The organism is Thioalkalivibrio sp. ALE19, from assembly GCF_000428605.1.
Taxonomy (GTDB): Bacteria; Pseudomonadota; Gammaproteobacteria; order Ectothiorhodospirales; family Ectothiorhodospiraceae; genus Thioalkalivibrio.
Genome location: NZ_AUAG01000023.1, coordinates 1 through 55,725, shown reverse-complemented (window position 1 = coordinate 55,725; position 55,725 = coordinate 1). Strand labels below are relative to the sequence as shown.

Sequence of the window (55,725 nt, the reverse complement as noted above, 5' to 3'; positions counted from 1 at the left end):
GCGAGTTGCTGACCAGCAGCGTGGCGAACTGCTGCAGGATGCGGTCGCCGGTCTCGTGGCCATGTTCGTCATTGACCCGCTTGAAATAGTCGATATCCAGGGCCAGTACCGCGAAGGGGGCATGGGTCTGCTGTACGCCGGCGATATGCCGTCCCAGCACCACGGGCAGGAACTTGCGGTTCAGGGTCCGGGTCAGGACGTCGCGCCCGGACTCCAGTTCGTTGCTGCGTTCGAACAGCTGACCCAGATGGTAGTCGATGCTGCGGACCTGCTCGCGCACGTCACGCAGGTAATCCTGCCGCTGCCGGGCCTCGACGCAGACCAGCGAAGGCAGCAGGAACTCGTCGATGCGGGCGATGGCCTCCAGCACCCGCTCGGTTTCCGCGGCCCCGCCAAAGGCGTCCACTCCCTTGTGCCGGAACCACAGGCCGAACTCGGAGGCCGCCAGCCGCGGCAGCTGCTCGCCCGAGGCCCCCATGGCCAGATCGAACATCAGCCCGTTCTCCCAGTCCAGCAGGCAGGCCCGCTGGCGGTCTTTCTCGCTGGCGAGGTTCTCCGACACTGCAAACAGACGGTAGGCTTCCTCGGCGCGGGCGTTGCGCTCATGCGAGCGTGAATAGGCTTGGCTCATCAGCTCCATCGCCATGTCGATGCTGTCGGAGACGTGACGCGCCGCCTGCAGCCGCATCACGTGTCCCATGCCGGCGTCCAGATCCAGCAGGGTCAGGAACTGCTCCTTCACGCAACGCGCGCCGCGCATGACCAGATGGATCGGGATGGAGATGCGCGCGTGGATGTCGCCCACGTGGGCCTGCCGCGCGGCCTGTTCCTCCACGTCACTGTCGCTCTCTACGGAGAAGATCCCGCGGATCCATTCCTGCAGCGAGGCGTTCAGCCGCGAGTTGACGTCTTCGTGGTCGAGGAACACGCAGGCATCCGGGTCCGCCAGCATCTCGGCGTAGAATCGTTCCGCCAGCATGGCCCGGTGCTGCTCCGCGAGCTCGCGCACGCGGTCGCGCACCGGCCCGGGACAGCGCTCAAGCCGTCGCTGCCACTCCTCGACCAGCTGCGGCTGCACTGCAGCCCGCCCGGACCCTCCGTCTGCCATCTTGCACTCCCTGTATCATGGCGCGCACCGGCATCACCGCCGGTCGCAGGCGGCCATTTGAACGCCCGGCGTGGCAGGCGTCAACGCAGGCAGGGCACGAGGATTTACATTGCGCGGCGTTAACCTACACTCCGGACGATCAGGCGCGACGAGGAAACGCGGATGAATCGCTACGGCGGATGCAGGGGCGCGGCCCTGCTGCTCGGTCTGCTGGTGCTGTTGCCGGCCCTGCCGGCCATGGCCGGGCAGGCCTTCGTGAACATCGGCACCGGCGGGGTCACCGGGGTGTACTACCCCGCCGGCCAGCACCTGTGCCGGCTGTTCAATGCGGCGCGCGACAAACACGGCATGCGCTGCACCGCCGAAAGCACCGGCGGCTCGGTGTTCAACCTGAACATGATCCGTTCGGGCGACATGGACTTCGGCGTGGCCCAGTCGGACCTGCAGCACCACGCCTACCACGGCAGCGGACGCTTCGAGGCCTTCGGCCCGGCGCGTCACCTGCGGGCGATGTTCAGCCTGCACCCCGAACCGCTGACCCTGGTGGTGCACCCGGATTCCGGCATCGAGAGCCTGGATGACCTGCGCGGCCAGCGGGTGAATATCGGCAACCCCGGTTCGGGTCAGCGCGCGATGATGGAAGAACTGCTGGACGAACTCGGCTGGGACCACGACACCTTCGCCCGGGTCGCCGAACTGCCCTCGCGCGAACAGGCCCAGGCGCTGTGCGACAACCGCGTGGATGCCTTCGTGTTCTCGGTCGGACACCCCTCGGCCGCGATTCAGGAACCCATCGCCACCTGCAACGCCCGGCTGGTCTCGCTGGAGGGCGAAGCCATCGACCGCCTGGTAAACGAAACCCCGTATTACATGGCCGCCGAGATCCCGGCCCGGACCTATCCCGGACAGGAAGACACCATCCGTACCTATGGCGTGGGCGCGACCCTGGTCACCTCGGAGCGCACCAGCAACGAGGCCGCCTACGCCCTGACCCGCGCGGTGTTCGAGAACTTCGATACCTTCCGCGGTCTGCACCCGGCGTTCGCGGGACTGGAGCGCGAGGCGATGGTGGACGAAGGCCTGTCCGCGCCGCTGCATCCGGGGGCGCGGCGCTATTTCCGCGAGGCAGGATGGATCCATGACTGAGCCCGAACGCACACCCCCGCAATCCGCCGCCCCGCAGGAGATCGAGACCGGAGCGCGCCATCCCGGCACCGCGACGCGCGGCCTGATCTTCGTGGTCGCAGTCGCATGGTCGCTGTTCCAGCTATGGATCGCCTCGCCGCTGCCGGACGCGCTGGACTGGTTTACGGTGTCGGACACCGATGCCCGGGCGGTGCACCTCGCGTTCGCGGTGTTCCTCGCCTTCCTGCTGTTCCCGGCCTTCCGGCCGACCGCGCGGCGCACCCTGCCGACGCGCGCCTTCGGTATTGCCTATGGCCTTGGCGGGCTCGCCCTGCTGGCACTGGGCGCGTGGCAGGTCGCCGGGCTGGAGCGCCTGGGCGAGGTGTATGCCGCGCTGGGCGCAGCCCTGCTGCTGGTGGCCTGGCCGCTGCTGCGCGGGCGCGATCCGCTGGACCGGGTCCCGGCGTTCGACTGGCTCTATGCCGCGGTCGCCGCATTCAGCGCGCTGTATCTGTACCTGTTCCACGAGACTCTCGCGGACCGCGCCGGCGCACCCACCGAAGTCGATCTGATCGTCGCGGGGATCGGCCTGATCCTGCTGCTGGAGGCCGCCCGGCGGGTGCTGGGGCCGGCGCTGACCATCATCGCGGCGATCTTCCTGTTCTACACCTTCGCCGGGCCGCTGATGCCCGACCTGATCGCCCACCGCGGCGCCAGCTACCCGCGCGCGATGGCTCAGCAGTGGCTGTCCAACGAGGGCGTGTTCGGGATCGCGCTGGGGGTCTCCACCAGCTTCGTGTTCCTGTTCGTGCTGTTCGGGGCTTTGCTGGAACGCGCCGGCGCCGGCGACTACTTCATCCGCGTGGCCTTCGCCCTGCTCGGGCATCTGCGCGGCGGCCCGGCCAAGGCGGCGGTGGTGGCCTCGGGCATGACCGGGCTGGTCTCGGGCTCTTCCATCGCCAACACCGTGACCACCGGCACCTTCACCGTGCCGCTGATGAAGCGCGTCGGCTTCCCCGCGCACAAGGCCGGGGCGGTGGAAGTCGCCAGCTCGGTCAACGGCCAGCTGATGCCGCCGGTCATGGGCGCGGCCGCGTTCCTGATGGTCGAATACGTGGGCATCTCCTACGTGGAGGTGCTCAAGCACGCCATCCTGCCGGCCCTGATCGCCTACATCGCGCTGCTCTACATCGTGCATCTGGAGGCCTGCAAGGGCGGCATGGAGGGCCTGCAGCGCGCGGTCGGCGGCACCCTGCGCGGACGCCTGATCGCGTTCGGCCTGACCCTGACCAGCCTGATCATCCTCGCCGCTGCGGTGTACTGGGGGCTCGGCTGGATCAAGGACGTGGCGGGCGAGCGCGCGGCCTGGATCATCGCCGGACTGCTGTTCGCGGCCTACCTGATCCTGCTGTGGATCGCCGCGCGCGAGCCCGATCCCGATCCGCTGGATACCGACCGCCCGCTGCCACGCATCGGCCCCACGGTGCTGGCGGGCATGCATTTCATCCTGCCGCTGGTGGTGCTGGTCTGGGCTCTGGTGGTGGAGCGCCTGTCCCCCGGCCTGGCCGCGTTCTGGGCGGCGGCCTTCATGATCTTCATCGTACTGACCCAGCGGCCGCTGGTGGCCCTGTTCCGCCGCAGCGGCGGCCTGCTGCAGGCCACCTGGGCCGGAATCTGGGAACTGTTCAACGGGTTCGCCACCGGCGCGCGCAACATGATCGGGATCGGGGTGGCCACGGCGGCGGCCGGAATCATCGTCGGCACGGTGGCGATGACCGGGCTCGGGCTGGTGCTGACCGACGTGGTCGACACCCTGTCCGGCGGCAACCTGCTGCTGGTCCTGCTGCTGACCGCGCTGATCAGCCTGATCCTCGGCCTGGGCCTGCCGACCACGGCCAACTACATCGTGGTGGCCACGCTGATGGCCCCGATCGTGGTCGAACTGGGCGCCCAGAACGACGTCCTGATCCCGCTGATCGCGGCCCATCTGTTCGTCTTTTACTTCGGCATCATGGCCGATGTCACCCCGCCGGTCGGCCTCGCCTCGTTCGCCGGCGCGGCCGTCGCGAAGGCGGACCCGGTGCGCACCGGCCTCCAGGCCTTCGCCTACAGCCTGCGTACCGTGGCCCTGCCGTTCTTCTTCATCTTCAACAGCCAGCTGCTGCTGATCGGGGTGGACAACGTGTTCCAGCTGGCGCTGGTGTTCTTCGGCTCGCTGGCGGGGATCCTGGCGTTCACCGCGGCCACCCAGGGCTGGTTCCTGACCCGCAGCCGCTACTGGGAGTCCGCCCTGCTGCTGGTGGTGGCCTTCACCCTGCTCGCACCCACCGTGCTGATGGACCGCATCGCGCCGCCCCATGTCAGCGAGGACCCGGCGACCCTGACCGAGGTAGTGGACGCAGCCCCGGAGGGGGCGAACCTTCGCCTGCGGGCCACCGGCCTGGATCTGGAGGGACGCGAGGTCACCCGCACGGTGATGTTCCCCCTGAGCGAGCGCCGTGACGACCCGCTGGAGCGCCTGTCGGAGGCCGGTCTGGACGTGGATCCGGAGGAAAGAACGCGCATCCGCACGGTTGCTTTCGGCAGTCCCGCCGCCCGCGTAGGCTTGGAAGGTGGCTGGGAGATCACCGCGGTGCTGGTGCCCACCGACCGGCCGAGCCCGTACTGGTTCTATCTGCCGGCGCTGGCCCTGGGGCTGGTGGTGGTGTGGAACCAGCGGCGGCGCGATCCGCCTGCGGGGCCCGGCCCGGCAACGGCGGCGCCGACGCTCCCGGCCTGAACCGCGCGGGGCCGCCCCCGACCGGCCGGATGCCGAACGCACCCGCGCGCCGCCACCCGAAACCCGCGGGAGACCGATGTCCGAGACCGCCGACTACAGCCAGGAACTCGCCCGCGCGGTACGCGAGGCCGCCGATGGCGGCCGCCGGCTGTGGATCGCCGGGGGCGGGACCCGGTCGACGATCGCCCGCCCCGACCCCCTGCCGGGTGACGTCGAGTCCCTCGATGTGACCGCACACCGCGGCATCACCCATCTCGCCCCCAGCGAGCTGGTGGTCAGTGTGCGGGCCGGCACCCCGCTGGCCGAACTGCAGGCCGAGCTGGCGGCGGTGGGCATGATGCTGCCGTTCGAGCCGGGGGATCCCGGGCCGGGCGCCACCGTGGGGGGCATGGTGGCCACCGGACTGTCGGGTCCGCGCCGGCCGTGGACCGCCAGCCTGCGCGATGCCGTACTGGGCACCCGCGTGATCAACGGCTCCGGCGAGATCCTGCGCTTCGGCGGCGAAGTCATGAAGAACGTCGCCGGCTTCGACGTCTCGCGCCTGATGGCCGGCAGCCTGGGCGGCCTCGGGGTCCTGCTGGAGGTCAGTTTCAAGCTCCTGCCGCGCCCCACGCACGAGCTCACCCTGCAGCGGAACCTGGACGCCGCCGGCTTCATCGACGCCTGTCGCGAGCTCGGCCGTACGGCCCTGCCCCTTTCCGGGCTGGCGTGGAACGACGGCCGCATGTACCTGCGTCTGAGCGGCGGGGAACAGGCGGTCACGGAAGCCGCCGAGCGCCTGGGGGATGCCCCGGCCGCGGATGGCGAAGGCTTCTGGAGCGGTCTGCGCGACCATCGCGCGGAACCCTTCACGCGCGAACCCGCGCCCGGCGAGCGCCTGTGGCGCATCGTCGTGCCCCCGGCCACGCCCCCGCCGGAACTGCCCGGCGAGTGGCTGCTGAACTGGGGCGGCGGGGAGCGCTGGCTGTGCAGCGAGGCCGACCCGGCGCGGGTGCGCACGGCGGTGGAGGCCGCCGGCGGACATGCCCGCATCTGGCACGGGGACCCGGCCGGTGCACCGCGCCTGCATCCGCGCGGCACCGCCCTGGAGGGGCTGGAGGCCCGGGTGCGACAGTCCATGGACCCCGAAGGCATGTTCCACAGTCCGCTGCTGCCCGGCTCCCCGGCCCGCGCCACCGGTACCTGAAGCGAGCACTCCCATGGACACCCGTATCCACGAACGCTACGCCGACGACCCGGCCGCCCGCATCGCCGCACAGGCCCTGCGCAACTGCGTCCACTGCGGTTTCTGCAACGCGACCTGCCCCACCTACCAGGAACTGGGCGACGAGCTGGACGGGCCGCGCGGGCGCATCTACCTGATCAAGCAGGTACTGGAACAGGGCGAGGCCGATGCGGCCACCGGGCGCCACCTGGATCGCTGCCTGACCTGCCTCAACTGCATGACCACCTGTCCCTCCGGGGTCAACTACGCGCATCTGGTGGAATTCGGCCGCGAGGCGGTGGAACGCGACGTCCCGCGCGGCTGGCGCGAACGTCTGCTCCGCGCCATGCTCAAGCGCACGCTCCCCGCCGGGTGGCCGTTCCGCCTCGCCCTGGGTGCCGGGCGCCTGGCCCGACCGCTGCTGCGCGGCGAGCTGCGGGCCAAGGTGCCAGCCGCCCATCCGGCCCCGCCGAGCCCCGCCGCACCTGCCGGCGACCCGGTGCTGCAGGGCGGGGCCGTACCCTTCGAACACGGCCGCGTGCTGCTGCTGGCCGGCTGCGTGCACGATGCCATCGACGCGCGCATCAACGCGGCGTTCGAGCGCCTGATGGCCGCGCGCGGCATCGCGGTGGAACGGGTCTCCGCCGCGCGCTGCTGCGGCGCGGTGGAACATCACCTGAGCGACGGCGAACGCACCCGTGCGCGGCTGCGCGCCAATCTCGACGCCTGGGCGCCGGCACTGGAGCAGGGGGTGGACGCGGTGGTCTCCACCGCCAGCGGCTGTGGTGCGATGCTGCGCGACTACGCCCACCTGCTGGAGGGTGACGACGAATACCGGGAGCGGGCGCGCGAATTCACCGCGCTGGTGCGCGACCCGGCCGAACTGTTCGACGCCGACACCGTCCGTGCGCTGGGGATCGAGGTCACCGGCGAGGACCGCCGGATCGCGTGGCACGCCCCCTGCACCCTGCAGCACGGCCAGGGCCTGGCCGGACGCGTGGAGCCGCTGCTGCAGGCCGCGGGCTGCGAGGTCCTGCCGGTCGCCGAGGGCCACCTGTGCTGCGGCTCGGCCGGCACCTATTCCATCACGCAGCCGGCCATGGCGCGGCAGCTGCGCGACCGCAAGCTGGGGAACCTGGAGGCCGCGGCCCCGGCGCGCATCGTGTCGGCCAACATCGGCTGCCTGAGTCACCTGCAGTCGGGCACCGAACGCGGGGTGGAACACTGGCTGAGCCTGCTGGACCGCCACCGCCGGGAAGGGTGACCATGAACCGGCGCGGGGAACTCCCGCCGCGCGGTGGGGGCGCTTGCCCGCACCCCGGGCGGGGCCTACATTCGCGCCATCCGATTTCCCGAGTACAGCAGAAGGTTAAACGATGACCGCTTCTTCCTTTCTTCCGCCGCAACGCACCCTGATGGGGCCCGGCCCCTCCGACGTGAACCCGCGCGTGCTGAGCGCGATGAGTCGCCCGATCATCGGCCACCTGGACCCGGTGTTCGTCCGCATGATGGAAGAGATGAAGGGCCTGCTGCAGTACGCCTTCCAGACCGAAAACGCGCTGACCCTGCCGGTCTCCGCCCCCGGCTCGGCCGGCATGGAGACCTGTTTCGTGAACCTCGTCGAACCGGGGGACAAGGTCATCGTCTGCATCAACGGGGTGTTCGGCACCCGCATGAAGGAGAACGTCGAGCGCTGCGGCGGCACCGTCGTGGTGGTGGAAGACGACTGGGGCGCCCCGGTCTCCCCGGACAAGGTCGCCGACGCACTGAAGGGCAACCCGGACGCGAAGATCCTGGCCTTCGTGCATGCCGAAACCTCCACCGGCGCCTGCTCCGATGTCGAGACCCTGTGCCGGCTGGCCCGCGAGCACGACTGCCTGACCATCGTGGACGCCGTCACCAGCCTCGGTGGCAGCCCGCTGAAGGTCGACGAGTGGGGCGTGGATGCCATCTACTCCGGCAGCCAGAAGTGCCTGTCCTGCACCCCCGGCCTGTCGCCGGTCAGCTTCAGCCAGCGCGCGGTGAACCGCATCCAGGCGCGCAGCCACAAGGTGCAGAGCTGGTTCCTCGACCTGAATCTGGTCATGGGCTACTGGGGTGGCGGCGGCAAGCGGGCCTATCACCACACCGCGCCGATCAACGCCCTGTACGCCCTGCACGAATCACTGGTGATCCTGCAGGAAGAAGGCCTGGAGAACAGCTGGGCGCGGCACTGCCGTCACCACGACGCCCTGCGCGCCGGCCTGGAGGCGATGGGCCTCGAATTCCTGGTGGCCGAGGAACACCGCCTGCCGCAGCTCAATTCCGTCCATGTCCCCGAGGGTGTGGACGAAGCGGCGGTGCGTAGCGAACTGCTGGAACGCTACGGCCTGGAGATCGGCGCCGGCCTGGGGCCGTACGCCGGCAAGGTCTGGCGCATCGGCCTGATGGGCTACGGCGCGAACGAACGCAACGTGCTGACCTGCCTGTCCGCTCTGGAGGCGGTACTGGCGGATCGTGGCGTGGTGGAACCCGGCCGGGCGATGGCGGCGGCGCGTGCGGCCTATGCCCGCATGGATGCCGCCGGCAGCACCGGCTGAACAAACGACCCGAGGAGGCTTTGATGACCCTGAGCGAACTGCTGAACTACCTGGATCGGCACATGGACACGGAATTCCTGGACGGCGATGCCGCCGGCACCCTGGCAAAGGCCCGCAACGGCGAACACAAGGACCCGATCGTGGCCGAAATCCTCACCGCGCTGATGGACGGGGCCGGTGCCGACGGCCCCGACACCACGCTGGAGCGTGCCGAGGCGGTCAAGTCGATCGGCCCGGTGCGCCTGAAGTACATGGCCGACGATGCCCCGGTGGAGGGTTTCCGCCTGGTGGAGAAGACCATCACCACCATCGACGCCGCCTACAACGAGGAGGCCCTCGCCGCCCGCGGCTGACCGGGATCGACCCGCCGCTCAGGTAATCCGCCGGAGCATCCCGCGCCGGCGGAACACCCGGGCGAATACCCGCCCGGTGTGGTACCAGTGCAGCAGCCAGGCCTCGCGCCACAGTACCGCCCCCCGGGCAGCATGACGACCGGGCTCCGCGGGGCACGGCTGCAGGTGCAGCCCCAGCCCGCGCGCAATCGCCAGCGCCCGGGCCAGGTGATAGCGGCTGGTCACCAGCACCGCCGGCGGGGCCTCGCCGCCGGCGGTCTCCTCGTGCAGCAGATCGCGCGCATGCCGCAGGTTCTCCAGGGTATGCGTGGAGCGGTCCTCGATGCGGATACGCGCGTTCGCGACGCCCCGTTCACGCAGGAACGCCGCCCCGGCCGCGGCCTCGCTGGGCCCCTGCGCCGAAGTCTGCCCGCCCAGCACCAGCACCCGCGCCTGCGGATGCCGGCGCAGCAGCCGCAGCGCCCGCAGCAGCCGCAGGTGGTACCCGGGGGCCGGATGCCCCTCTTCCAGCTGCATCCCCGCCACCAGCACGGTCTCCACCGCCCGCGGCCGGCAGGGTGCATGCGCGGTGCGGCGCACGCCGTGCCACGCCAGCAGCAGGCTGACCCCGAGGGTCGCCAGGATCACGACCTGCGACAGCGCGAACATCGCCAGCCCGTCCGCACCCACGCGCCCCAGGGTTACCCGGCGATGCTGCGCCAATGTGACCTCCATGATCAGGATGAGAATAATCGGCATCCGGGCCTTGCCGAAGGCTGACACAACCCGGCGCCGGAGTAACACCTTCGTTTGAAGGGTACCAAGCCCGGGGTCTTACCGGTATCATCGCCCCCGACCAGGGACATCAGGGGGAAGTTATGGGGGCGCAGACGGCATTCGAGCAGGAAGTCGCCCGATTGATCGTGGACAGCCTGAACCTCGAGGAAACGGCGCCGGAAGACATCGAGCCGGAGGCCCCGCTGTTCCGCGAGGGTCTGGGGCTGGATTCCATCGATGCCCTCGAGCTGGCTCTGGCGATCGGTCGCGCGTATGGCGTGCAGATCCGTTCCGATGACGAGGACAACCTGCGGATCTTCGCGTCCCTGCGTGCGCTGAGTGAACATATCGAGGCGAACCGGACGTCCTCGTGACGGCAAGGCTGGCCGCGGCGGTTGCGCTGGCCTACCCGGTTTCGGTGATCGCCGGGCAATGGATCGAGCTGCAGCCGCTGCCGCTGGCCCTGCTGACGCTGCTGGTGTTTCTCGCCGTCGCCTCGTCCCTGCGCCCGCGGGCACGAGTACTGCTGGGCACGGGCCTGCTGGCGGCGCTGGCGCTGTTCGGCCTGACCCCGGCCGGCGAGTGGCTGATCCACGCGGTGCCGGTGCTGGTCCCGGGCCTGATCGCGGCGCTGTTCGCGCGCTCGCTGCGGTCCGGTTCCACGCCACTGATCACGCGGTATGCCCTGGAAATGGGGGCCTCGGACAGCCCCGCGGTTCATCGCTATACCCGGGTGATGACCGCCATCTGGGCCAGCACCTGCGCCCTGCTGGCGGTGGTCTCGGCCGGTCTGTCGCTGTTCGCGCCGGCGACCGTATGGGCGGTCGTGGCCAACGGCCTGAACTATCTTCTGCTGGGAGTCCTGTTCATGCTGGAATATCCGCTGCGTGCCCGTTTCCTGCCGGATGAACCCCGCGAAGGCTTTGTTGCCTATCTGATGCAGCTGGCGCGGGCCGACCATCGACGGATCCTGAGGCAGCCATGAGCGAAGCCGCTCCCCTCGCCTGCCCGCTGCTCGCGGACGCCGACACGCCACTGGCCCGGATCGGCGGACACCCGGTGTCGCGCGCCGCCTGGCTGGCCGACGTCCGCGAGCTGGCCGCCCGCCTGCCCGAGGCGCCGGCGGCCTTCAACCTGTGCGAGGACCGTTACCGGTTCTCGGTCGCCTTCGGCGCCATCCTGCTGCGCGGACAGATGAACCTGCTGCCGCCGGCGCGCGGGCGCACGGTGCTGGGCGAGATCGCCCGTGGCTATCCCGAAGCGGTCGCACTGGTGGACTCCTGCGAGGAGGACTTCCCCCTGCACACCCTGGCGGTCACCGCGCGCGGCGACGCCGAGGGCGGGAACGACAACCGTCCCGCGGACATCCCGATGATCCCCCGGGATCGCACCGCGATCCTTGGTTTTTCGTCCGGCTCCACCGGGACGCCCACCGCCCATCCGCGACGCTGGGGCGACCTGGTCGCGGTCACCGAGCAGGCGCTGCAGCGCCTGGAGCTGGACCGCGGCCCCGGACATGCCCTGGTCGCCACCGTGCCGCCGCAGCACATGTACGGCCTGGAGTCCACGGTGCTCCCGGCCCTGCTGGGCCCCAATACCCTGCTCGCCGAACGTCCGTTCTACCCTGCCGACGTGCACGCGGCGCTGGAGCGCGAGACCCGTCCGGTGCTGATCTCCACGCCTTTCCACCTGGGGACCTGCCTGCGTTCCGGCCAGTCGGCACCTGCCGCGCCGCGACGCATCCTCTCCGCCACCGCACCGCTGGAAGCCAGCACCGCGAAAGAGCTCGAGGCGCACTTTGGCGCCCCGGTCAACGAGATCTACGGCTGCACCGAGGCCGGTGCCATCGCTTCCCGCCGCACGGTTCACGAAGACCACTGGACGCCGTACCCGGGGGTACGGGTGCGCGCCGACGGCGATGCCTCCGGTCTGGCCCTCGCGCATGGTCCGCAGCATCGCGAGCCGGTTCCGCTGCCGGACTGCATCGAGGTCGCGGATGACGGCCGTTTCCGCATGACCGGTCGCCTGGCCGACATGCTCAATATCGCCGGCAAGCGGGCCTCGCTGGTGGAGCTGAACCGTCATCTGCAAACCCTCCCCGGGGTGCGGGACGGGGTCTTCATCCCGCCCGCGGACAGCTCGGATGCCGCCGGGATCACCCGGCTGGCGGCGCTGGTGGTGGCCCCGGAGCTGAGCGAATCCGCGATCCTGGAGCAGCTCGCCGAGCGGCTTGACCCGGCGTTTCTTCCGCGCCCGCTGGTGCGGGTGGACCGCCTGCCGCGCTCGGCGACCGGCAAGCTGCCGCGCCAGGCCCTGCTGGACCTGCTCGCCTGCCACGGGGAGCCCGTCTGAAATGGCGGGCCTGACCAGCCGGCCGCGCCGCATCCCGGAGGACCATCCGGCCCTTCCGGGGCATTTCCCCGGCAACCCGGTGGTACCCGGCGTGATGATCCTGGAACAGGTCGCGGCGGCCGCGGAGGAGCTGGGCCTGACCGCTCCCGCGCGTTTTCCGCAGATCAAATTCGTGGCGCCGCTGCCTCCCGAGACCGCGTTCCGGGTGGAGATCGACGAACCCGGGCGCCGCGGGACCCGTGCCTTCCGCTGCATCCGTGACGACGGCTCCGATACGCTGCTGTGCGCGGGGCAGCTGGACCCCGAACCGCCGGCCGACCCGTCATGAGCGGGGACTGGCGCGCTCAGGAAGAACGCGGCAGTCCCCTCGCCCTGCGCATCATCCTGTGGGTCGCGCTGCGCATGGGACGCCCCGCCGGGCGCCTGCTGCTGTACCCCATTACCGCCTATTTCCTGCTGCTGGCACCGCGCGCCCGCCGCCACAGCCGGCAGTATCTGCGGCGGGTGCTGGGGCATCCGCCGCGCGTGCGCGATGTCGCCCGCCACCTGCACAGCTTCGCCGCGGTGATCCTGGATCGGGTGTTCCTGCTCGCCGGGCGCGAGCAGGCCCTGGATATCCGGGTGCACGGCGCCGACATCTTCCACCAGGCACTGGACTCCGGGGACGGCGCGATCCTGCTGGGGGCCCATCTGGGCAGTTTCGAGGCCCTGCGGGCCCTGGCCGTGGGCCATCACGACTTCCCCGTCCGGGTACTGATGGACGCCGACCACAACCAGGTCATCACCCGCCTGCTGGATTCGCTCAACCCCGAGGTCGCGCACAGCGTGATCCCGCTGGGGCGTACCGACACCCTGATCCGCGCCCGCGAGGCGGTGGAACGCGGCGAGATGGTGGGCATGCTGGGCGATCGGGTGGTGGAAAACGATCGCACGGTGGAGTGCGAATTTCTCGGCGACCGCGCGGTCTTCCCCATGGGCCCGATGCTGCTGGCGACGGTGCTGAAGGTGCCGGTGATCCTGTGTTTCGGACTCTATCGCGGCGGCAACCGCTACGATATCGTCTTCGAACACTTTGCCGACGCGATCGAGGCGCCGCGGGCACAACGCGACGCGGTGCTGCAGGACTGGACCTGCCACTATGCCCGGCGCCTGGAGGCCCATGTGCGGAACGCCCCGTGGAACTGGTTCAACTTCTATGATTTCTGGCATGACGACTGACCACCACCGCACCCGCGGGCCCGCCCGGCTTGCATGGCTGGCCCTGCTGCCCCTGCTGTGGCTGCCGCTGCCGGCCGCCGCGGACACCCTGGATGCGATCCTGGCGGCCCTGAGCCTCGACGCGCCCGCGGAGATGGCCTTTCGCGAAGTCCGCCAGGACCCGATGCTGCAGTCGGAGGACCGCCAGAGCGGCCGCATCGCCTTCGAGCCCCCGGATACCCTGATCCGCGAGACCGACGGCCGGCGCGGCGAGCACGTGCGCATTGAGGGCCGGGAGCTGACCCTGACCCGCGGCGATTCGGTGCGCGAGATCCGTCTGGACGACCAACCCGGGCTGGAGGCCTTCGCCGGGCTGTTCCGCAGCCTGCTGCAGGGCGACCGCGAGGCACTGGAAGCCGGCTTCGAGGTCGAACTGGACGGCGATCTCGAAGCCTGGGAACTGGAGCTGCGCCCGCGCGACCGCGCGCTGCGCCGGGCGATCATCGAGATCACCATTCGCGGCCGCGAAGGCGAGATCCGGCGCATGGACACCTGGGAATCCGGCAACCGCACCAGCCGCATGCATTTCGAAGCACCGGCATCCGGCGACCCGTCCAGCGAACGCGACTGACCACGCATGTCGTCCCTCCCCTCGCGTGCCGCGGTCACGCTGTGGCTGGCCGGTCTGCTGATCGCGGCCCTGGTCCTGGCCCTGCGCGGCGAGATGGCCACCGATCTCGGACGCTTCATGCCCGACCCCGGCGCCGAGGCCGGACTGCCGCTGGACGTCGACGGCGGACCGGGAGCCCGCCAGCTGTTGCTGGCCATCGAGGGCGGCGATGCCGCACGGCGCGCCGCGGCCTCCGACGGACTCGCCGACGCCCTGCGCGGGGACCCGGCGGTCGCCGGCGTCCACAACGGACGCGGCGATTTCGACCCCGAGGCGCTGGAGGCGATCCTCGACCTGCGCTACCTGCTGAGCCCGGCGGTCACCCCCGAGCGCTTCTCCCGGGAGCACCTGGACAGCGCGTTCGCCGAGCGCCGCGACGACCTCTCCAGCGCGGTGCCGGCGATGCCGCGCGAGCTGATCCCGCGCGACCCCACCGGCGAACTGCTGGAACTGGGCGAGCGCCTGCGCGACCCGTTCGGCGACGCGACCCGCGGCGAACACGGCGTATGGACCGACCCGGCCGGCGAGCGGGCCCTGCTGGTCGTGCGCATCGCGCCGGCGGCCGAAGGCCTGGAGGAGCAGACCGGGCTGCTGCAGCGCGTCGAACAGGAATTCGCGGCCCTGGAGGACGCCGACCTGCGCCTGCTGCAGGCCGGGCCGCCCGCGATCGCGGTGGAATCGCGCGAGCGCATCCGCGCCGAGGTCACCGCCTTCAGCCTGGCCGCCTCGCTGGCGCTGGCGGTGCTGCTGCTGGTGGTTTTCCGCCACCCCCATCCGGTGTGGCTGGCGGCGATCCCGCTGGGCAGCGGGATCCTCGCCGGCGCGGCCGTGGTCACGCTGGTCTTCGGCCATCTGCACGGGATCGCGCTGGCCTTCGGCATCACCGTGCTGGGGGTCGCACTGGACTACCCCCTGCATCTGTTCGCACACGCCGGCCGCCGGGCTGCCGCACGGGTCGCCGGGGAACTGTGGCCCGCACTGGTGCTGGGTGCCGGTTCCACCGCACTGGTTTACGCGCTGATGGCGGCGACCTCGTTCCCCGGCATGGCCCAGCTGGGCCTGTTCGTGCTGACCGGCATCCTGGTCGCCGCCGCGGTCACCCGCTGGGTCCTGCCGGCGCTGCTGCCACGCGGCGCACGCGAACGGGGCCTGCCGGAACCGCGACTGCCTCTGCCCTCGCTGCGGCCACGCGGACGGCGAGCGGGCCTCGGTCTGCTGCTGGTGGCGATACTCGCGGCGCTGGCCGTCCTGCTGAGCCGCGACCCCTTCCCGTGGAACGACCAGCTCACCGCGCTGAATCCGGTGCCGGAGGAGGCCATCGCCCTGGATCGCGAACTGCGCGACGCGCTGGGGCTGCCGGACGTGCGCCATCTGGTGCTGATCCGGGGGGAATCCGCCGACGCCGTGCTGCAGGCCGCGCACGCGCTGGACGAACCGCTGGAGGCGCTGCGCGACGCAGGGGCGATCACCGGTTTCGACCATCCCGCGCAGATCCTCCCGGATACCGCGACCCAGCGGGCGCGCCAGGCGGCCCTGCCCGAGCGCGACACCCTGGCCGAACACGTGGAACGGGCCGTGCGGGACCACGGCTTTCAGGCCGAGGCCTTCACGCCGTTTCTCGATGACGTGGAACGCAGTCGCAAGATGGACCCGGTGACTCCTGACCGCCTGCCCGACGGGCCGCTGCGCCAGGCGCTGGAACCGCTGTTGCTGGCCCCGGGCGAACATTCGGCGGCGGGCCATGAACGGGCCTGGATCGGACAGGTGCTGCTGCGCGGGCTGAGCGATGCCGGCGCCGTGAGCCAGGGCCTCGACGCCGGCGCCCCGGCCGACGGGGCGGAAATCGGGCTGGTCGACCTGCGCGCCACCACCGAGGCCATGGTCGCGGATTTTCGCACGGCGGCCCTGACCCGCCTGGCCCTGGCCGCGCTGGCGGTCACCGCCCTGCTGTGGCTGCTGACGCGCGATCCCGGGCGCAGCCTGCGCATCGTGACCGCGGTCGCCGCCGGTCTGCTGCTGACCACCGCCAGTCTGCTGCTGCTCGGGATCGAGCTGACCCTGTTCCACCTGATCGCATTGATGCTGGTGATCGGGCTGGGGCTGGACTACGCGGTATTCCTGGGCCGCCCGGGCGCCATGGAGCCGGACGAGGCCCGGCGCACCCGCCGTTCGGTGACCCTGTGCGCCCTGTCCACCGGTCTGGTGTTCGCCCTGCTGGCCCTGTCCAGCCTGCCGGTGCTGCGCGCCCTGGGTCTCACCGTGGCCCTGGGCGTGGTATTTTCCTACGTGGCGGCCCTGTTGCTGGCCCGTCCCGTGAACCCGTCCCCGACGCTCGAGGCCCCCGGCCCCGGGCCGGGGTTGTTGCGCTCGAGGATCAAACCGTCTCCATGAATGCCCTGGCCATTACCGCCCACACCCAGACCAGCGCCGCCGGCACCGGCAACGCCGCGGGCGCGGCCGCGCTGCGCGCGGGCCGCAGTGGCCTGCGGCGCTGCGACCTGCCCGACGTGGATCTGGAGACCTTCATCGGCCGCGTCCAGGGCCTGGAAGATCACCCGCTGGAGGGCGAGCTGGCGCCGTTCGACTGCCGCAACAACCGCCTGGCCGAACTCGCCCTGCAGCAGGACGGCTTCCTCGACGCGGTCGCCAGCGCGGTGCGGCGCCACGGCGCCGACCGGGTCGCGGTGCTGCTGGGCACCAGCACCTCGGGGATCGCGGCCACCGAGGAGGCCTATCGCCGGCGCGATCCTGAGACCGGCGCCCTGCCCCCCGACTACGACTACCGCCACACCCAGAACATGTATTCGCTGGCGGACTACGTGGCCACGCGCCTGGGTCTGAGCGGGCCGGCCATGGTGGTCTCCACCGCCTGCTCCTCCAGCGCCAAGGTGTTCGCCGATGCCTGGCGTCATCTGCGGGCGGGGGTCTGCGACGCGGCCATCGTCGGCGGGGTTGACTCGCTGTGCGGGATGACCCTGTACGGCTTCAACGCCCTGCAGCTGGTGGCGCCCGAGCCCTGCACCCCGCTGGACCGGCAAAGGCGCGGGATCTCCATCGGCGAGGCGGCGGGCTTCTTCCTGCTGGAACGCGAGGAGGATGCCCCGGCGGATGCCCCGCGCCTGACCGGCCACGGCGAATCCAGCGACGCCCACCACATGTCCGCGCCCCACCCGGAAGGCGCGGGCGCAGCGCGGGCCATGCGCGAGGCCCTGCAGTGCGCCGGATGTGCGGGCACCGACGTGGACTACGTGCTGATGCACGCCACCGCGACCCCCGCCAACGACCGCTCGGAGGCCCGCGCGCTGGCCGACGTCCTCGGCCCGCAGGCGCGCTGTGCCGGCACCAAGGGCCTGACCGGACACACCCTGGGCGCGGCCGGCGCGGTGGGCGCCGCCCAGGCCCTGGCCAGTCTGGGCGGCGGCTTCGTGCCCGGCACCGCCGGACTGACCGACCCGGACCCCGAACTGGGTCTGGATGCGCGCGCGGCCAGCGAAGAACGCCCGGTGCGCCGGGTGCTGCTCAACGCCTTCGGTTTCGGGGGCAACAACTGCTCACTGCTGCTGGAGGCCCCGTGCTGAATCCCGTCGGCATCCACGCGGTCGGGCTGATCGGGCCCGGGCTGGCGGATTTCCCGTCGGCACGCGAGATCCTCGCCGGGCGCGAGGAGCACCTGTACGCACCGGTGCAGATCCCGCCCACCAGCCTGCTGCCCGCCAACGAGCGTCGGCGTACCACGCAGACCATCCGCCTGGCCCTGCATGCGGCCGAGGAGGCCAGCGAGGGCGGCGACCGCGCGTCCATGCGCAGCGTGTTCGCCTCCTCCAGTGGCGACATGGACATCATCGACCGCATCTGCGAGACCCTGACCCAGCCGGACCCGGCGGTCTCGCCCATGCAGTTCCACAACTCGGTGCACAATGCCCCGGCCGGCAACTGGTCCATCGCCACCCGCAACCCGGCCCCGGCCACCGCCCTGTCCGGCTTTACCGGCACGGTGGCCGCCGGCCTGCTGGAGGCGGTGACCCTGCAACTGGCCGAGGGGGGCGAAGTCCTGCTGGTCTGTTATGACGTGGCCTCGATGGAGCGGTTCCGCGAGGTCCGCCCGGTGCACGAGCACTTCGCCTTTGGCCTGCGCCTGGGCCCGGTCGCCGGCGCCCCCTGGCGCCTGCGCCTGGAACCCCGGCCGCAGGCTGCGGAGACCCGCTGCCGAGCGGATGCACTGGAGGCCCTGCGCGACACCAACCCGGCCGCCCGCGGCCTGCCCCTGCTTGAGCGCCTGGCCGGCGCGCATGCGCAGGAGGTCGTGCTGGAGGCACCCGCCGGACGTTCGCTGGCCGTGCACGTGGAAGAGTCCACGGAGGATACCCCATGACGCTGGATGCGAACGCCATTCGCGAGCGCCTGCCGCATGCCGGCGCGATGAGCCTGCTGGACGAGGTCGTCGCCCATGATGCCGACGCCATCCACTGCCGCGCCCGTTCGCACCGCGATCCGGACAATCCGCTGCGTGGCACAAGCGGGCTGCACGCCCTGGCGGCACTGGAATACGGCGCCCAGGCGATGGCCGTGCACGGCAGCCTGGGCGCGACGGACGCCGCGGCGCCGCGGGCCGGCTATCTGGCCGCGGTGCGCGACCTGCGCATCCACGCGCGGCGCCTGGACACCATCGAAACCGCACTGGACATCCACGCCGAGCGGGTGATGGCCGACGCCCGCAGCTCGATCTACGATCTCGCCGTGGAAGCCGCCGGCGAACCGCTGCTGGCGGCCCGCGCCACGGTCATCCTGGAACCCGGAGAAACCCCATGACGCGACGCGCACTCGTCACCGGCGGCAGCGGCGCCATCGGCGCGGCCATCGCCCGGGATCTCGCCGCCGCCGGCTGCGAGGTCTTCGTCCATGCCAACCGCAACACCGCGGCCGCCTCGAACGTCGTCGAAGAAATCCGCGCCGACGGCGGCCGGGCCGAGGTGCTGGGCTTCGACATCACCGACGCCGAGGCCACCCGCGCGGCACTGGAGGCCGAAATCGAACGCGGCCCGTTCCAGATCCTGGTGCACAACGCCGGGGTCCACGACGATGCCCCGCTGGCGGGCATGACGCCGGAACAGTGGCGCCGGCCACTGGAGGTCTCGCTGCACGGCTTCTACAACGTGGTGCAGCCGGCGCTGCTGCCGATGATCACCACCCGCTGGGGCCGGGTCATCGCCGTCACCTCGGTGGCCGGGGTCACCGGGAACCGCGGCCAGGCCAACTACGCCGCGGCCAAGGCCGGCCTGCACGGGGCGATCAAGTCGCTGGCTCAGGAGGTCGCGAGTCGCGGCATCACCGCCAACGCGGTCGCGCCCGGGATCGTCGAGAGCCCGATGAGCGAATCCGCATTCGATGCCGACACCATCCGCCGCATGGTGCCCATGCGCCGTGCCGGCGAGCCCGCCGAGGTCGCCGGGCTGGTGGGCTATCTCGCCTCCGAGGCCGCCGGCTACGTCTCCGGGCAGGTCATCGGCATCAACGGCGCCCTGGCCTGATGCCCCGGACCCCGCAACCATGAACGACCCCGTCGTCTTCGCCGTGATCCCGGCCCACAACGAGGCCGCGACCATCGAGGCGGTGGCCGCCGCCGCGCGGGCGCAGGTCGACCGGGTACTGGTGGTGGACGACGGTTCCGCCGACGACACCGCCACCCTGGCGGCCACCCATGCCGAGGTCCTGCGCCTGGAACCCAATCGCGGCAAGGCCGGTGCCCTGTGGGCCGGGATGCAGCAGGCGGTGTCCGCAGGCGCCGACGCGGTGGTCACCCTGGACGGCGACGGCCAGCACGACGCCACGGAAATCCCGGCGCTGATCGCCGCGTGGCGGGAACAACCCCGACACCTGATCCTCGGCGCCCGGCTCAAGGAGCGCGAACGCACACCGCCGCTGCGCCTGTTCGGCAACCGGGTCGCGGATTTCTGGATCGGCTGGGCTTCGGCGCAGCCGCTACGCGATTCGCAGTCGGGCTTTCGCCTGTACCCCGCCGATCTGCTGCGGCAGATGCGCATCCCCCACGGGCGCAGCCGTTCGTTCGTGTTCGAGAGCGAGGCGCTGATCGCGGCCGAACGGCACGGCTTTCCGGCACGTCTGGTGCCGGTACGCTGCATCTATCCCGAGGATCGCCGCCCCAGCCATTTCCGGCCGGCGGCCGACACCCTGCGCATCATCTTCATGGTCGCCGGTCACCTGCTGCGTCGCGGAATGCGCCCGCTCGGGCTGTGGCGCTCGCTGCGCCGGCCGGAGGTGGCGCCGACCGTGGAAAACAGCTGACCGGAACTCTACACTCGGGTGTCGTTGCGTCGCACACCGGAGAACTGGAGGGAACCGCACCATGCACTACAAGACCCTGCTCATCGTCGTCGTCACCAGCCTGTTCCTGGTGGTCGGCTGCCGCGGCACCGCCCCGGTGCATAACGTCAGCGACACCACCATCACCAATGCGCAGGGCGAGCGTCCCGATGCCGAAGTGATGTCGCAGGCCATTCGCGATGCGGGCGCCCGGCTCGGCTGGCGCATGGAGGAGGTCGAACCGGGCGTGATGGAAGGGGCAATCCGCGTGCGCGATCACACGGCCGTGGTGGAGATCCCGTATTCCGCCGGCCAATACCGCATCGACTACAAGGACAGCACGAACCTCAACCACACCAACGGCGAGATCCACCCGAACTACAACCGCTGGATCGAGAACCTGGACAACCAGATCCGGGCCGAGCTCTCGCGCCGGTAGCCCGGGATCCGCACGGGTCGGGACCGGGAGCGGCTCAATCGGGGCGCGGGCGTTCCGGATCGGACCGGCGCTCGCGCTGCCCGGCCTCTTCGGGATCGGAGGCATCGGACAGGCGTCCCGACTCCTGCGGGCCCCGGTCGCCCGACTCCGAAGATTCGCCGCCGCCCTGGCCGGGATCGAAATCGCGCTGGTGGGTATTCGCCAGCATCTTGCCCGCCCGATCCTCCAGGCGTTCGCGGGTGGGCTTGTCGGCCAGCTCCTCGGCGCTCTGCGCCAGATGGTGATAGAGGTCACGGTAGGTGCCCGCCATGCTGGCGAACAGCGTGGCCGTACGGTCGAAATGATCGTTTACCTGCGAGCGGTAGCGCGTGAGCTCCTGCATGCGCTGATCCAGCTCTTCTTCCAGCTGACGGATCAGCTTGCGTTCGTCGCTGGTCACCCGGCCGACCCAGAAGCCGACCAGCGCCGCCACCACGATCGCCAGGATGCCGAGGGCCACCCACAGCCCGACTGCCGTCTGTTCTTCCACCGCTGTCACCTTTTTTCGCTCCGGCGTGCCGCCGGCGTTGCTTCCGGAGCCCCGGGCCTTTCCCCGGAGCGTCCCGGGGCCATTGTGCCCCACGCTCCGTGCGAACGCACATGCTACCCTCGCACAAACCCCCGGAAAGCAAGGATTCCCACGATGCAGGATTCGCCGCGCGCGCAGCAGATCCGGCAGGCCCATGCCACGCTGATCCATCTGGTGGTGCAGGCCTGCCAGAACCCGCAGAGCCGGCAGGAGCTGGAGCCCGTCCTGGAACAGGCGATCCAGGGCGGCTGGACGGACCTGGTCGCCCGCATCCGTCAGGTGCTGGACGGCCAGCGCGACCCGTCTCTTTTGAACGGTCTGGACGAGGAAGACAGCGCCATTCTTTCATCCATTCTCACCGGCCTGCAGGACCCGGCCACACTGCCGGATCCGAACCAGACCGCCGATGCCGCGCAGGCCGCGCCGGGGCTGGCGCAGATGATCCACGGAGCATCCCGCGGCGATCCGCAGTCGCTGCACTGGCTGTCGCAGATGGCCGAACAGATGACCCGCGCGGGCGGCGACATGGCGCGTCTGGGCGGCATCACCAAGCGCCTGGTGGATGGCGAACGCGATCCTGAGGTGCTGTGTCAGGGCATGGGTCCGCAGGGCGAGAACCTGGTGCAGTCCATCCTGAGCGAACTGGGCAAGCTGGAACGTCACTGACGGAAACCGCGAGCCATCGATGCCCCGGCCCGCTGTCCCGTACCTCCGCGTCCCCCGGACCGTTTTCCTGGTCCTGCTGGTCGTGGCGTTCGCCGGCTGCGCACCGGTACAGGTGCAGCCGCCTCCCGATCCGGAACCCGCGACGCAGGTGCTGATCATCGACCATGGACGACACAGCAGTCTGCTGCTGCCGGACGCCGACGGCCGGCACTGGCTGCGTTATTCCTACGGGGACTGGCGGTTCTATGCGGAACGCCGTACCGGGCCCTTCAGCGCGCTGGCCGCACTGGCCTGGCCGACCCGGGCCGCGCTGGGACGCCAGGTCCTGACCGGCGAGGCCCCGCAGGCCGCCCTCCGACGCGACCTGCGAGTCCCGGTACGCGAGGTGCACACCCTCACGGTGGATGCCGACGAGACCGCCGCCCTGCGGGAGGATCTGGAAGCGCTGTGGCGACGCGGCCAGGACGACCGCCGCGAAATGGCGGTTTGGGACATGGCCTTCGTCGAGCACCCGACCCGGTACAGCCTGCGCCACAACTCCAACCGCATGATCGCGTTGTGGCTGGCCGAACTGGAGGTTCGGGTATCACGGCCACCAATCCTGTCGCGCTGGCAGGTGTGTCCGGTGCCCCCGGGGAACGCCACGGAAGACGACGACGCGCCGGACTGCTGACCGGGCGCTCCGGGCGTGCCCGTTACAGCGCGCGCACCCAGCCGAGTACGGCCTCCTGCAGGCTGCGTCCCGGCCCGATATGGGCGCGCGGATCATTCACCAGCAGAACCACGCGAACGTCATCCCCGCTCTCTGTACGCACGTAGCCGGCCACCGCGGAGACCTCGCGCAGGTGTCCGGTCTTCAGATGCATGTGGCCGCGTTCGGCGCCGTTATTGAAGCGGTTGCGCAAGGTGCCGTCGATCCCGGCCAGGGCCAGCGAGGACTGGAACTCGGGCCGCAGCGGATGCTCCCAGCCGGCCCGGAGGATCTGCCCCAGCTGGTACGGCGACATGCGCGCGTCGCGCGACAGGCCGGAGCCATTGTCCACCCGCATGCCGCCGGGGTTCACGCCCAGTTCGCGCAGGGCTTCCATCAGCGCCTGGCGCGAATGATCCATGGTCGCCGGAGCCCCGTGACGCTCGGCACCGAGGGTCAGCATCAGATGCCGGGTCATCACGTTGGAGCTCCACTTGTTGGACACCCGGATCAGGTCTGCCAGCGGCCGCGAGCGGTGCGTCACCAGGGGCTCCTCCTGCAGGGGCGTCATGCGCCCCGGACGGATCTCGCCGTCCAGCTCCCCGCCCCATTGCGACCAGTGCAGACGGAACAGCCCGGCGTGATTGCGTTCGGGCTCGGTCACCGAACGGAGCAACTCGTATTCCCCGCAATGCACGGGATACTCGCCGGTCAGCGTCAGGCGACCGTTGGCGCGGTCGGCATCGATCTCGATCCCGCGCTGAAAATCGCCGCACCGCCCGCGCCCGGGGCGCAGCCGGTTGTCGATCTCCACGTCCGGCAGCGGGGGATCCAGGCTGACCCGGACGGTCTCGCCGTTGCGCCCGGGCCGCACGCGGATGCGCTGGGCGTTGGAGTTCACGTGCAGGGCGTACACGCCCTGGTTATAGGCCCGCAGCGGCTGCCCGTTGAACGCGGCCGGGTCCTGCGGCCCCGCGTCGAAATGCGAGGCGTCCAGGATCACGTCGCCGGCGATGCGTTCTACGCCGGCCTGACGCAGCTGCCCGAGCATGCGCCAGTGCTCCTCGTTGACCATGCCGGGGTCGCCAGTGCCGCGTACCACCAGGTCGCCGTCCAGCACCCCGTCGCGCAGCTCGCCGACGGCCCACAGCTCGGTCTTCCAGGTGTAGTCCGGCCCCAGCTGATCCAGCGCCGCCAGTGAGGTGGCCAGCTTGATGGTGGAGGCCGGATTGAACAGCCGGTCGGCGTTGAGCTGCGCCAGGACCGCATCATCCCCGGCCCGCTGTATCCATAATCCGACGGATTCCGGCGGCAGGCCCCGTTCATCGATCGCGGATTTCAGCGGGGCGGGGAGATGTTCGAACTGCGCCCCGGCCATGCTCCACGGCAGCACCAGGATCAACGGGAACAGCAACGCCGTCAGCAGGATGCGGATGCGATGTTTCATGGGGCGGCGACCGGTTTCCGAGAACAACGGACCTCCAGTATTGGTCGCTCCACTCGCCGGAGCAAGCCCCGCGCGGGCGCCCGAGCGGGCCGGGTTCAACTTTCTGCGAGGTTCTCCATCACCGCGGCCAGATATTCGGCGGTGACCAGCTTGATGCCCATGCGGTTGCCCAGCTTGCGCATGCCCTGGTCGGCGGTCGCCAGTTCGGCGTCCAGTTCCATCGCCAGCAGCACCGCGTCCACGTCCTCGCGCGAGTCCACCAGGCCCTTGCGCATCGCCTCGCGAAAACGCTCGCGCAGCTGGGTGATCAGCTCCGGGCGCAGGGATTCGGCCGCCCCGGCCTCGCGGGTGTGCTCCTCGGCGATGCGCAGGCCGCGGTCGATCCGGGTACGAACCTCGTCGATGAACTCGTAGAGGATGTCGCTGGGCAGGGTCAGCGCGAAGCGGCGCGGCGAGCGCACCCAGACCACGGTCTCGAAATCCGCGGCCAGCGGCTCGAGGTCGCGCATGGTGCGGAATTCCTCGTAGACCGACAGCGGCATGTAGAACTCCGCGCTGCAGTCGCGCGCGAGCCGGAGAAACTGCTGCAGGACCGCCTCGGGGGTCTCGCCGAACTGCGCCGAGACGTGCGGGTTGGTGAAGACGCTGGTATCCAGCACGAAGCGGCGCATGGGGACCTTCCGGTGGCTGTGGGACGGGCTCCCATCATCGATACCCCCCGCGAGGGGGTCAACCGGGGTGTTACGCCGCGGCGTTACGGGCCGTTACGCGGCGTAACGAAGGGTGTTACGCCGCGTAACACCCGCCACCCCTTCTGCGTCACAAACCCCTGTTTTTACAGGCCTGGAATCACTGGCCCGCGACTTGCAACGGGCGCGGGACGCCGATTCCCGCAGCCGACACGATGTCCGACGCCCTCGACAGCACCCGCGAGTTCCTGCACGCCCACGCGCCCTTCGACCAGCTCGAGGCCGAGGCGCTGGAATTCGTGTTGCCGCGCCTGCAGACGCGCTTCTACGAACAGGGGGCGCGCATCACCGACCCGGAAGCGGGCCCGGCGCAGCGCTTCCACATCATCCGTCAGGGACGCATCCGCGGGGAGAGCCCGAGCGAGGACGAACAGCTCTCCGGCAACGCCTGGGAGCTGATCCCCGGCGAATGCTTCCCGATCGGGGCCCTGCTCGGCCGGCGCGCGGTGCATACCGTGCATCGCGCGGCGGAGGACACCCTGTGCCTGGAACTGAGCCTGGAGGATTTCGACCGCCTGCGGGCCCGCTCGCGGGTATTCAACGACTTCTGCACGCGGCGTCTGGCCAACCTGCTGGACCGCCTGCATCAGGGCCTCGACAGCCTCGCCAGTCATGACGCGGCCGGCGGAGGCCAGCTGAACACCCCGCTGGCACTGCGCCTGGCGCGCGAACCGGTCACCTGCCGCCCGGACACCCCGCTGCGCGAGGCCCTGAGCACCATGCGCGACCAGCGCGTGGGCTCGATCGTCGCGGTAAATGCCGAACATGCACCGGTGGGCATCTTCACCCTGCACGACCTGCTCAACCGCGTGGCGCTGGAAGGGGTCGGGCTGGATACCCCGGTGCGCGCAGTGATGACCGCGGACCCCGTCGCGCTGGAGGAGAACGCCCCGGGCTTCGAGGGCATCGAGGCGATGACCGAGCATGGGATGACCCACCTGTGCGTGGTCCGCGACGGCCGACTGACCGGGGTGCTGGGCGAACGCGATCTGCTCACCCGCCAGCCGCTGACCCTGGACGGGCTGGTGCGCGAGATCCGCCAGGCGACCGCGGTCGACGAGATCGCCGGGCGCCTGCGTCAGGTCCCGCGGCTGGTGGAGGCGGTGATCACCCAGGGCGCCGAGGCCGACCAGGTCCTGCGCCTGATCACGCGTCTGAACGAACACGCGACCCGCCGGGTGCTGGCCCTGCTGCGCCCGCAGTACGACATCGAGGGCATCGATTTCACCTGGCTGGCGTTCGGCTCGCAGGCGCGCGAGGAGCAGGCGCTGATCACCGACCAGGACAACGGCATCCTGTTCGATGCCGAGCCGGGCGACGAGGACGCGATCCGCGCGCGCCTGCTGCCCTGGGCGCAGGCCGTCAACCGGGCGCTGGCCGAATGCGGTTTCACCCTGTGTCCCGGCAACATCATGGCCGGCAATCCGGAGTGCTGCCTCAGCGGTCCGGAATGGGAGGCCCGTTTCACCCGCTGGATCGAACAGGGCACCCCGGAACACCTGCTCAAGAGCACCATCTTCTTCGACCTGCGCGCGGTGGACGGCGACGCCTCGCCGGTGGAGGCACTGCGCACCTTCCTGCTGCAGAAGACCGCCTACAACTCGCGCTTTCGCCGGCAGATGGCGGCCAACCAGCAGGCCTTCCGGCCGCCGCTGGGCCTGTTCGGCGAGATCCGCGCCGGGGCCGAAGGGATCGACGTGAAGAAACAGGGCCTGACCCCGTTCGTGGACGGCGCGCGGGTGATCGCTCTGGCCGCCGAGCTGCCGGCCACCGGCAGCCACGAGCGCATGGATCAGGCGGTCAGCGCCGAGGCCATGCGCCCCGGCGATGCCGCCGACTATCACGCGGCCCTGCGCTATCTGCAGATGCTGCGCCTGCGGGCGCAGCAGAAGGCCCTGCGCGAGGGCCGCGAGGACGACAGCCGCATCCGGCCGGAAGAACTGGGCGCCCTGGAGGGACGGGTGCTCAAGGAATCCTTCCGCCAGGCCCGCAAGCTGCAGGGGCAGCTTGCGGTGCAGTACCAGCTGTGAGGCCACCACAGCCAACACCTACGAAAAGAGGAGCAACACCATGTCGCAAGACCTCAGTCGCGAGGCGTACTGGAAGGCGAATCTCCGCCTTCTGGCGATCTGCCTCGGCATCTGGTTCTTCGTGTCGTTCGTGCTCGGCATCCTGCTCGCCGCGCCGCTGAACAACATCCACCTGGGCGGGTATCCGCTGGGCTTCTGGTTTGCCCAGCAGGGCTCGATCTACACCTTCATCGTCCTGATCTTCGTTTATGCCTGGCGCATGAACGTGCTGGACCGCAAGTTCAACGTCGACGAGGAGTAATCCGGCCATGGATCAACAGACTCTCAGCCTGATCGTGGTCGGCATCACCTTCGCGATCTACATCGGGATCGCGATCTGGGCCCGCGCCGGCTCGACCAGCGAATTCTACGTGGCGGGCAAGGGTGTCCACCCGGTCGCCAACGGCATGGCCACGGCGGCCGACTGGATGTCCGCGGCCAGCTTCATCTCCATGGCCGGCCTGATCGCCTTCCTCGGCTTCACCGGGGGCGCCTACCTGATGGGCTGGACCGGCGGCTACGTGCTGATGGCCCTGCTGCTGGCCCCCTATCTGCGCAAGTTCGGCAAGTTCACGGTGCCGGAATTCATCGGCGACCGGTTCTACTCCAAGCCGGCCCGCGTGGTGGCCGTGATCTCGCTGCTGGCGATGTCCATCACCTACGTGATCGGGCAGATGCGCGGCGTGGGGATCGCCTTCTCCAACATCCTCGAGGTGCAGCTGGAAGTGGGCCTGGTCGCCGGGATGGCGGTGGTGTTCATCTACGCCGTGCTCGGCGGGATGAAGGGCATCACCTACACCCAGATCGCGCAGTACGTGATCATGATCTTCGCCTACACGGTGCCGGCGATCTTCATTGCGATCACCCTGACCGGCAACCCGCTTCCGCAGCTGGGCCTGGGGTCGACCCTGCAGGGCTCCGACACCTACCTGCTGGAAGCCCTGGACAACACCATGGTGGAACTGGGCTTCACCCAGTACACCGCCACCGAAGGCGGCATGAGCATGCTCAACATGTTCCTGCTGACCCTGGCGCTGATGATCGGGACCGCGGGCCTGCCGCACGTGATCATCCGCTTCTTCACCGTCCCGCGCGTGCGGGATGCGCGCAAGTCGGCCGGCTGGGCGCTGGTCTTCATCGGCATCCTGTACACCACCGCCCCGGCAGTGGGTGCGATGGCCATCTGGAACCTGGTCAACACCGTGCATCCGGGCGAGATCGGCACCGAGGAAGGCCACCTGGCCTACGAGGACAAGCCGGCCTGGATGGAGCGCTGGGAACAGACCGGCCTGCTGGAGTTCGAGGACAAGAACGACGACGGCGTGATCCAGTACTACAACGACGAGAACGAAGAATTCGCCGCCATGGCCGAGGAGGAATACGGCTGGGAAGGCAGCGAGATCGTCGAGCTGGACCGCGACATCATGGTGCTGGCCAACCCCGAGATCGCCGGTCTGCCGGGCTGGGTCATCGCCCTGGTGGCGGCCGGGGGGATCGCGGCAGCGCTGTCCACCGCGGCCGGGTTGCTGCTGGCGATCTCGTCGGCCATCTCGCATGACCTGCTCAAGGGGGTCTTCACGCCGAAGATCAGCGAGAAGCGCGAGCTGCTGGCCGGACGCATCGCGATGGCCGTCGCCATCCTGTTCGCCGGCTATCTCGGGCTCAATCCACCGGGCTTCGCCGCCGAGGTGGTGGCACTGGCCTTCGGACTCGCGGCCGCCTCGCTGTTCCCGACCCTGATGATGGGCATCTTCATGAAGAAGATGAACCGCGAAGGCGCGATCACCGGCATGCTGGTGGGTCTGGTGACCACCCTGCTGTACATCTTCATGTACAAGGGCTGGTTCTTCTTCCCCGAGACCGCCATGCTGCCGGACACGCCGGAGGGCTGGATCCTGGGGATCAACCCGTCCAGCTTCGGCCCCATCGGCGCGGCCCTGAACTTCATCACCGCCTTCATCGTGATGAAGATGACCGCTCCGCCGCCGAAGGACATCCAGGACCTGGTGGAAAGCGTGCGCGTACCGCGCGCCGACTGATCCGCTCCCGGATCCGGCCCCGGTCCGGCCCTCGGGCCGGACCGGGCGATCCCCGCGAGGGGATCGTCCGCAAGTCCATCCACGTGGGCTTGCGGACGATCCTCGCAACCTCCCCCGTCCACCACGGAGCAGCGCGATGACCGCCGAACTCGACGAGATCCGCGACTTCCTCGATCAGGCACCGGATCTCGCGGAACTGCCCGCCCCGGCCCGCGCCGCCATGGTGCGGCGCCTGACCCTGCGTTACCTGCGCCACGGCGCGGCGTTTCCGCCCGCCGAAAACGGCGACGGCCTGTGGATCGTGCACACCGGGGCGATCGAACTGTTCGACGCCGGCGACGCCCTGCGCGACCGTCTCGGCGAGGGCGACGTGGCACGCGTGACTGGCGGCGAGTGTGCGGCCACCGGACCCGGCGGTCACGCCCGGGTGACCGAGGACGCACTGGTGTATCACCTGCCGCAGGCCCGGGCCGAGGACCTCGCCCTCCACCACCCCGCCCTGGGCGACTTCCTGCGCGCCCCCGGCGGACTGTCCGCGCCGGACAACGACGACCCTGGCGACATGGGCGACCGGGATAACCTCGGCACCGCCGACGGCCGCACCACCCTGCTGACCACCCCGGTGGCCTCGCTGATGAGCCCCCAGGTCCTGCAGGCGGATGCCGGCATCTCGCTGCGCGAGGCCGCCCGCCGCATGACCGGAGCGGATGTCTCCGCGCTGCTCCTGCAGGACGGGGAAGCCCCCGGCCGTCCGGCCGGCATGCTCACGGACACCGACCTGCGTCACGTCCTCGCGGAGGACGTCCCGCCCGACACCCCGGTACGCGAGCGGATGACGCGCGAACTGGTCACCGTCACCGGCGACACCCCGGCGTTCGAGGCCCTGCTGGAGATGGCGCGCCGCGACATCCATCACCTGCCGGTGGTGGAACCCGACGGCGAACGCCTGGCCGGGATCCTCTCCGGCACCGACCTGATCCGCCACCAGGGGACCAGCGCGATCCACCTGATCCGCGACCTGCGCCGCGCGGGCTCGCCCGCCGAGCTGAGCCTGCGGATGCAGGCCCTGCCCCGGCTGCAGCAGCAGTTGAGCGAGGCCGGGGTGGATGCCCTGCGCTGCGCCCAGGTGCTGACCCTGGTGATCGACACCCTGACCCGGCGCCTGCTGGAACTGGCCGAGGAGCGCCTGGGCCCCGCGCCGGCCACCTGGGCGTGGCTGGCCAGCGGCAGCCAGGGCCGCCACGAACAGCTGGCGCATACCGACCAGGACACCGCGCTGGTGTGGGCGGACGATGCCCCGGAGGACGCGGATGAATGGTTCGCTGCCCTTGCCCGCGAGGTGACCGACGGACTGGACGCCTGCGGCATCCGCCGCTGCCCCGGCGGGGTCGACCCCTCCCACGCCGCCTGGCGCGGCCCGGCGCGTGACTGGCACGCGGCCTTCGAGCGCGTGTTCACCCGGCCGGACGCGCAGGACGCCCGACTGGCCACGCATTATCTCGACCTGCGGGTCATCCACGGCAGCCACAGCCTGTTCATGCCCCTGCGCCAGCAGGCGCTGGAGCTCGGCTACCGGCACGAGAGCGTCCACACCGCGATGGCCCTGCAGGCGCGCGAGCTGCGGCCGCCGCTGGGGTTCTTCCGCCGCTTCGTGCTCGAACACGACGGCGAACACAGCCCGGCCCTCGACCTCAAGCGCCGCGGCCTGCTGCCGATCGTGGCACTGGCCCGGGTATGTGCCCTGCGCGCCCGGGCCGACGCCCGCAGCACTCCCGAGCGGCTGCGCGCCAGTGCCCACGCCGGGATCCTGACGGACGACACGGCGCGCGAAGTGGAGGAGGCCTTCCGCTTCATCGCCGGCGTTCGCGCGCGCCACCAGGCGCGCCAGATCGCCGCCGGCCAGTCCGCGGACAACCATGTGGACCCGACCACGCTCACGGGCCTGGAGCGCAGCCGACTGAAGGCCGCCTTCGTGCGCGTGGCGCAGGCCGCCCGGGCGGCGCTGGGGGGCGAGGGGCAGGCATGAGCAATGCCATGGCCTCGCCCGGCCAGGCCTGCCCGTTCGCCCGGGCCGCCGCCTGGTTTTCCCCCGGGTACTGGCGCTTCTGTCGCGCCCGCAACCGCGCGCGGCTGCAGACCCCGGCCGGCCCGCTGCGCGACTGCCTGGAGACCCCGCCGCCGGCGCCCGCGCAGGCGGTGGCCCGCACTCGCTTCCTCGCGGTGGACATCGAGACCACCGGCCTCGACCCGGAGCAGGACGCGATCCTCAGCATCGGCTGGGTGGCGCTGGAGGGCACGGCCATCGATCTGGCCACTGCCGGCTACGTGCTGGTCCGCCCGGACCGCGAGGTCCCGGAACAAAGCGCGGTGATCCACCACATCACCGATGAACACGCGGCCCGCGGGGTCGACGTCGGGGAGGCCCTGGACGCGCTGTTCCGCGCGCTCGACGGCCGTGTACTGATCGCCCACCACGCGGCCCTCGAACTGGGCTTTCTGGCGCGCGCCTGCGAGCGGCGCTACGGCACCCGCCCGCCCCTGCCGGTGGTCGACACCCTGCGCCTGGCCGAGACCGCCCGGCGCCGCGCCGGCCGTCCGGTAAGTGCCGGTGGCCTGCGCCTGCACGCCCTGCGCGGCGACTACAACCTGCCACCCCGGCGCAGCCACGACGCCCTGCTGGACGCCCTTGGCGCGGCCGAACTGTTTGCCGCGCTGATGGCCGAACGCGACCCGACGGGCACCCTGCCGCTGCGGCGAATCCTGTTCCGCCCCGGCCGTTTCTGGTAAGCCGGACACGCCCGACAGGCATGCTATCCTCGCGCCCGTGAGACCCAACCCTGACGAATCCGCTGGAACCACGCAGAACATGGAGGCCCGCATGAGCGACACCATCGAGTCCACCCTCACCGAGACCCGCCATTTCGATCCGCCGGCGGCATTCACCGCGAACGCCCGGCTCAAGCCGGAGGACGTGGAGGCCCTGCACAACAAGGCCCGGGCCGACTACGAAGGCTTCTGGTGCGACCTGGCGCGCGAGAAGATCGACTGGCAGACCGAGTTCACCGAAGGGCTGGACAGCTCGAATGCGCCGCATTTCCGCTGGTTCGCCGACGGGCGCATGAACGTCTCCTACAACTGCATCGACCGCCACCTCGAGGCCCGCGGCAACAAGACCGCGATCCGCTTCGAGGCCGAGAACGGCGACACCCGCAACCTCACCTACCGCGAGCTCTACAACGAGGTCGGCAAGCTGGCCAACGCACTCAAGGGCATGGGTGTCGAGAAGGGCGATCGCGTGGTCATCTACATGCCGATGAACGCCGGGGCGGTGATCGCGATGCAGGCCTGCGCCCGCATCGGCGCGATCCACTCGGTGGTGTTCGGCGGTTTCTCCGCCGATGCCCTGCGCGACCGCGTGGTGGACTCCGGCGCCACCGTCATCATCACCGCCGACGGCGGCGAGCGCGGCGGCAAGGTGGTGGGCCTGAAGGCCGGCGTCGACAAGGCGCTGGCCAGCAACCCCGCCGAGGTCGAGAAGGTGATCGTCTGCCGGCGCGCCGGCAATGACGTGACCATGCAGGAAGGCCGCGACGTCTGGTGGGAAGACGCGGTGGACGGCGAATCGGTCGACTGCGAACCCGAGTGGGTGGAATCCGAGCACCCGCTGTTCCTGCTCTACACCTCCGGTTCCACCGGCAAGCCCAAGGGCATCCAGCACTCCAGTGCCGGCTACCTGCTGGGCGCGATCATCACCAACGAGTGGGTGTTCGACCTGCAGGGCGACGACATCTTCTGGTGCACCGCCGACGTCGGCTGGATCACCGGCCACACCTACGTTGCCTACGGCCCGCTGGCGGTGGGCGCCACTCAGGTGGTCTACGAAGGCGTGCCCACCGTGCCGGACGCCGGGCGCTGGTGGAAGATGTGCCAGGACCACGGCGTGACCGTGTTCTATACCGCCCCCACCGCCATCCGTGCGCTGATGAAGGCCGGGCCCTACCTGCCCGAGCAGTACGACCTGTCGCAACTGCGCCTGCTGGGCACCGTGGGCGAGCCCATCAACCCCGAGGCGTGGATGTGGTACTACCGCGAGGTCGGCGGCGAGCGCTGCCCCATCGTGGACACCTGGTGGCAGACCGAGACCGGCGCCAACATGATCGCCCCGATCCCCGGCGCCACCACCCTGGTCCCGGGCTCCTGCACCCGCGCCCTTCCGGGCATCGACGCCGACGTGGTGGACGAGGACGGCAACAGCCTGGGCGCCGACGAAGGCGGCTACCTGGTCATCAGGAAGCCCTGGCCGTCGATGCTGCGCACCGTCTGGGGCGACGACCAGCGCTACAAGGACACCTACTGGCCCAAGTTCGGCGGCAAGTACTACCTCGCCGGCGACTCCGCCCGCCGCGACGCGGAAGGCAACTTCTGGATCATGGGCCGCATCGACGACGTGCTCAACGTCTCCGGGCACCGCATGGGGACCATGGAAGTCGAATCCGCGCTGGTGGCCCACAAGGACGTTGCCGAAGCCGCGGTGGTCGGGCGCCCGCACGACGTGAAGGGCGAAGCCATCGTCGCCTTCGTGATCCTGCACGGCGACCGCCCCACCGGCGACGAGGCGGACCGGCTGCTCAAGGAGCTGCGCGAATGGGTGGGCGAGCAGATCGGCCCGATCGCCAAGCCCGACGACATCCGTTTCGCCGACGGCCTGCCCAAGACCCGTTCCGGCAAGATCATGCGGCGCCTGCTGCGCTCCATCGCCAAGGGCGAGGAGATCACCTCGGACACCTCCACCCTGGAGAACGAGGCGGTCATCCCGCAGCTGCAGGGCAAGGCCTGACGCCGGACACGGGGGCCGTGATCCGAACCTGGTACGCCTGCCGAGGCACCAGGTTCACGGCCCCGCGCCCGGGCGCTCAAGCAAACAGATCGTCCAGGCCCACGCCGAGCGCATCGGCCAGGGCACGGGCGGTCACGATGGAGGGCACCTTTTTCTTCCGCTCGATTTCGTTCAGCATCGCGGGCGAGATACCGGCTGCGGAGGCCAGGGCGCGCTGGGATAGCCCCCGTTCTTCCCGCCAGAGGGTCACAAGGCTTTCTCCGGCCAGGTGACGTTCGACCGCGGCGAGGGGCAGGGTGGGAGCATTCCGCCGCTCGGCGATGACGGCCCGGTCTTCGGCATCCTCCAGACGCGCCAGCAGGGCCTCATACTCGCCCCGATCAAGAGTAATTTGCTCGGCCGTTTCAGTCATAGGCTTTGCTCCGATGGCGAATGGCGGTGACTTCCATGATGGTCATGGTGCCGTCTTGAAGGATCACGAACAGCACCCGGTAATCCCCGACGCGAAGTCGATATTCCTCTCGGCCTTTCAGCGCCTTCACATTGTTCGCCAGGCTGTCCGGCTCGGCCGCATATTGCCGGATTTTTGCCAGGACAAGGTCGCTGGCCGCTCCGGCCTTCTTCAGTTCCTTGATCGCTTTAGTCGTAAACCTGACGTCCATGTCATCCATCCCTTACTCACGGCAGTATTCGCTCCGAGCGAACACCATGTCAAGACTGGAGTACCTCGAGAGATCCTGCCCCACCGTCGGGGAAATAAACCTCGCACCTCAGTCGGCGATGACACGGGTCCCGGCCTGCACTTGGTCGCCCGGTCGAGTCACCACCCGTTCCCCGGCCTCCAGACCCTCGCGGATCTGCGTGGTGAAGTCGCTGCGGCGGCCGACCTCGACCCGGCGCGGCCGCGACCGAGCCCTCGCAGCAGCGGTGCCGGTGCAGCACCACGCCGCCAGCCGGCGCACGCACGGCCAGCGATTCGGTTTCGTCCTCGCTGCGTTCGCCGGTGGCGATGTCGAGGATCACCCGCGCCGCCTCGACCTCGCTGCGTGCGACCTCCACCGCCGACTCGCCTGCCTCCACTGCCGAGCGGGCGCGGTCACGCCGGGTCTCCACCCGCTCCAGGTCGCTGGCGGACACCGCCCCGTCCTCGAACAATTCGCGGTGACGCCGGTACTCCGACTCCGCCAGCCGCGCCTCGGCCCGCAGGTCCTCGAGGCTGGCCCGCGCCCCCTGCAGACGCGAACGTGCCGCGGCCAGGTGCTCGCGGGCCTGCTCGCATGGAAGATGACTTCGCGCCGGCCGGAACCGGCGGCCGGGGCCGGGATGGCGTTCACCCCGGAATCGACGTTACCCGCACCGCCGGGGCCGGAGGTTCGGCCGCCGGGGCCGCCCCGCTGTCCGGCGCACCGGGCAGCAGACCGCCGCCGTTGCCGTCGAGGCCCGCCGACCACAGGCTCAGCAGCAACAGCAGGAGGATCAGGATCGGGATCAGGATGCGTGGTTTCATCGGACAGGCCCTCGCTCGCGGCAATAGCTCCATGCTGCCACAAAGCCCCCGGCACGGCGCTGCCCCGCTCCCGTCATCGCGAGTCGCGAAGCGACGTGGCGATCTCCATCCGAAGCCGCCTGTTCCTGCGTGCAGACAACTTTGGCCGATTGCCACGTCGCCTTCAGCTCCTCGCAATGACGGATCGCAATGACCGGGGCACGAACGGCGTCGCTCGGGCCGCCGGCGCCACCCGTGGCGGTCGCGACCGGCGCTTCATCCCGATGCAGCACTGATATACTTGGTCATATGCGCCTGTCCCCGGAACAGCAAACCGTCATCCGTCAGGAAGTGGCCCGTGCATTCGGCCCGGACGCCCGGGTCTGCCTTTTCGGGTCCCGCACGGACGACTCGGCGCGGGGAGGTGACATCGACCTGTACGTCGAGGCCGAGGGCACGCCGGACGAACTTCTGGAGGGCGAACTGAAGCTGCATGCCGCCCTGCAGCGGCGGCTTGGCGAGCGCCGCGTGGACCTCGTCGTCCATCGGCGCGGTACTCCCGCGCGGCCCATCGACACTCACGCCCGACGCACCGGACTCCCGCTGTGACCACCGATTCGCATGCACGCCTAGCCCGGCTGCTGAACCTGGTCGATCGCGAAGACGAACATCTTCTGGGGGTACGGGAACGGCTCCTCGCGGGTGATTGTTCGGTTTCCCCCGACCGTGTGCGAGGCATCCTTGCTGCCGACAGCGGCATCGACCGGCTCGAATCCTTCGGTGCCAAGTTCGGGCGGATGCAGGACACGATCATGGACAAGCTGGTCCCGGCCTTTCTCACCAGTGCGGGCGAGAAACCGGGACCAGCCATCGACAATCTGGCACGCCTTGAAAAGCTGGGGCTCATCGAACAGGCCGATGACTGGTTACAGATGCGCCATCTGCGCAACCGGCTGGTCCACGAGTACATCGAGAACCCCGATGACCTGGCCCCGGCCCTGCAACGCGCCTGTCATTTCACCGACCGAATGCACACCGATTACCAGCGCCTTCGGGGCTATGCCCGGGACCGCCTGGCGGTCGAGGTCCCCGGCAACACGGGAAACTGAAGCCCCCGCGGGTACGGGAGCGAGGGTCACGCGGCGTCGATTTGTTGTTTTGCGCCCAAATATTTACCCTGTGCGCACCGTCCGGCCCGCCGCAGACGCGCCGCGCACCCCGCAATCGCGCGCCGCAGGGCCGTTTTGACGCCACATCGGCGTCATCCGAACCGCTTCAACAACGCAAGGAGTCAACATGTCCGCTCTGATCTGTGGGTCCATGGCCTACGACACCATCATGGTGTTCCCCGACCGCTTCAAGAACCACATCCTCCCGGACAAGGTGCACATGCTGAATGTGTCCTTCCTGGTCCCGGACATGCGTCGCGAGTTCGGCGGCTGCGCCGGCAACATCGCCTACAACATGAAGCTGCTGGGCGCCGACCCGACCGTAATGGCCACCGTGGGCGGCGATTTCACCCCGTATGCCGACTGGATGGACCGCCACGGCATCTCGCGCAAGTTCGTCAAGGAGCTGAAGGACACCTACACCGGTCAGGCCTTCATCACCACCGACCAGGACGACAACCAGATCACCGCCTTCCATCCGGGCGCGATGGGCTTCTCGCACCAGCAGAAGGTCACCGACGCCGACGGCATCAAGGTCGGCATCGTCTCCCCGGACGGCCGCGACGGCATGATCGAGCACGCCCAGCAGTTCGCCGACGCCGGGATCCCGTTCATGTTCGACCCGGGCCAGGGTCTGCCGATGTTCGACGGCGACGACCTCAAGCGCTTCATGGAGAACGCCACCTATGCCGCGTTCAATGACTACGAGGCGCAGCTGACCGCCGATCGCACCGGCATGAGCATGGAGCAGCTGGCGGAGATGGTGGACGCGATGATCGTTACCCGTGGCGGCGACGGCTCCGACATCTACACCGGCGGCAAGAAGATCACCATCCCGTCGGTGGAACCGGCCGCGATCAAGGATCCGACCGGCTGCGGCGACGCCTACCGTGCCGGCCTGCTGTTCGGTCTGGAGAAGGGCTACGACTGGGAGACCACCGGCCGCATCGCCTCGCTGATCGGCTCGATCAAGATCGCCCATTCCGGCACTCAGAACCACCACTTCTCGGCCGAAGAGTTCGCCGACAAGTTCGAGAAGGCCTTCGGCTACCGCTACTGAGGCAGCCCCTCACCGGATCCGGCCGCGAGAGCCGGGTCCCGGCGAGCTTCCGGCCCGGGCTCCCCTTGGGGGGCCCGGGCTTTTTTTGTGATTCCTTCAAGGATTAAATGGATTTTTTATTGTGGGAAATCGTTCCGGTTCCCGTATGGAACACCGACTCATTGACGAGGACAACGACATGGAAAAGCAGGAAGTCCTGGACCGTCTGCACCAGGCCAAACGAGCCCACCTCGCCTGGGTCGGCCGCGCCGAGCTCCTCACCCAGGGCGTGCCGGTGGAAAAGGACCAGATCCCCGTGCTGCACACCGACTGCCCGTTCGGGCAGTGGTATTTCAGTGAGGGTCAGGCGCTCAACGATTTTCCCGAGTTCCAATCGATCGACGAGGCCCACCGCCACCTGCATCAGGCGTACGCCGAGATCTTCAAGCTGGTCACCGAGGAAGAGAACGCCTCGATGTTTTCGAAAATGCTGGGTTTCGCCCGGCGCCAGCACGAGCGCAACGAACCGCTGATCCGGATGCACATGGAGGCACTGGAGGAGGCCTCGCGCAGCGTGGTGCACCACCTCGACGCGCTGGAGAGGAAGATCCGGGAGATGGACGAGGGAACGGTTCGAGGAGGCGGTGCGCACCTGACCCCCGCCGGGTCAGGCGGTTGCCGACCCCGCCTGCGCCCAGGCCGCCTTCCAGCTCTCGTAATCCGCGACCAGCTGCTCGACATCGGCTTCGTCGAACGGCCGCAGGCCGCTCAGGACCAGGTGCTTGCTGCCCCGGGCGACCACCGCGCCGTCGGTCACCAGTTCGTAGTCGAGCCGGATCTCGCCGCGCTTGCCGTTGACCGTCATGACCGCGTCCTTCAGCCGCGGCTCGGGTACGGCTGCCGCGGCCGCCAGCGGCTCGGGCAGTTCGAACCCCATGCGCTCGTACATCACCAGCGGACGTTTGGGGTTCACCATCACCTGATGCTCGCGCATCAGCGGCACCAGCACGTGCGGGAAGTTCTGTCCGGAGAACGACACGTAGCTGCGAATCAGCGACTCGATCGCGGCCGGGTCATCAACCACCGCCCCCGAACGTTCGATCTCGATCACGCTCTTGCCATTCTCGTCGGTGATCGCCACCTGTTCGCCGGGGTTCTCCGGGAAATGCACCGGGGCGTTACCGCCCACCATGCCGGTAAAGCGAAAGTTCATCGAAGCGCTGGCCCCCCAGGCATCCAGGGCCAGGGCGAACAGCAGGTCGCCGGGCACGCAGAACCGCCGCGAATCGGCGTCATGGATGGGGTTGAAGTCCCCCGCCACGGTCTTGGCAAAGCGGCTCCCCTGCTCCGGGGTGACCACGAGCTGCCCGTCCCGATAGCGATAGAAATCTTCCAGAAATGATATGCGGGTCACTCGACTCTCCCCGAACTTCGTTCTCGTTATTCCCGGACTTCCAGTCCCAGGTGTTCGCGGATCGCTGCCAGGAAGGCCTCGCCGTAGCGATCCAGCTTGTGCTGCCCGACCCCGGAGATGCCCAGCAGCTCGTCCGGAGTGCGCGGTGTGCCGGCCACCATCTCCAGCAGGGTGGCGTCGTTGAAGATCACGTAGGGCGGCACGCCCTGATCCGTCGACAGTTTCTGCCGCAGCCTGCGCAGAGTGTCCCACAAGGCCCGGTCTTCCGCATCCAGACCGGCAACCGAACGTGCGGTTTCACCCCGCGAGGGCTGTGCGGGCCGCGCCCCGGCGGCCTCGTGACGCAGGTGCAGGGATTCCTCGCCACGCAGCACGGCGCGACACCCGGGGTCCAGGCGCAGCCCGCCATAGCCCTCGGGATCCAGCCGCAGCAGGCCGCGCGCCAGCAGCTGACGCACCAGGCCGCGCCACTGACGCTCATCCAGTTCGGTGCCGATGCCGAAGGTGCTCAGCCGGTCATGGCCCAGCCGGGTGAGGCGTTCGCTGCGGCTGCCGCGCAGCACCGCGATCACGTGGCCCGCACCGAAACGTTCGCCGGTGCGATAGACGCAGGAAAGCAGTTTCTGCGCGGCCACGGTGGCATCCCAGGTGGCCGGTGGATCCTGGCAGTTGTCGCAGTATCCGCAGGGCTCGGGCAGGGTCTCGCCGAACCACGCAAGCAGGGCCTGACGGCGGCAGGTGGTGAGTTCGCTGAAGCCCAGCATGGCCTCGAGCTTCTGCTGCTCGATACGCTGGCGCTCCTCGCCGGCCTCCGAGTCCTGCAGCATCTGCCGCAGCGTGACCACGTCCTGCAGCCCGTAGAGCATCCAGGCATCGGCCGGCAGCCCGTCGCGTCCGGCACGGCCGGTCTCCTGGTAGTAGCCCTCCAGGCTCTTGGGAAGACTCAGATGGGCGACAAAGCGCACGTCCGGCTTGTCGATGCCCATGCCGAAGGCAATGGTCGCGACCATCACCACGCCATCCTCGCGCAGGAAGCGACGCTGGTGCTCGGCGCGCGTCGCCGCCGGCAAGCCGGCGTGATAGGGAAGCGCGGTCACGCCGCGCGCCGCCAGCCATTCGGCGGTTTCGTCCACCTTGCGCCGCGACAGGCAGTAGACGATGCCCGCCTCGCCGGGATGCTCCTCGCGGAGGAAACGCAGCAGACGTTCGCGCGGCGGCCCGGACGCGCCGTCGGCCGCCGCGACGCGATAGCGGATGTTGGGCCGGTCGAAAGAACTGACGAACATCCGCGCCGACTCCAGGCGCAGGCGCTCGCGGATCTCCTCGCGGGTGGGTTCGTCGGCGGTGGCGGTCAGGGCGATGCGCGGCACCGACGGGAAACGCTCCGCCAGCACCGCCAGGCGCCCGTATTCCGGGCGGAAGTCGTGCCCCCACTGCGACACGCAATGCGCCTCGTCGATCGCGAACAGCGCCAGCTCCAGCCCTTCCAGGCGATCCAGCATCCCGGGCGCGAACAGCCGTTCCGGAGAGAGATAAAGCAGATCCAGCTCCCCGGCGTGCAGCGCAGCCAGCACACCGCGCGCGGTGGCCTCGTCCTGCCCCGAATCCAGCCCGGCCGCGGCCACGCCGTTCTGCCGCAGGGCCTGCACCTGGTCGTGCATCAGCGCGATCAGGGGCGAGATGACGATGGCGCAGCCACGCCGCGCCAGTGCCGGGATCTGGTAGCAGAGCGACTTGCCCCCTCCGGTGGGCATCAGCACCAGGGCGTCGCCGCCCCCGGCGACATGCTCCACCACTGCCTGCTGCTGTCCGCGAAAGGCCTGGTAGCCAAACGTCTCGCGCAGGATGGTTTCCGGGGCGCTTCCCTGCGCCGGTGTTGCTGCGGTCTGATTCCCTTCCACCGGACGGTCCACCTGCGTTGCCATTAAGCTGTTCAGACTGCCCCAGGCCCCGCGCCGGGCGCAAGAACGGGCAGCTTCCCGGTGTGCATAGTAGGCTACGCGCTCCCTTCATCCGGGTGACTTTCCATGCGCGGTTTCGGCTCTTCGGTCCACGACGCCCCCGACAACGCGGTCAACTGGCGCATCGTCCGCAGCCTGCTGCCGTATCTGTCCGAATTCCGCGGACGGATGTTCCTGGCGCTGGGCCTGATGGCACTGGCCAAGCTGGCCACCGTGGCCGTGCCGGTGGCCCTGAAGTACATTGTCGAGCACTTCGAGGACGCCGGGGCGGAGGCGCTGGTGACCGTGCCTGTGGCGCTGGTGCTGGGCTACGGGCTGCTGCGCTTCGGCGGGACCTTCTTCGGCGAGCTGCGCGACGCGGTGTTCGTGCGCGTGGCGGAGCGCGCGATGCGGCGCGCCTCGCTGCGAGTCTTCCAGCACCTGCACCGGCTGGAGCTGGGGTTCCATCTGGCGCGCGAAACCGGCGGCCTGGCCCGCGACATCGAACGCGGCACCAGCGGCATGAGCTTCCTGCTGCGCTTCATGGTGTTCAACATCCTGCCGACCCTGATCGAGATCCTGCTGGTGGCCGGCATCCTGCTGTTCGCCGTCGGCCCGGTGTTCATGTTCACGGTGCTGATCGCGGTGGCGGTCTACGCAGCCTTCTCCATCTGGATCACCGAATGGCGCACGCGCTTCGTGCGCGAGACCAACCAGCGCGACAACGAATCCAATACCCGGGCGATCGACAGCCTGCTCAACTACGAGACGGTCAAGTACTTCGGCAACGAGAACTTCGAGGCCGACCGCTACGACCGCGGTCTCGCGGCCTGGGAACAGGCGCGCACCAAGAACGTGCTGTCGCTGGTGCTGCTGAACTCCGGGCAGGCCCTGATCATCGCCGCAGCGATCACCGTGATGATGCTGCTGGCCGCCGCGCGGGTGGCCGACGGCTCGATGTCGCTGGGCGATCTGGTGATGGTCAACGCCTACATGATCCAGCTGTTCATCCCGCTGAACTTCCTCGGCTTCGTCTATCGCGAGATCCGCCAGTCGCTGGCCAACATCGAGCGCCTGTTCGGCCTGCTGGAGAAACCGGTGCAGGTCGAGGACCGCTCCGATGCCCCGGACCTGGAGGTCGACGCCGGGCACGTGCGCTTCGAGCACGTGGATTTCCACTACCAGCCGGACCGACCGATCCTCGAGGACGTGACCATCGACCTGCCGGCCGGGAAACGGGTCGCGGTGGTGGGCCCCAGCGGCGCGGGCAAGTCGACCCTGTCGCGGCTGCTGTTCCGCTTCTACGACGTGACCGCCGGACGCATCACCATCGACGGTCAGGACCTGCGCGACGTGACCCAGGCGAGCGTGCGCCGGGCGATCGGCATGGTTCCGCAGGACACCGTGCTGTTCAACGACACCATCCGCTACAACATCGCCTACGGCGACCCCTCCGCCAGCGACGCGGCGATCGAACGGGTGGTGCGGCTGGCGCACCTGGAAGGGTTCATCGCGCACCTGCCCGACGGGCTGGACACGGTGGTGGGCGAGCGCGGCCTGAAGGTCTCCGGCGGCGAGAAGCAGCGCATCGCGATCGCCCGCATGCTGCTGAAGGACCCGCCCATCCTGGTGTTCGACGAGGCCACCTCGTCACTGGATTCCGACACCGAGAAGGGCATCCTGCAGGCGCTGGACGAGGTCTCCGCGCGCCGCACGACACTGGTGATCGCCCACCGCCTGTCCACGGTGAAACACGCCGACCGCATCGTGGTCCTGGATCAGGGGCGGGTCGTCGAAACCGGCACCCATCGGGAACTCCTCGCCCGCAACGGCACCTATGCACGCCTGTGGCAGCACCAGCAGTCCGAGGCGGGTGACGCCTCGGAGTTCACGGACAACTCGTGATACATTGACCCAAAACTCGTGAACCGCGGTGGCGATGAACCCACTGATCCTCCTGCTCTGGTGTCTGCTGGCCGTCACGGCCATTGCACCCGCAGCGGCCGATGAGCCGTATCGGGCGCCGGAGGCCATCGCGGACACCACGCGCGTCGACGCCGACGGCGCCTGGAGGCTGTTTCGCGAGGGGGTTCCGTTCGTCGACGTGCGCCTGTCAGCCGACTATCGCGCCGGCCGCATCCCGGGCGCAACCAACCTGACCATCATGCGCGACGCGGACGACCCGCGGAACCGCTTCACCCGCGAGCAACTGCTCGAAGTCGCCGGAGGCCGGGACCGGCCGGTGGTCCTCTACAGCAACGAGTTCGACTGCTGGCGTACCGAAGCCGCCATCCGCCGCGCACTGGAATGGGGCTTCGACGACCTCCACTACTTTCCCGGCGGCTACCCCGAGTGGAGCCGCCGGGACTACCCCTTCGAATGAGATGGGAGCCGGAGCGGAGGCGCGGGTGATGCCACTGCGAACGGCCATTGCACTGGCTGCTTTCGCCGGTCTGGCCCTGCTGGCCGCCGCCCTGGCTACCGGTGCCCATCTGGCCCTGCAGCAGGCGGACCAGCGGCTCGACCGCTTTGCCATGGAAACCCAGGAAGCCGCCTGGCAACAGGTGCTGGAGGCCGAACTGCAGGCGCTGCGCAGCGAGGCCACCGCGATCACCCGCAACCGCGCGCTGCGCGAGGCGCTTGCCGGCGACGAGCCGGTGGCGGGCTATGCCGACCCGCTGCACAACCGACTGACCGCCGCGGGCGTCGCCAGCGGCCTGGTCATTTATGACGCCGACGGCGAACGCCGGTTTGACTCCGTTCTCGAGGACGCCACCGAGTTTCCGCTGGCGCGGGCCACGCTGGACGACGGCCGCATCCACCAGGGCCTGCACCGCACTCCGGAGGGGCACTATTTCGCCGGTCTGACCATCCCCCTGTACGACCAGGGACAGCTGGTCGGCGTGGTCGTACCGCTGCAATCGCTGGCCGGGTCCGCCCTCGACACCCTCGCGGGCAAGGCGGATACCCGCGCCGTGCTGCTGGACGCCGGGGGGCGGGAGGAACACACCGCACCCGCAGCGGCCCTGCCCAACCCCGGCCCCATGCTGAACCGGGCCGCGGCACGACGGACGACCACGGGCGGGCGCCATGAACTCGCGGTACATCTCCCCCTGACCCCGTTCGGCCGCGAGGACGTCACGGGCAACATCGTGGTCATCCGCGACATTACCGACTCGGTCACGACCCAGCGCTTCATCAATAACGCCACGCGCGCCGGGGCAATCGTCGCCCTGCTCCTGATTGGCTGGGCGCTGTACTTCTGGCTGGGGCGCGCCCTGCGACCGCTGCGCGAGGCGGTGGCCACGCTGGAGGACGTGGGCCAGGGACGGTTCACCACCCGCATCCGCCGCGATTCGCGGCTGCAGGAAGTCGCCACCCTGCAGGGAGCCACCCTGGATATGGTGAAGCGGCTGCGGCGCATGCTGGAGGTCGAAGAAGATGCCCGCCTCGCCTTTCTCGATCCGCTGACCGGCCTGGCCAACCGCCGCCTGCTGCACGAGCGCCTGGACCACGCCATCCGCACCGCCGAACAGTCCGGGCGGCGCTCGGCCCTGCTGCTGATCGACCTCGACAACTTCAAGACCCTCAACGACACCCGCGGCCATTCGATCGGTGACCGGTTGCTGACGCTGGTCGCACAGCGCCTGCAGGGGCAGGTTCGCCCGCAGGACACGGTGGCGCGCATCGGTGGCGACGAATTCGTGGTCCTGCTGGAAGAGCTCAAGCCCGATTCCGACCAGGCGGTCGCGGATGCCGGCAAGGTCGCCGCCAAAATGCTGGACCGTATCCGGGAGCCGCTGATACTGGACGGGATCCAGCATGTCATCCAGGCGAGCATCGGCGTCACCGTGTTCCCGCAGGGCGGCGACACCAGCGAGGAACTGCTCAAGCAGGTGGATTTCGCGATGTATCAGGCCAAGCATCACGGTCGCGACACGATGCGCTTCTACGACCCGGAGATGCAGCGCCAGCTGCAGCGGCGGGCGGAACTGGAACGGGCCCTGCGGGATGCGCTGGATGCCGATGATCTGCTCCTTCACCTGCAGCCGCAGGTGGACACGGACGGCAACGTGATCGGTGCCGAAGGCCTGATGCGCTGGAACCCGGGCGAGCCCGGGGAGGTTTCACCCTCCGAATTCATCCCCGTGGCGGAGCAGAGCGACCAGATCCTCGCGATCGGCCGGGTGGCCCTGCGCCAGGCCTGCGAGCACCTGGCCCGCTGGCGCAACATCCCCGGCGCCGAGGCCCTGCAGCTCGCGGTCAATCTCTCCGCTCCGCACCTGCGCGATGCCCGGCTGCTCGACGAGTTGCGCCAGCTGCTGCACGAGACCGGCGCCCCGCCGCAGCGACTGACACTCGAGATCACCGAGAGCGTGATGGCCGAGGAATCCGAACAGTTGATGACCAACCTGCAGGAGCTGCGGGCGCTGGGCATCGGCCTCGCGCTGGACGATTTCGGCACCGGATACTCGTCGCTTGGGTATCTCAAGCGGTTGCCGGTGACCGAACTGAAGATCGACCGCTCCTTCGTGCGCGACCTCGAACACGATCCGGGCGACGCCGAGATCGTAACCACCATCCTGGCCATTGCCCGCACCATGGGGCTGGAGGTCGTGGCCGAAGGGGTCGAGACACCCGCCCAGCAGGACTTCCTCGGACAGCGCGGCTGCAGACGTTTCCAGGGCTTCCTGTTCCACCGCGCCATGCCGGCACAGAGCCTGGAAGCGCTGCTGCCCTGACGAGCTCAGTCGCCGGGGTCGACACGGCCGCGCAGGGCCTTCCTGCGCCCGCGCCGGGTCTTGGCGTCCAGCCGGCGCAGTTTGGCGGCACGGGGCGGTCGCGTCGGGCGCCGCTTCTTCACCGGCTGTCCGGCCTCGCGCAGCAGCTCGGCCAGGCGCTCCAGGGCATCCTCGCGATTGGCCTCCTGCGTGCGGTACTGCTGTGCCTTGATCACGATCACGCCGTCGCGGGTGATGCGCCGATCGCGCCGGCGCAGCAGGCGTTCGCGATAGACCTCGGGCAGACTCGCGGAGGCATGGATGTCGAAGCGGAGATGGATGGCGGTGGCCACCTTGTTGACGTTCTGCCCGCCGGCGCCCTGCGCGCGGATCGGCGTCAGCTCGATCTCCGCGTCGGGGATGGTCACGTTACCGGAGATCTTCAGCATCGGGAGGCTCAGCGGAACTCGCCATCGATGATGCGGCCGTCGTCGTCGAGTTCGGCGAAGAAGCGGCTTTTGTCGGTACGGTATTCGTGCGTCGCGATGTCGCCCGGGAGCACCAGCGTCACATCGGGATAGACCCGCCGGAATTCCTCGGGGGTCGGGCGGGTGTCGATGAAGGCATGGAACGGCTCGAGCTCCTCGACCGTTCCCGGCCGCGGCTCGAAGCCGTTGCCGCCGCGCTCCCCGGTCTCCAGCGAGCAGCCCCCCAGGGCCAGAACCATCACGACCGCCAGTGCGGCCCGGTGTCGAAATATCATCGCTGCCTCCAGCGCCGCGCCGCGATCGGCGCGGGTCAGTCGCCCGGCTGTCCGTGCTCGCGGGTGGCGAGGAACCGGATCTCCGGCCATTTTTCCTCGGCCATCTGCAGGTTGACCCGTGTAGGGGCGATATAGACCAGATCCCCGGCGTGGTCCAGGGCGAGGTTGTTCGCCGCCTTTTCCTTGAACTCCGCCAGCTTCTTCGGATCGTCGCTTTCCACCCAGCGCGCGGTCTGCACGTTCACGTTCTCGAACTGCGCCTCCACCTTGTACTCGGTGCGCAGGCGTTCGGCGACCACGTCGAACTGCAGCACCCCCACCGCCCCCAGGATCAGGTCATTGTTCGTCAGCGGGCGGTAGAGCTGGGTCGCGCCTTCCTCGCACAGCTCCTGCAGCCCCTTGGTCAGCTGCTTCATCTTCAGCGGATCCTTCAGCTGCGCACGGCGGAACAGTTCGGGCGCGAAGTTGGGGATGCCCTTGAACGTCAGATCCTCGCCCTGGGTAAAGGTGTCGCCGATGCGGATGGTGCCGTGGTTGTGGATGCCGATGATGTCGCCGGGATAGGCGGTCTCCACGTGTTCGCGATCGGAGGCCAGGAAGGTCAGCGCGTCCGGAACCTTCACGTCGCGCCCGATGCGCACGTGACGCAGCTTCGCGCCCTTGTCGAAGGTGCCGGAACAGATGCGCATGAACGCGATGCGGTCGCGGTGATTGGGATCCATGTTCGCCTGAATCTTGAACACGAACCCGGTGAACTTCTCCTCGGTGGGTTCCACCCTGCGCGAATACGTCGGACGCGGCAGCGGCCCCGGGGCGTACTCGACAAAGTCGTCCAGCAGCTCCTCGATGCCGAAGTTGTTGATCGCCGAGCCGAAGAATACCGGGGTCTGCTCACCGCGCAGATAGGCGTCCGGGTCGAACTCGTGCGAGGCGCCCTGCACCAGCTCCAGTTCCTCGCGCAGCTCTTCGGCCTGGGTCCCCAGGACCTCGTCGAGGCGCGGGTTGTCGAGGCCCTCGATGATCTCGCCGGTGGACTTCTTGCCGCCCTGCTCCGGGTCGTACAAGTGCACCGCATCGCGGCGAATGTGATAGACGCCGCGAAAACGCTTGCCGCTGCCGATCGGCCAGGTGACGGGGGCGCACTGGATCTTCAGCACCTCCTCGACCTCGTCCAGCAGTTCGATCGGCTCGCGCCCCTCGCGGTCCATCTTGTTGACGAAGGTCATGATCGGGGTGTCGCGCAGGCGGCAGACCTCCATCAGCTTGATGGTGCGGTCCTCCACGCCCTTGGCCGCGTCGATGACCATCAGCGCGGAGTCGACGGCGGTCAGCGTGCGGTAGGTATCCTCGGAAAAGTCCGCATGCCCCGGGGTATCCAGCAGGTTCACCATGCGCCCCTTGTAGGGGTACTGCATCACCGAGGAGGTGACCGAGATCCCGCGCGACTGCTCCATCGCCATCCAGTCGGAGGTGGCGTGGCGCGCGGACTTGCGCCCCTTGACCGTACCGGCGAGCTGGATCGCGCCGCCGTACAGCAGGAGCTTTTCGGTCATGGTGGTCTTGCCCGCGTCCGGATGCGAAATGATCGCAAAGGTCCGGCGGCGGGCGGTCTCGTCGACAAAGGACATCGGTCGGGTCCCGTACGGGGAGAAAGCCCGACATTCTAACGTATTCCGCCCGCCGCATTGGGCGGCGGGCGGAAACGGTTCAGCGTACGGCGGCTTCGGTGCGCATGGCCGTGCGCTGCTCGGCGAGGCTCTCGCGCGCGGCCGCCAGCTCTGCCTCGCTCATGCGGGACTCCAGGCGTTCCACGTGCTCGCCATCGTCGCCGAGGCTGTACCAGACCCAGGCCTGGACCCGGTCGCGATTCACGCCGCGGCCGGCCATGTGCAGGCGCCCGAGCCCGCGCTGGGCCTGGGCGTTGCCCTGCTCCGCCGCGAGCACATACCACTCGACGGCGTCGTCCACCGAGCGCTCGACCCCGCGCCCGGTCTCCAGCAGGTAGCCCCAGTGATACTGGGCGGAGGCCAGCCCCTGACCGGCGGCGCGTTCGATCCATTCCGCGGCTTCGGCCGGATCAGCCGATTCGTCCGCCAGCAGGTCGCGTCCGAGGTGATACTGGGCATTCATGTCGCCCAGTTCCGCCGCGCGACGGTAGTGTTCGCCGCTTTTCTCCGCGTCCACGGGAACCCCGCGTCCCGTGGCATGGAGGTAGCCGAGGAAGTAGTGCGCGCGCGCATGCCCCTGCTCGGCGGCCTGCGCGAACCATTCGGCCGCCGCCGCGTCGTCCTGTTCGGTGCCACGCGCGGTGTAATGGGCCATGCCCACGTCGAACTGCGCGTCACGGTCGCCGCGTTGCGCATTGCGTTCACGGATACCGAACCAGACACCCAGCAGTTCCTGCTGGCGTTCGGCTTCGTCGTAACCGAATTCGGTGGCCACCGCGGGGCCGGCGGTCAACAGGAGCGGCAGGGCCGCGGTCAGGGCAAGAAGGGACTTTTTCATCACAGCCTCGATACGGAACCGGTCGTAAGGCCCTGAGAATAGACACATGCCCGTGGAACCGCAAAACCGACAGTGCATTTTTGCGCACCCTGACCGCAGAATGCGCCAGGGAAACGCTGATCAGCGTTTCCCTAGGCCCCCGCCGGTTCCTCGCAGCTGCGGCGCAGCACCCAGGCATCCTCGCGGCCGCTGGGAAGCGGGTAGTAACGCGGTCGGGTGCCGATGTGCTCGAAGCCCTCCGAGCGGTAGAGCTGCACGGCCGCGGCGTTGGAAGGACGCACCTCGAGGAACAGGGCCTCGGCGCGTTCATCGCAGGCACAGGCCAGCAGCCGGCGCAGCATGAAGCGCCCCAGCCCGTAGCCCTGCCAGCGCGGATCCACCGTCAGATTCAGCAGATGCGCCTCGCCAGCGGCCACGGTCAGGATCGCATGCCCCACCTGACGGCCATCCACGGACAGGATCCAGCCGTCGTAACCGACCTTCAGGCAGTCCTGGAAGATCCGCGCGGTCCAGGGATAGTCATACGCCTGGCGCTCGATCACCATCACGCGATCGATGTCGGCCAGCTGCATGCGCCGCAGTTCGGGTCGGGTTCGGGCTTCGGCACTCATCGGTCATCTTCCCTCGTGCAGGAGTCGACCCCCGGATGGAGCCGGTGGTTCAGTCGGTGGCCGCGGACGGCAGGCACGCACGCGCCCGCTGCAGGTCCTCCCAGGCCCGCGCCTTTTCCCGCGGCGAACGCAGCAGATAGGCCGGATGCCAGGTCACGACCAGCGGAATGCCGCGATACTCGTGGACGCGCCCGCGCAGGCGCCCCACCGCGGTCTCGGTCTCCAGCAGCTGGTGCGCCGGGACCCGCCCCAGCGCCACGATGACCTCCGGGGCGATCGCCTCGATCTGGCGATCCAGGAAACCGCGGCAGGCCCGTGCCTCCTCCGGCTTCGGATCCCGATTGTTGGGCGGCCGGCACTTCAGGATATTGGCGATGAACACGTCGTGCTCGCGATCCAGTCCCAGCGCCGCCAGCATGTTGTCCAGCAGCTGCCCGGCTCGCCCGACGAACGGCTCGCCGCGACGATCCTCCTCGGCACCCGGGGCCTCGCCGACGAACAGCCAGCGGGCGCCGGTATCGCCCACCCCGAAGACCGTCTGCCGCCGGCTGGCCGCGAGCTCGCTGCAGGCAGTGCAGCCCGCGACTTCGTCTCGCAGGGCCTGCCAGTCGATGCCCGTGGCCGCCACGGACGACTCCCGCGGCGCCTGCTCCACGCTCAGGCCGGCCACCGGTTCAGGTAGTGGCTCCGGGGACGCTTCCGGCGCGGCGCCGGTATCCGCCGACGCGCGCGCCCGCCACAACGGGATGCCCATGTCGGCGAGGATGCGCCGCTTGTGCCGCGAGAGTTCCACGCCCGCCTCCCCGCTCAGGCTTGCGGGGCACGGCCGCGACGCCGGTGGCGCTGCCAGCGCACCAGCGTCAGCAGCGGCCCGGACAGCGCGTACACCACGAACCCGGCCAGCAGCATCTTGGGCGGATCCAGGGCCGCCAGCATCAGCGCCCCGACCACGCCCAGCATGGCCAGGAACGGGACCCGGTGGCGGAAATCCATGTCCTTGAAACTGAAATAGGTCAGGTTACTGACCATTGCCGCGCCGGCGAGCACGGTGATGATCAGCACCGCCACCGCCCCGGTGTCCCCCAGCTCCGCGGCCATGCCGAGGTCCTCGACCACCCAGACGGTCCCCACCAGCAGTGCCGCACTGGCGGGACTGGGCAACCCCTGGAAGAAGCGCTTGTCGGTCACCGCCAGGCGACTGTTGAAACGCGCGAGTCGCAGCGCCGCCGCGGTGGCAAAGAAGAACGCGGCCACCCAGCCGAAGTTGCCCAGGTCCTGCAGCTGCCACAGGTACACCACCAGTGCCGGAGCCAGGCCGAAGGAGACCAGATCCGAGAGCGAATCGAACTGCGCGCCGAACTCGCTCTGGGTATCGGTCATGCGGGCGACGCGGCCGTCCAGCGTGTCCAGCACCATGGCCACGAAGACCGCGATGGCCGCGGTAATGAACTCCCCGTCGATGGCGGACACGATCGCCAGGAATCCGGAGAACAGGACCCCGGTGGTGAACAGGTTGGGCAACAGGAACACCCCGCGCCGCCGCCGCGAACGCGGAGGCTCGTCGTCCAGCTCGTCCTCGCCACGGATGATGTCGGGGTCTTCGTCGGGATTCATTCGGCCAGCTCCACGGCGCCACCCTGATCACCCGGCTCGCGCGGCGGGAGCCCGCCCAGCAGGGTAGTCCCCGCCAGCACGACCTGCCCCGGCCGCACCATCACGTGCGATCCCTGCGGCAGCCACAGCTCCGCACGTCCGCCGAAACCGGCAAAGCCGATGCGCTTGCCGCGCCCCAGCCGGTTGCCGGGCAGCACCTCCGCCATGCGGATAAAACGCGGCCAGTGCGTCACGCTGAGAGCCAGGGTCATGCGGTCATCCTCGTCGGTGGCCAGCGCGAACGCAAGCCGGCCGGCGAGCTGCGGATCGGGCTCGCGATCCGTCTCCTGCCCCGGCCAGACGCGCTCGCGCACCTCGACCTCCTGCGGGGCATGGATGTTGTATTCGCCGAGATAGCGCTGGCGCATGCGGATGCGCTCGGCCTCGCGCCCGGTGAACGGGTCGGTGGTGGTCTCCACCGATTCCACTACGCCGTCGACCGGGGCCACCAGGCCCAGGGCCTGGGCCGGCGCCCGGCGCCGCAGGTCGCGGAACAGGGCCATCAGGGCCAGCATCAGGATGACCAGGAACAGACCCAGATCCGCCAGCCCGGACAGCAGCGTGATCACCGCCATCCAGGCGGTGACGATGACGAACAGGCGGCCTTCCTTCGCTACCGGAAACAGCATGTCCCCTCCGCGGCCCGCACCCGGGGCCGGTGGTGCCGCGGATCAGTTGCGCGACTTGTCGACCAGCTGGTTGGCCTGGATCCAGGGCATCATCGCCCGCAGCCGCTCACCCACCTGCTCGATCTCGTGGGCGGCGTTGCGGCGGCGATTCGCGGTCATGGAGGGATAGTTGGTATCCCCTTCCTGGATGAAGCGCTTGGCGTACTCGCCGGTCTGGATGTTGTGCAGGGCCTCGCGCATGGCCTCGCGGGACTGTTCGTTGATGACCTTCGGGCCGGTCACGTACTCGCCGTACTCCGCGTTGTTGGAGATGGAGTAGTTCATGTTGGCGATGCCGCCCTCGTACATCAGGTCGACGATCAGCTTGAGCTCGTGCAGGCACTCGAAATAGGCCATCTCCGGGGCATAGCCCGCCTCGGTCAGGGTCTCGAAGCCGGCCTTGACCAGCTCCACCGCGCCGCCGCACAGCACGGCCTGCTCGCCGAACAGGTCGGTCTCGGTCTCGTCCTGGAAGGTGGTCTCGATGATGCCGGTGCGGCCGCCGCCGATCGCCGAGGCATAGGACAGCGCGATGTCGCGCGCCTTGCCGGAGGCGTCCTGCTCGATGGCGATCAGGTCGGGGATGCCGCCGCCGCGGGCAAACTCCGAGCGCACGGTGTGACCCGGCGCCTTGGGCGCGATCATGATCACGTCGAGGTCGCCACGCGGCTCGATCTGGTTGTAATGGATGGTGAAGCCATGGGCGAACGCGAGGGTGCCGCCCTGCTTGAGGTTGGGCTTGATCTCCTCGCTGTAGAGCTTCGCCTGGTATTCGTCGGGGGCCAGCACCATGACCAGATCGGCGGCGGCCACCGCGTCGGACACGTCAGCCACCTTCAGGCCGGCTTCCTCGGCCTTGGCGCGCGAACCGGAACCGGCACGCAGGCCGACGGTGACGTCCACGCCGGAATCCTTCAGGTTGTTCGCATGGGCGTGTCCCTGCGAGCCGTAGCCAATGATGGCCACCTTCATGCCCTGAATGATGGAGAGGTCGGCGTCTTTGTCGTAATAGAGCTTCATTGCGGTTTCCTTGGCAATCGGTGAAAGGTGTTCAGATCTGGAGCGTGACGTCCCCGCGCGCGATGCCCATGACCCCGGAGCGCACCACCTCCTTCACGGGGAAGGGCTCCAGGGCCTGAAGGAAAGCATCCAGCTTGGAGCCCTCCCCGGTGATTTCGATGACGTAGGTCTTTTGCGTGACGTCGATGATGCGGCCGCGGAAGATGTCGGCGAGGCGCTTCACTTCTTCGCGGTCGCCGGGTTCGTCCACGCGGACCTTGACCATCGCCATCTCGCGCTCGATATGCGGATAGGAGGTCAGGTCGAGCAGCTTGATCACGTCGATCAGCTTGTTCAGCTGCTTGGTGATCTGCTCGACGATCTCGTCCGAGCCGCTGGTGACGATCGTCATGCGTGAGAGCGTGGGGTCGTCGGTGGGCGCGACGGTGAGCGATTCGATGTTGTAGCCGCGGGCCGAGAACAGGCCGGCCACCCGTGACAGGGCACCGGATTCGTTCTCCAGCAGGACACTGATGATGTGACGCATACGGAATCCTTCCCTGTCAGACCAGGATCATTTCGTTCTGACCGGCACCGGCCGGGATCATCGGGTAGACGTTCTCGGACTGATCGGTGATGAAGTCCAGGAACACCAGGCGGTCCTTCTGCGCCAGGGCCTCCTTCAGCGCGCCTTCCACGTCGCCCGGCTTGTCGACCCGCACACCGACGTGGCCGTAGGCCTCCGCCAGCTTCACGAAATCGGGCAGCGCATCCATGTAGGACATCGCGTAGCGGCCCTGATAGAAGAATTCCTGCCACTGCCGCACCATCCCGAGATAGCGGTTGTTCAGGTTCAGGATCTTCAGCGGCAGCTGGTACTGATAGCAGGTGGACAGCTCCTGCATGCACATCTGGATGCTGGCCTCGCCGGTGATGCAGCCCACCGTGGCGTCCGGATGCGCGAACTGCACGCCCATCGCGAACGGCAGTCCCACGCCCATGGTTCCCAGGCCGCCGGAGTTGATCCAGCGGTTGGGCTTGTCGAAACCATAGAACTGCGCGGCCCACATCTGGTGCTGGCCCACGTCGGAGGTCACGAAGGCGTCGCCACCGGTCAGCTCCCAGAACTTCTGCACCACGTACTGCGGCTTGATCAGTTCGGAATCGCGATCGTACTTGAGACAGTCCTGGCCGCGCCATTCGCGGATCTGGTCCCACCAGGCCTTCAGCGCGTCGGCGTCGGGCTGGCCGCCGTTCTCCTCCAGCGCGCGGATCAGCTCGCGCAGCACCGGCTCCACCTCGCCGACGATGGGCACGTCCACCTTCACGTTCTTGGAGATGGAGGCCGGGTCGACGTCCACATGCACGATCTTCGCGTGGGGGCAGAACTTCTCGATGTTGCCCGTCACGCGGTCATCAAAGCGCGCGCCGATGGCGATCAGCACGTCCGCGTGGTGCATCCCCATGTTGGCCTCGTAGGTCCCGTGCATCCCCAGCATGCCGACGAACTGCTCGTCCGAGGCCGGATAGGCGCCCAGCCCCATCAGGGTGTTGGTGATGGGGTAGCCCAGCTTGCGAGTGAATTCGGTCAGCGCCTCGGAGCCGCGACCCAGCACCACCCCGCCGCCGGTATAGATCATCGGCTGTTTCGCCGACAGGATCAGCTCGATCGCGCGACGGATCTGTCCGGTGTGGCCGCGGGTCTTCGGGTTGTAGGAGCGCATGTGGATGCTCTCGGGGTACTCGAACTCGCAGCTGTCGGCGGTGACATCCTTGGGGATGTCCACCACTACCGGGCCGGGCCGGCCGGTGGTGGCAATGTAAAAGGCCTTCTTGATGGTGGTCGCGAGATCCTTCACGTCCTTGACCAGGAAGTTGTGCTTCACGCAGGGCCGCGTGATCCCCACGGTGTCCACTTCCTGGAAGGCATCGTTGCCGATCATGCTGGTCGGCACCTGGCCGGTGAACACCACCAGCGGCACCGAATCCATGTAGGCGTCGGCGATGCCGGTGATCGCGTTGGTCGCGCCCGGACCGGAGGTCACCAGGGCCACGCCGGGCTTTTCGGAGGACTTGGCATAGCCCTCGGCGGCATGCACCGCGCCCTGCTCGTGACGGACCAGTACGTGCGAGACCTGGCTCTGCTGATACAGCGCATCGTAGATGTGCAGGACCGCGCCGCCGGGATAACCGAATACCAGATCGACGCCTTCGGCCTGCAGGCTGCGGACGAAGATTTCGGCACCGGTGATGGCGGTGGACGATGCAGAGGTCTCGGACATGACGGTTGTTCCTTACCAGGGGCTGTCGGGCGATCGTGATCCGAGCGGACACGCCGAATCAAAATAGCCCACCATACTAATATGAAATCGCCCGCGCTTCACGCCATACGGCGCGCCAGCGAGCACGGTCCACGTGAGGGGCGCAATGCCCTGGCATCCCCGCGGGCCTTCCCCGGCCGGGCGGAACCCAACGCCGGGGGCCCCGTCCGGAGATTGCCACGGCCCCTGGCGGGGCCTCGCAATGACAGGAAGCAACCCGCGGGGCCTCGCAATGACCGAGGGAACGAGCACGGTCCACGTGAGGGGCCCAAAGCCACGGCACCCCCGCCCTTCCCGGGGCGGGCGGAACCCGCCGCCGGAGGCCCCGTCCGGAGATTGCCACGGCCCCTGGCGGGGCCTCGCAATGACAGGAAGCAACCCGCGGGGCCCCGCGATGACAGGAAGCAACCCGCGGGGCCCCGCGATGACAGGAAGCAACCCGCGGGGCCCCGCAAGGGCGAAAGACAACTGGCGTGGCCTCGCGATG

General features: G+C 69.3%; 54 protein-coding genes and 2 pseudogenes (1 of these 56 only partly in view). 34 read left to right on the top strand and 22 right to left on the bottom strand.

Going from position 1 to position 55,725, the window contains the following annotated elements:
- A protein-coding gene (locus F787_RS0110120; RefSeq protein ID WP_028492087.1) for a diguanylate cyclase crosses the window boundary here: on the bottom strand, positions 1-1,078 show its 5' portion. Its footprint begins 281 nt before the window's first position; the window shows 1,078 of its 1,359 coding nt (coding positions 1-1,078); it begins with the start codon at positions 1,076-1,078; its stop codon lies off the left edge, out of view.
- Positions 1,079-1,270: 192 nt separating this feature from the next.
- On the opposite strand from F787_RS0110120, the gene F787_RS0110115 reads away from it, so the two are divergent.
- The 6 genes from F787_RS0110115 (at position 1,271) to F787_RS0110090 (ending at position 9,148) form a co-directional block, all read left to right on the top strand.
- Positions 1,271-2,254 carry a TAXI family TRAP transporter solute-binding subunit gene (locus F787_RS0110115; RefSeq protein WP_028492086.1) on the top strand — a complete coding sequence of 328 codons (984 nt, stop codon included), beginning with the start codon at positions 1,271-1,273 and terminating at the stop codon, positions 2,252-2,254.
- On the top strand, positions 2,247-5,012 hold the full coding sequence (locus tag F787_RS0110110; protein ID WP_028492085.1) for a TRAP transporter permease: 2,766 nt from the start codon (positions 2,247-2,249) through the stop codon (positions 5,010-5,012). Before F787_RS0110115 ends, F787_RS0110110 begins: the two co-directional genes overlap by 8 nt.
- Positions 5,013-5,088: 76 nt before the next feature.
- Positions 5,089-6,198, top strand: coding sequence for a glycolate oxidase subunit GlcE (gene glcE, locus F787_RS0110105; protein ID WP_028492084.1), 1,110 nt, complete (start codon positions 5,089-5,091; stop codon positions 6,196-6,198).
- 13 nt (positions 6,199-6,211) lie between these two features.
- On the top strand, positions 6,212-7,480 hold the full coding sequence (gene glcF, locus F787_RS0110100) for a glycolate oxidase subunit GlcF (protein WP_028492083.1): 1,269 nt from the start codon (positions 6,212-6,214) through the stop codon (positions 7,478-7,480).
- Between the two features lie 112 nt (positions 7,481-7,592).
- On the top strand, positions 7,593-8,795 hold the full coding sequence (locus F787_RS0110095) for an alanine--glyoxylate aminotransferase family protein (RefSeq protein ID WP_028492082.1): 1,203 nt from the start codon (positions 7,593-7,595) through the stop codon (positions 8,793-8,795).
- Positions 8,796-8,818: 23 nt separating this feature from the next.
- Positions 8,819-9,148 (top strand): hypothetical protein, encoded by a 330-nt coding sequence (locus F787_RS0110090; protein ID WP_018946938.1) that lies wholly within the window; start codon positions 8,819-8,821, stop codon positions 9,146-9,148.
- Positions 9,149-9,166: 18 nt separating this feature from the next.
- On the opposite strand, the gene F787_RS0110085 is transcribed toward F787_RS0110090, so the two are convergent.
- Positions 9,167-9,886 (bottom strand): YdcF family protein, encoded by a 720-nt coding sequence (locus F787_RS0110085; protein ID WP_051246106.1) that lies wholly within the window; start codon positions 9,884-9,886, stop codon positions 9,167-9,169.
- Between the two features lie 119 nt (positions 9,887-10,005).
- On the opposite strand from F787_RS0110085, the gene F787_RS0110080 reads away from it, so the two are divergent.
- From F787_RS0110080 to F787_RS0110020, 13 genes are all read left to right on the top strand, one after another.
- Positions 10,006-10,278, top strand: a complete 273-nt coding sequence (locus tag F787_RS0110080; protein WP_018870250.1) for a phosphopantetheine-binding protein — start codon at positions 10,006-10,008, stop codon at positions 10,276-10,278.
- Positions 10,275-10,889, top strand: a complete 615-nt coding sequence (locus tag F787_RS0110075; protein ID WP_028492080.1) for a ketosynthase — start codon at positions 10,275-10,277, stop codon at positions 10,887-10,889. The genes F787_RS0110080 and F787_RS0110075 overlap by 4 nt, the downstream gene beginning before the upstream one ends.
- A complete protein-coding gene (locus F787_RS0110070) occupies positions 10,886-12,256 on the top strand; it encodes an AMP-binding protein (protein WP_028492079.1) in 1,371 nt (456 codons plus the stop codon). The genes F787_RS0110075 and F787_RS0110070 overlap by 4 nt, the downstream gene beginning before the upstream one ends.
- A gap of 1 nt (position 12,257) precedes the next feature.
- Positions 12,258-12,584 (top strand): hypothetical protein, encoded by a 327-nt coding sequence (locus F787_RS0110065; RefSeq protein ID WP_018870253.1) that lies wholly within the window; start codon positions 12,258-12,260, stop codon positions 12,582-12,584.
- Entirely contained in the window at positions 12,581-13,474 is an 894-nt protein-coding gene (locus F787_RS0110060) for a hypothetical protein (RefSeq protein ID WP_018870254.1), read from the top strand. The genes F787_RS0110065 and F787_RS0110060 overlap by 4 nt, the downstream gene beginning before the upstream one ends.
- The gene (locus F787_RS0110055) at positions 13,464-14,084 is read left to right on the top strand and encodes a LolA-related protein (RefSeq protein WP_051246102.1); all 621 of its coding nucleotides are present in this window, start codon (positions 13,464-13,466) and stop codon (positions 14,082-14,084) included. The genes F787_RS0110060 and F787_RS0110055 overlap by 11 nt, the downstream gene beginning before the upstream one ends.
- Before the next feature lie 6 nt (positions 14,085-14,090).
- Positions 14,091-16,514 (top strand): MMPL family transporter, encoded by a 2,424-nt coding sequence (locus F787_RS0110050; protein WP_028492077.1) that lies wholly within the window; start codon positions 14,091-14,093, stop codon positions 16,512-16,514.
- Positions 16,511-17,701, top strand: a complete 1,191-nt coding sequence (locus F787_RS0110045; protein ID WP_028492076.1) for a beta-ketoacyl-ACP synthase — start codon at positions 16,511-16,513, stop codon at positions 17,699-17,701. Before F787_RS0110050 ends, F787_RS0110045 begins: the two co-directional genes overlap by 4 nt.
- Positions 17,698-18,495 carry a beta-ketoacyl synthase chain length factor gene (locus F787_RS0110040; protein WP_028492075.1) on the top strand — a complete coding sequence of 266 codons (798 nt, stop codon included), beginning with the start codon at positions 17,698-17,700 and terminating at the stop codon, positions 18,493-18,495. The genes F787_RS0110045 and F787_RS0110040 overlap by 4 nt, the downstream gene beginning before the upstream one ends.
- Positions 18,492-18,932, top strand: a complete 441-nt coding sequence (locus F787_RS0110035; RefSeq protein ID WP_028492074.1) for a hypothetical protein — start codon at positions 18,492-18,494, stop codon at positions 18,930-18,932. The genes F787_RS0110040 and F787_RS0110035 overlap by 4 nt, the downstream gene beginning before the upstream one ends.
- Entirely contained in the window at positions 18,929-19,651 is a 723-nt protein-coding gene (gene fabG, locus F787_RS0110030; protein ID WP_028492073.1) for a 3-oxoacyl-ACP reductase FabG, read from the top strand. The genes F787_RS0110035 and fabG overlap by 4 nt, the downstream gene beginning before the upstream one ends.
- Positions 19,652-19,670: 19 nt before the next feature.
- The gene (locus F787_RS0110025; RefSeq protein ID WP_028492072.1) at positions 19,671-20,426 is read left to right on the top strand and encodes a glycosyltransferase family 2 protein; all 756 of its coding nucleotides are present in this window, start codon (positions 19,671-19,673) and stop codon (positions 20,424-20,426) included.
- A gap of 61 nt (positions 20,427-20,487) precedes the next feature.
- Positions 20,488-20,883 (top strand): hypothetical protein, encoded by a 396-nt coding sequence (locus tag F787_RS0110020; protein ID WP_018870262.1) that lies wholly within the window; start codon positions 20,488-20,490, stop codon positions 20,881-20,883.
- Positions 20,884-20,917: 34 nt separating this feature from the next.
- Here F787_RS0110020 and F787_RS0110015 read toward each other — a convergent pair whose 3' ends face one another.
- The gene (locus tag F787_RS0110015; RefSeq protein ID WP_018870263.1) at positions 20,918-21,412 is read right to left on the bottom strand and encodes a YhcB family protein; all 495 of its coding nucleotides are present in this window, start codon (positions 21,410-21,412) and stop codon (positions 20,918-20,920) included.
- A gap of 153 nt (positions 21,413-21,565) precedes the next feature.
- Between F787_RS0110015 and F787_RS0110010 the strand changes: the two genes are divergently transcribed.
- On the top strand, positions 21,566-22,117 hold the full coding sequence (locus F787_RS0110010) for a hypothetical protein (protein WP_018870264.1): 552 nt from the start codon (positions 21,566-21,568) through the stop codon (positions 22,115-22,117).
- Positions 22,118-22,136: 19 nt separating this feature from the next.
- Positions 22,137-22,790, top strand: coding sequence for a DUF2459 domain-containing protein (locus tag F787_RS0110005; RefSeq protein ID WP_028492071.1), 654 nt, complete (start codon positions 22,137-22,139; stop codon positions 22,788-22,790).
- A gap of 22 nt (positions 22,791-22,812) precedes the next feature.
- Here the strand turns inward: F787_RS0110005 and dacB are convergent, their stop codons facing one another.
- Both dacB and F787_RS0109995 read right to left on the bottom strand, forming a co-directional pair.
- Positions 22,813-24,255, bottom strand: a complete 1,443-nt coding sequence (dacB, locus tag F787_RS0110000) for a D-alanyl-D-alanine carboxypeptidase/D-alanyl-D-alanine-endopeptidase (RefSeq protein WP_081694121.1) — start codon at positions 24,253-24,255, stop codon at positions 22,813-22,815.
- Between the two features lie 95 nt (positions 24,256-24,350).
- Positions 24,351-24,926, bottom strand: a complete 576-nt coding sequence (locus tag F787_RS0109995) for an RNA ligase partner protein (protein WP_028492069.1) — start codon at positions 24,924-24,926, stop codon at positions 24,351-24,353.
- Positions 24,927-25,159: 233 nt separating this feature from the next.
- Between F787_RS0109995 and F787_RS0109990 the strand changes: the two genes are divergently transcribed.
- The 6 genes from F787_RS0109990 (at position 25,160) to acs (ending at position 33,949) form a co-directional block, all read left to right on the top strand.
- Positions 25,160-27,034 carry a DUF294 nucleotidyltransferase-like domain-containing protein gene (locus F787_RS0109990; RefSeq protein ID WP_028492068.1) on the top strand — a complete coding sequence of 625 codons (1,875 nt, stop codon included), beginning with the start codon at positions 25,160-25,162 and terminating at the stop codon, positions 27,032-27,034.
- Positions 27,035-27,074: 40 nt separating this feature from the next.
- Entirely contained in the window at positions 27,075-27,335 is a 261-nt protein-coding gene (locus F787_RS0109985; RefSeq protein ID WP_018870270.1) for a DUF4212 domain-containing protein, read from the top strand.
- 7 nt (positions 27,336-27,342) lie between these two features.
- A complete protein-coding gene (locus tag F787_RS0109980) occupies positions 27,343-29,112 on the top strand; it encodes a sodium:solute symporter family protein (RefSeq protein ID WP_028492067.1) in 1,770 nt (589 codons plus the stop codon).
- A gap of 136 nt (positions 29,113-29,248) precedes the next feature.
- Positions 29,249-31,138 carry a putative nucleotidyltransferase substrate binding domain-containing protein gene (locus tag F787_RS0109975; protein WP_028492066.1) on the top strand — a complete coding sequence of 630 codons (1,890 nt, stop codon included), beginning with the start codon at positions 29,249-29,251 and terminating at the stop codon, positions 31,136-31,138.
- Between the two features lie 8 nt (positions 31,139-31,146).
- The gene (locus tag F787_RS0109970) at positions 31,147-31,899 is read left to right on the top strand and encodes a 3'-5' exonuclease (RefSeq protein WP_028492065.1); all 753 of its coding nucleotides are present in this window, start codon (positions 31,147-31,149) and stop codon (positions 31,897-31,899) included.
- A gap of 91 nt (positions 31,900-31,990) precedes the next feature.
- Positions 31,991-33,949, top strand: a complete 1,959-nt coding sequence (gene acs, locus F787_RS0109965; protein ID WP_028492064.1) for an acetate--CoA ligase — start codon at positions 31,991-31,993, stop codon at positions 33,947-33,949.
- Between the two features lie 76 nt (positions 33,950-34,025).
- On the opposite strand, the gene F787_RS0109960 is transcribed toward acs, so the two are convergent.
- From F787_RS0109960 to F787_RS17035, 4 genes and pseudogenes are all read right to left on the bottom strand, one after another.
- A complete protein-coding gene (locus F787_RS0109960; RefSeq protein ID WP_018870275.1) occupies positions 34,026-34,361 on the bottom strand; it encodes a helix-turn-helix transcriptional regulator in 336 nt (111 codons plus the stop codon).
- Entirely contained in the window at positions 34,354-34,620 is a 267-nt protein-coding gene (locus tag F787_RS0109955) for a type II toxin-antitoxin system RelE/ParE family toxin (protein ID WP_018870276.1), read from the bottom strand. The genes F787_RS0109960 and F787_RS0109955 overlap by 8 nt, the downstream gene beginning before the upstream one ends.
- Before the next feature lie 99 nt (positions 34,621-34,719).
- Positions 34,720-35,248 (bottom strand): annotated as a pseudogene (locus F787_RS16480) (TolC family protein); the annotation flags it as partial.
- A 31-nt stretch (positions 35,249-35,279) separates the two neighbouring features.
- Positions 35,280-35,456, bottom strand: a complete 177-nt coding sequence (locus F787_RS17035; RefSeq protein ID WP_019569673.1) for a hypothetical protein — start codon at positions 35,454-35,456, stop codon at positions 35,280-35,282.
- Between the two features lie 288 nt (positions 35,457-35,744).
- Here F787_RS17035 and F787_RS0109940 point away from each other — a divergent pair, with 288 nt between their 5' ends.
- From F787_RS0109940 to F787_RS17175, 4 genes and pseudogenes are all read left to right on the top strand, one after another.
- Positions 35,745-36,044 carry a nucleotidyltransferase domain-containing protein gene (locus F787_RS0109940; RefSeq protein WP_028492063.1) on the top strand — a complete coding sequence of 100 codons (300 nt, stop codon included), beginning with the start codon at positions 35,745-35,747 and terminating at the stop codon, positions 36,042-36,044.
- Positions 36,041-36,544 carry a hypothetical protein gene (locus F787_RS0109935; RefSeq protein WP_028492062.1) on the top strand — a complete coding sequence of 168 codons (504 nt, stop codon included), beginning with the start codon at positions 36,041-36,043 and terminating at the stop codon, positions 36,542-36,544. The genes F787_RS0109940 and F787_RS0109935 overlap by 4 nt, the downstream gene beginning before the upstream one ends.
- A gap of 187 nt (positions 36,545-36,731) precedes the next feature.
- Entirely contained in the window at positions 36,732-37,664 is a 933-nt protein-coding gene (locus tag F787_RS0109930) for a carbohydrate kinase family protein (RefSeq protein WP_019021826.1), read from the top strand.
- Positions 37,665-37,809: 145 nt separating this feature from the next.
- Positions 37,810-38,025 (top strand): annotated as a pseudogene (locus tag F787_RS17175) (CZB domain-containing protein); the annotation flags it as partial.
- 285 nt (positions 38,026-38,310) lie between these two features.
- Here F787_RS17175 and F787_RS0109920 read toward each other — a convergent pair.
- On the bottom strand, positions 38,311-39,057 hold the full coding sequence (locus F787_RS0109920) for a DUF3581 family protein (RefSeq protein ID WP_019589734.1): 747 nt from the start codon (positions 39,055-39,057) through the stop codon (positions 38,311-38,313).
- A gap of 26 nt (positions 39,058-39,083) precedes the next feature.
- Positions 39,084-40,982 carry a DNA helicase RecQ gene (gene recQ, locus F787_RS0109915; RefSeq protein ID WP_369774276.1) on the bottom strand — a complete coding sequence of 633 codons (1,899 nt, stop codon included), beginning with the start codon at positions 40,980-40,982 and terminating at the stop codon, positions 39,084-39,086.
- Between the two features lie 102 nt (positions 40,983-41,084).
- Here recQ and F787_RS0109910 point away from each other — a divergent pair, with 102 nt between their 5' ends.
- The 3 genes from F787_RS0109910 to F787_RS0109900 are packed head-to-tail and all read left to right on the top strand — an operon-like array spanning position 41,085 to position 45,739.
- Positions 41,085-42,902, top strand: a complete 1,818-nt coding sequence (locus F787_RS0109910; protein WP_028492059.1) for an ABC transporter ATP-binding protein/permease — start codon at positions 41,085-41,087, stop codon at positions 42,900-42,902.
- Between the two features lie 34 nt (positions 42,903-42,936).
- The gene (locus F787_RS0109905; RefSeq protein WP_042805867.1) at positions 42,937-43,380 is read left to right on the top strand and encodes a rhodanese-like domain-containing protein; all 444 of its coding nucleotides are present in this window, start codon (positions 42,937-42,939) and stop codon (positions 43,378-43,380) included.
- Between the two features lie 28 nt (positions 43,381-43,408).
- Entirely contained in the window at positions 43,409-45,739 is a 2,331-nt protein-coding gene (locus tag F787_RS0109900; protein ID WP_028492057.1) for a bifunctional diguanylate cyclase/phosphodiesterase, read from the top strand.
- 5 nt (positions 45,740-45,744) lie between these two features.
- On the opposite strand, the gene arfB is transcribed toward F787_RS0109900, so the two are convergent.
- The 11 genes from arfB to ilvB form a co-directional block, all read right to left on the bottom strand.
- A complete protein-coding gene (arfB, locus tag F787_RS0109895) occupies positions 45,745-46,167 on the bottom strand; it encodes an alternative ribosome rescue aminoacyl-tRNA hydrolase ArfB (protein ID WP_018870287.1) in 423 nt (140 codons plus the stop codon).
- 8 nt (positions 46,168-46,175) lie between these two features.
- A complete protein-coding gene (locus tag F787_RS0109890) occupies positions 46,176-46,481 on the bottom strand; it encodes a hypothetical protein (RefSeq protein WP_028492056.1) in 306 nt (101 codons plus the stop codon).
- 35 nt (positions 46,482-46,516) lie between these two features.
- A complete protein-coding gene (locus tag F787_RS0109885; RefSeq protein WP_018946902.1) occupies positions 46,517-48,109 on the bottom strand; it encodes a peptide chain release factor 3 in 1,593 nt (530 codons plus the stop codon).
- Positions 48,110-48,188: 79 nt separating this feature from the next.
- On the bottom strand, positions 48,189-48,986 hold the full coding sequence (locus F787_RS0109880; protein WP_028492055.1) for a tetratricopeptide repeat protein: 798 nt from the start codon (positions 48,984-48,986) through the stop codon (positions 48,189-48,191).
- 131 nt (positions 48,987-49,117) lie between these two features.
- Positions 49,118-49,597, bottom strand: coding sequence for a ribosomal protein S18-alanine N-acetyltransferase (gene rimI / locus F787_RS0109875; RefSeq protein WP_018870291.1), 480 nt, complete (start codon positions 49,595-49,597; stop codon positions 49,118-49,120).
- Between the two features lie 49 nt (positions 49,598-49,646).
- Positions 49,647-50,390, bottom strand: a complete 744-nt coding sequence (locus tag F787_RS0109870) for a uracil-DNA glycosylase (protein WP_019569661.1) — start codon at positions 50,388-50,390, stop codon at positions 49,647-49,649.
- 14 nt (positions 50,391-50,404) lie between these two features.
- Positions 50,405-51,211: a CDP-diacylglycerol--serine O-phosphatidyltransferase gene (gene pssA, locus F787_RS0109865; protein ID WP_018870293.1), complete on the bottom strand. Its 807-nt coding sequence runs from the start codon at positions 51,209-51,211 to the stop codon at positions 50,405-50,407.
- Positions 51,208-51,879, bottom strand: a complete 672-nt coding sequence (locus F787_RS0109860) for a phosphatidylserine decarboxylase (protein ID WP_028492054.1) — start codon at positions 51,877-51,879, stop codon at positions 51,208-51,210. The genes pssA and F787_RS0109860 overlap by 4 nt, the downstream gene beginning before the upstream one ends.
- Positions 51,880-51,921: 42 nt before the next feature.
- Complete coding sequence (gene ilvC / locus F787_RS0109855; RefSeq protein WP_028492053.1) at positions 51,922-52,938, bottom strand: ketol-acid reductoisomerase; 1,017 nt, start codon at positions 52,936-52,938, stop codon at positions 51,922-51,924.
- 31 nt (positions 52,939-52,969) lie between these two features.
- Entirely contained in the window at positions 52,970-53,464 is a 495-nt protein-coding gene (gene ilvN / locus F787_RS0109850; RefSeq protein ID WP_028492052.1) for an acetolactate synthase small subunit, read from the bottom strand.
- Positions 53,465-53,480: 16 nt separating this feature from the next.
- The gene (gene ilvB, locus F787_RS0109845; RefSeq protein WP_028492051.1) at positions 53,481-55,199 is read right to left on the bottom strand and encodes a biosynthetic-type acetolactate synthase large subunit; all 1,719 of its coding nucleotides are present in this window, start codon (positions 55,197-55,199) and stop codon (positions 53,481-53,483) included.
- Positions 55,200-55,725: the final 526 nt, after the last annotated feature.

What these genes read in the sequence shown, in the direction of transcription:
- F787_RS0110115 (WP_028492086.1), top strand. Translation starts at nt 1,271, where the DNA reads ATGAATCGCTACGGCGGATGCAGGGGCGCGGCCCTGCTGCTCGGTCTG.
- F787_RS0110110 (WP_028492085.1), top strand. Translation starts at nt 2,247, where the DNA reads ATGACTGAGCCCGAACGCACACCCCCGCAATCCGCCGCCCCGCAGGAG.
- glcE (WP_028492084.1), top strand. Translation starts at nt 5,089, where the DNA reads ATGTCCGAGACCGCCGACTACAGCCAGGAACTCGCCCGCGCGGTACGC.
- glcF (WP_028492083.1), top strand. Translation starts at nt 6,212, where the DNA reads ATGGACACCCGTATCCACGAACGCTACGCCGACGACCCGGCCGCCCGC.
- F787_RS0110095 (WP_028492082.1), top strand. Translation starts at nt 7,593, where the DNA reads ATGACCGCTTCTTCCTTTCTTCCGCCGCAACGCACCCTGATGGGGCCC.
- F787_RS0110090 (WP_018946938.1), top strand. Translation starts at nt 8,819, where the DNA reads ATGACCCTGAGCGAACTGCTGAACTACCTGGATCGGCACATGGACACG.
- F787_RS0110085 (WP_051246106.1), bottom strand. Translation starts at nt 9,886, where the DNA reads ATGCCGATTATTCTCATCCTGATCATGGAGGTCACATTGGCGCAGCAT.
- F787_RS0110080 (WP_018870250.1), top strand. Translation starts at nt 10,006, where the DNA reads ATGGGGGCGCAGACGGCATTCGAGCAGGAAGTCGCCCGATTGATCGTG.
- F787_RS0110070 (WP_028492079.1), top strand. Translation starts at nt 10,886, where the DNA reads ATGAGCGAAGCCGCTCCCCTCGCCTGCCCGCTGCTCGCGGACGCCGAC.
- F787_RS0110065 (WP_018870253.1), top strand. Translation starts at nt 12,258, where the DNA reads ATGGCGGGCCTGACCAGCCGGCCGCGCCGCATCCCGGAGGACCATCCG.
- F787_RS0110060 (WP_018870254.1), top strand. Translation starts at nt 12,581, where the DNA reads ATGAGCGGGGACTGGCGCGCTCAGGAAGAACGCGGCAGTCCCCTCGCC.
- F787_RS0110055 (WP_051246102.1), top strand. Translation starts at nt 13,464, where the DNA reads ATGACGACTGACCACCACCGCACCCGCGGGCCCGCCCGGCTTGCATGG.
- F787_RS0110050 (WP_028492077.1), top strand. Translation starts at nt 14,091, where the DNA reads ATGTCGTCCCTCCCCTCGCGTGCCGCGGTCACGCTGTGGCTGGCCGGT.
- F787_RS0110045 (WP_028492076.1), top strand. Translation starts at nt 16,511, where the DNA reads ATGAATGCCCTGGCCATTACCGCCCACACCCAGACCAGCGCCGCCGGC.
- F787_RS0110035 (WP_028492074.1), top strand. Translation starts at nt 18,492, where the DNA reads ATGACGCTGGATGCGAACGCCATTCGCGAGCGCCTGCCGCATGCCGGC.
- fabG (WP_028492073.1), top strand. Translation starts at nt 18,929, where the DNA reads ATGACGCGACGCGCACTCGTCACCGGCGGCAGCGGCGCCATCGGCGCG.
- F787_RS0110025 (WP_028492072.1), top strand. Translation starts at nt 19,671, where the DNA reads ATGAACGACCCCGTCGTCTTCGCCGTGATCCCGGCCCACAACGAGGCC.
- F787_RS0110020 (WP_018870262.1), top strand. Translation starts at nt 20,488, where the DNA reads ATGCACTACAAGACCCTGCTCATCGTCGTCGTCACCAGCCTGTTCCTG.
- F787_RS0110010 (WP_018870264.1), top strand. Translation starts at nt 21,566, where the DNA reads ATGCAGGATTCGCCGCGCGCGCAGCAGATCCGGCAGGCCCATGCCACG.
- F787_RS0110005 (WP_028492071.1), top strand. Translation starts at nt 22,137, where the DNA reads ATGCCCCGGCCCGCTGTCCCGTACCTCCGCGTCCCCCGGACCGTTTTC.
- dacB (WP_081694121.1), bottom strand. Translation starts at nt 24,255, where the DNA reads ATGAAACATCGCATCCGCATCCTGCTGACGGCGTTGCTGTTCCCGTTG.
- F787_RS0109995 (WP_028492069.1), bottom strand. Translation starts at nt 24,926, where the DNA reads ATGCGCCGCTTCGTGCTGGATACCAGCGTCTTCACCAACCCGCACGTC.
- F787_RS0109990 (WP_028492068.1), top strand. Translation starts at nt 25,160, where the DNA reads ATGTCCGACGCCCTCGACAGCACCCGCGAGTTCCTGCACGCCCACGCG.
- F787_RS0109985 (WP_018870270.1), top strand. Translation starts at nt 27,075, where the DNA reads ATGTCGCAAGACCTCAGTCGCGAGGCGTACTGGAAGGCGAATCTCCGC.
- F787_RS0109980 (WP_028492067.1), top strand. Translation starts at nt 27,343, where the DNA reads ATGGATCAACAGACTCTCAGCCTGATCGTGGTCGGCATCACCTTCGCG.
- F787_RS0109975 (WP_028492066.1), top strand. Translation starts at nt 29,249, where the DNA reads ATGACCGCCGAACTCGACGAGATCCGCGACTTCCTCGATCAGGCACCG.
- F787_RS0109970 (WP_028492065.1), top strand. Translation starts at nt 31,147, where the DNA reads ATGGCCTCGCCCGGCCAGGCCTGCCCGTTCGCCCGGGCCGCCGCCTGG.
- acs (WP_028492064.1), top strand. Translation starts at nt 31,991, where the DNA reads ATGAGCGACACCATCGAGTCCACCCTCACCGAGACCCGCCATTTCGAT.
- F787_RS0109960 (WP_018870275.1), bottom strand. Translation starts at nt 34,361, where the DNA reads ATGACTGAAACGGCCGAGCAAATTACTCTTGATCGGGGCGAGTATGAG.
- F787_RS0109955 (WP_018870276.1), bottom strand. Translation starts at nt 34,620, where the DNA reads ATGGATGACATGGACGTCAGGTTTACGACTAAAGCGATCAAGGAACTG.
- F787_RS17035 (WP_019569673.1), bottom strand. Translation starts at nt 35,456, where the DNA reads ATGAAACCACGCATCCTGATCCCGATCCTGATCCTCCTGCTGTTGCTG.
- F787_RS0109940 (WP_028492063.1), top strand. Translation starts at nt 35,745, where the DNA reads ATGCGCCTGTCCCCGGAACAGCAAACCGTCATCCGTCAGGAAGTGGCC.
- F787_RS0109930 (WP_019021826.1), top strand. Translation starts at nt 36,732, where the DNA reads ATGTCCGCTCTGATCTGTGGGTCCATGGCCTACGACACCATCATGGTG.
- recQ (WP_369774276.1), bottom strand. Translation starts at nt 40,982, where the DNA reads ATGGCAACGCAGGTGGACCGTCCGGTGGAAGGGAATCAGACCGCAGCA.
- F787_RS0109910 (WP_028492059.1), top strand. Translation starts at nt 41,085, where the DNA reads ATGCGCGGTTTCGGCTCTTCGGTCCACGACGCCCCCGACAACGCGGTC.
- F787_RS0109905 (WP_042805867.1), top strand. Translation starts at nt 42,937, where the DNA reads ATGAACCCACTGATCCTCCTGCTCTGGTGTCTGCTGGCCGTCACGGCC.
- F787_RS0109900 (WP_028492057.1), top strand. Translation starts at nt 43,409, where the DNA reads ATGCCACTGCGAACGGCCATTGCACTGGCTGCTTTCGCCGGTCTGGCC.
- arfB (WP_018870287.1), bottom strand. Translation starts at nt 46,167, where the DNA reads ATGCTGAAGATCTCCGGTAACGTGACCATCCCCGACGCGGAGATCGAG.
- F787_RS0109890 (WP_028492056.1), bottom strand. Translation starts at nt 46,481, where the DNA reads ATGATATTTCGACACCGGGCCGCACTGGCGGTCGTGATGGTTCTGGCC.
- F787_RS0109885 (WP_018946902.1), bottom strand. Translation starts at nt 48,109, where the DNA reads ATGTCCTTTGTCGACGAGACCGCCCGCCGCCGGACCTTTGCGATCATT.
- F787_RS0109880 (WP_028492055.1), bottom strand. Translation starts at nt 48,986, where the DNA reads ATGAAAAAGTCCCTTCTTGCCCTGACCGCGGCCCTGCCGCTCCTGTTG.
- rimI (WP_018870291.1), bottom strand. Translation starts at nt 49,597, where the DNA reads ATGAGTGCCGAAGCCCGAACCCGACCCGAACTGCGGCGCATGCAGCTG.
- pssA (WP_018870293.1), bottom strand. Translation starts at nt 51,211, where the DNA reads ATGAATCCCGACGAAGACCCCGACATCATCCGTGGCGAGGACGAGCTG.
- F787_RS0109860 (WP_028492054.1), bottom strand. Translation starts at nt 51,879, where the DNA reads ATGCTGTTTCCGGTAGCGAAGGAAGGCCGCCTGTTCGTCATCGTCACC.
- ilvC (WP_028492053.1), bottom strand. Translation starts at nt 52,938, where the DNA reads ATGAAGCTCTATTACGACAAAGACGCCGACCTCTCCATCATTCAGGGC.
- ilvN (WP_028492052.1), bottom strand. Translation starts at nt 53,464, where the DNA reads ATGCGTCACATCATCAGTGTCCTGCTGGAGAACGAATCCGGTGCCCTG.
- ilvB (WP_028492051.1), bottom strand. Translation starts at nt 55,199, where the DNA reads ATGTCCGAGACCTCTGCATCGTCCACCGCCATCACCGGTGCCGAAATC.